The following is a 56,969-nucleotide window of genomic DNA, read 5'->3' on the forward strand; positions in this document are numbered from 1 at the left end:
AGAAGTACCTTTTTCATCGGTCTGCCATCCTTCGTTCTTCATTAGTATCACCTGATAGTGTTCGGCTTCCAGCAGTCGACTATACTCCAAGCGAAAGAAAACTTCCCCCCTGGCTTTCCGCAAGCCCCGCTCGTATGCGAAAACGAAAGGCTTCGACCGTGTTTTTGGCGAAGCATCTTTGGAGGATAGCCCATGTCAAACAAAAAAGCCTCTGCCGGCACGTGGAATGGACAAATCCCACGGACAGCAGAGGCCTTCTCTTCTCTTTTCGTTAGGAAGTATAAGTCAGGACATGGAATCCATTTTTGCTTTGCACTTTCAAGGCAGAATGCTTATGCAAATAAGGCGAAAGCTCCACATACTCTTTTTCCCCGATCTCAGGATCTTTCAACAAGTGCGACAGGACAGCCGCCCTGATTTGCAATCCGTTGGTTCCTTGCTTGAAAAGCGGTTCCACGGTAGGAAACGGAATGCCGTTGATAACCGTATCGCCATCCTCATCGCTCAATTCCCACTGGCGAACATTCAGGGAGTGGAGAGCTTCGATCACTTGCGCCCCGTAATCCTCTACCAGTATGTCCGGCGTGAGTCCGATGTGATTGACGATCGTATGCTTGGGCGTGAAATACTCGTTCAGCGTCAGCTTCAACGCATCTCCCGCCGATAGCGGGATGACTTGCTGCGCGCTTCCTTTTCCGTACGTTTTAGTGCCGATCAGCTTGGCAATGCCGTGGTCGCGCAAGGCGCCAGACAAAAGCTCAGAGGCGGAGGCTGTTCCTCCATTCACCAAAATCCGCACCGGAACGTTGATATCCCGTCCGTTTCTCACCCATGTCTCCACTTCCACGCCATTGCGGTTCGTCGTGTACATGAGCAGGCCCTCTTCCATAAACAGGCTCGCGATGTCTCGCGCAGTCGCCAAATAGCCCCCGCCGTTGTCGCGCAAATCGAGCACAAGCCCGGTCAACGGTTTTGGTGAGCGAGCAAATTCCAGCAGCTTGTCGCGCATTTGCAAAGCGCCCTCGGAGCCAAATGTTTCGAGGCTGATGTAGCCAATGGACCCATCGGAAAAAAGCTGTCCTTCAGCTTCCGGAAGGGTCATCATCGCCCGTTTCAGCTTGACCTGAAGCTCGCGTTTTTCAGCGGGACGATAGACGGTCAGGACCGCTTCCGTTCCTTCCGCCCCTTTCAGGTAGGCGTACGACTCCTCGAAGCTTTTGCCCACAAGCGAAACCTCATTGACCTTTTGCAACTGGTCGCCGCGCTTGAGGACTGAGGCCGCAGCCGGGGAGCCGGGAACGATTTCGCGAATAATCAAATGATCGTTTTGCATCCGCAGACGAAAGCCGAACCCGACGAACTGATTCTCCACATCGGACTGGAACAGCCGCAGTTCGTCTGCTGTAAAAAAGACGCTGTGCGGATCATCGAGGGTCGAGAGCATGCCGTCGATCGCCCATACGTTCATCGAAGCCGCATCGAAGCCGCCTTTGCTTTGCCATTCCACAAGCCGCTGCTCCAACTCGTCCCATGTGTCGTCCTCAGGAGAGACGGCAAGCTGCAGCTTTTTGCGTTCCTTTGCCTGCTCGCTGACCGCTTGCAGCGCGCCTTTTACCAACTGCGCCGCTTGCGGCTTGCTCAGATGACTTTCCATGACGTGATAAAACACTTCTTCTGTTTCCACGTACGGATTTTCTGCTGCCTGGACTGGCGCTTGCCATGCCGATACTGCCAACAGGGCAGCCGCTAGCCATTGACTAAACCGCTTCATGGAGTCACCCCTTTTCGCACTTCATCAGGAATTGATAGTTTCACGTTTGCGGCGTAATCGTACCGATCCGTACCGGAATACGCGACATATTCATCGCTGCTGTAAATCTCTTCATAGCGCCACGTATGCTTGACGACGCGATCGCTCGCCCGGTCAATGTAATACTTGTTCATGAACAGCGGCACGTGTTTGACTTTGCCGCGCTCAAGCATGAGCGAAGCGGATTTTTCTTCGAGAGCGGCACCGGGTATCCACTCCGTAATCACGTCAATCTCCCCGAACGACTGCTTGAAGTAGCGGGCATGCAAAGTTTTGGCACGTTCCGCTACCGGAAGGGCACTGACCCATTCATGCAAAAAGTCGAGCTTGTCCGTCTTGTGCTGCTCCCATTTTTGCGATTCGGAGTCGTAGGAGTATTGGATATGTTTGCGACCGTCTGTATAGGTAGACAGCTTGTCGGACACGAGCTTTTGCGGCGATTGGTAAAATCCGTTGAGCTTGCTGATCTGGCTGCGCTGGTCGATCTCCTGCGTGTACTTGAAGGTGAACCCGCTGAGCACAGCTTCGCCCTTGACCTGATAGGACTCCGTGCTGTCCAGGCGGCGCAGCGAATAGCCGAGGTCGCTCACAATCGCCGTTTGCTCCTGCAAGGAAGCCAGCTCCTGCTGCAAAAGCTTGCCGAGCTGCACCATCCGGGTGTCTGCGGCGTTCGGCTTGACCGTTGCCAGCAGCGCTGCCGCTTCTTCCAGCCGTCCATCCTGATGCAAATAGTAGCAGGCGTTGAGCAGTGCTTCCGGATTGGCGGCGGCAAACTGCTTGTAGCGGCTCAGCGCTTTTTCCGTCTGTCCGCTCCTGATTTCCAGAGCCCCCAGGTAGATGGCAAGCGCCTCCCATTCTTTTGAATCCGGTTTGACTTTTGCTTCATACGTGCTCAAACGGTCCAGCACCTTGGCGAATTGCTGCGGGTCGTTTGCCCCGAGCTGCAGCGCCAGGTCATATACATTGGCGCTCAACAGCCGCAGCGTATCCGGCGCGATGACCTTGTCGGCGAAATAAGCGTCGATAGCACTCATCGCTTCATCGAGGTTGGCGGAAATCTCCGTCTCCGGGTCCCAGCTCAAATAAAAATGCAGCCCGATCCGGTTGTCAAACGAGGTCCCCAACAGCTTGCGCAGCACCTGAAACGTCTGATCCGTGTCTTCGTGGTTGCGAATCGCGTCCACGGCCTCCACGTACGCCTTTTCCTCTGTTGTTGACCAAATCGTATACGTTGCAAAATAAGGGAAAAGCTCCTCAATCTCCGGAACCATCGGAAACTTTTGACCATCGTAGTCCAACAGCGGCAGGATCGTGTCCTGCACCAAATACGTAATCATGCGATCGGCTGCTGCCGCCGCCTCGCCCCGCTTCAGCTTGTCTGAGCGTTCGCCTTCCAGCCAGCCCCAAGCCTTGACTTCTTCCCACGCTTTTGCGCTGTCCGGCGACATCGTGAACATTTGCATGAGCTTTGCCGCTTCTTCGCGGGTGATCGGCTGGTTCGGGTTCATCGCCTCGCCGGGAAATACTTCCTGGATGGCATTCGGGCCGTACAGCCTGTCCAAAATGACTGACACGCGCAACGTCGGGTTGTACATCCACGTCAGCCGATCGACGTCTTTATAAGGAAGGTACGGCTCATCGAACCCTTCTCCTTTTGACCATTCGGCATGTTCGGATAAAAACGTCAGCGGATACAACTGATACTGCCCGCCGTTGTACAAGCGATCCATCAAGGCCACAAATTCGGCGCGGGTCATCTCCCGATTCGGGTAAAACATCGGCGCATCCGCACCCGCTGCAAACAGCCCTGCCTGTACACCGCGAATAATGGATGCTTTCGCCCAATGCGTGCCAATGTCTTTGTAAGGCAGAAAGCCCCCAGCCGCTGAAGCGACGCCGGGGGTGAGCAGAGCAGCGACAAGCAGTCCGCTAGATAGCGTTCGAATTAGTTTTTGCACACAAAATCCTCCTACACTTCAACTGGACGGCAACCGTTCTTTTTTGCCGACATGTTCCTTACACAAATTGAAACGGATCCGTGTGCACAGCAGAGGCGATGACTTCGGTTTCGTAGCCGTTTGCTTTCAACTGCTCCAGCAAGTATTCCGCCAGTTTTTGTTTCATGATCTTTTCGATATTGTGGCCCGCGTCAATGATGGAAAGCCCGTCGGCCTGCGCATCGTGTGCAGTATGGTAGCCGATGTCTCCCGTCAGGAACACATCTGCGCCTTTGAAAATCGCCTTGGAAGCGAACGAGCTGCCATCTCCGCCGACGACCGCTACTTTTTTGACCGTGGCATCCAGATCGCCTACCACGCGAAGCCCTTGCAGCGAAAAGCGCTCCTTGACCAGCTCAGCCATTTCCCGCAGCGTCATGGGAGCAGGCAAGTAGCCAATGCGCCCGATTCCGTAAGCCTGGCCGGACTGTTCCAGGCTGATGATATCGTAGGCAACTTCTTCGTACGGATGAGCCGCGAGCATCGCTTTCAGCACCGCCGTTTGCTTGGAAGCCGGAATCACCATTTCGATGCGAACTTCCTCGACCGTCTCCAGCTTGCCTTGCGAACCGATATGCGGGTTGGTGCCTGCGCCCGGCAAAAAGGTTCCGGTTCCCTCCACCTGGAAGGAGCAGTGACTGTAGTTGCCGACATGCCCGGCACCCGCCTCAGACATGGCCTGGAAAACAGCGTCCTTGTGCGTGGCCGGTACGAAGACGACGAGCTTTTTCCACGCTTCTCGCTGCAGCACATCCAGCACGTCCACATCGACCAGCCCGATCGCTTCTGCCAGCCAGTCGTTCATGCCGCCCACCGCGACATCCAGATTCGTATGTGCCGTATAGACGGCAATGTCGTGCTTTATCAGCTTTTCAAAAACCCGTCCTGCTGCCAGATCGGTCCGCAAATGCTTGAGCGGGCGATAAATGACGGCGTGGTGTGCGACGATCAGGTCGACGCCTTCGGCAATCGCCTCGTCGACCACCGATTCGAGCACGTCGAGTGCGACCATCACTTTTTTCACTTTCTTTTGCAGCGTCCCGACATGAAGGCCGATTTTGTCGCCTTCCATCGCCAAAGCCTTTGGCGCCAAACGCTCTACGTACTGGATTACGGTTTGTCCGTGCGCAAGCATGCTATCACCTCATTGATCCATTTCACTTCTCGTTCGATTTCCGCAATTCGCTGGGCAGCTTCCGGCTTGTCCGAGCGCTGCAACTGGAGCAGGACCTTTTGCCATTTTTCAGCTTCGCTACTCCATTTTTCCAGGAGAATTTCTGATTTTTCTTCCCAGAGGAACGGACCGATCCTCAGGAGATCTTCTTGCGGACGATCTTTGTTTTCATAAGGAACAGTGGGAACGCCTCGTTCGGCCACCAAAATTTCGTAAATAATGCCGTCTTCCTTCAAAATGGTTTCGGCTACGAGCTGCCAGCCCTGATTCAACAGCCAGCGGCGCACCGCCTCTTCCCCGACATTCGGTTGCAGGATCAGGCGCTGTACGCCTTCCAGCTTGGGCAGTCCCGCCTCCAAAATGGAGACGATCAACTGTCCGCCCATTCCGGCGATGCAGACGACGTCGGCTTCGCCCGGTTCCAGCACGGCCAGTCCGTTTCCTTTTCTGACGGACGCGCGGTCTTTCACCTGCAAAGTATGTATTTGCTTTTTCGCTGCCTGAAAAGGTCCTTCGTTCAGCTCGCCGGCAATGACGAACGAGGCGATTCCTTTCACAAGCAAATAAGAAGCCAACAACGCATGATCCGACCCGATGTCGGCGACGCGGGCTCCTTCTGGACAGTAGCGGGCAATCGTTTGCAGCCGCTTGGAAATCGTTAATGATGTCATCTTTGTTTTCACCTTCCGTTGCCTCTATTCTACCCTATTTGGCAGCAATTGCGAAATGCAAATTACGTGACAACGCCCGCGCAAAGAACGACAAAATCCCCGCTGATCTGGCAGCGAGGATTCCAAATGTTCCAAAATTTGTTAGCAGCCGATTTCCCTGGCGATGACATTGCGCAAAATTTCCGAGGTGCCCTCGCCGATTTCCAAAAGACGCGCATCGCGGAAAAAGCGTTCCACCTGGTATTCGCGCATGTAGCCGTATCCGCCGTGGATTTGAATGGCCTGGTGAGTCGCGGACATGGCGACTTCCGAAGCGTACAGCTTCGCCATCGCGGCTTCTTTCGTAAATTTGCGCCCGTGGTCTTTGAGCCAGGCTGCCTTGTACACCATCGTCCGAGCCAGATCAATCTGCATGGCCATGTCAGCCAGCTTGTGCTGAATCGCCTGGAACTGACTCAAGGAATTGCCGAAAGCCGTGCGCTGTTTGGCGTATTGCAAGGCCTTGTCGTAAGCGGCCTGTGCGATCCCGACCGCCATCGCCCCGATGCCGATGCGCCCGCCATCAAGCGTAATGAGAAACTGCTTGAAGCCTTCGCCGCGTTTTCCGAGCATGTTTTCTTCCGGCACCCGGACATTTTCCAGCACCAGCTCTGTCGTATTGGAGCTGTGCAAGCCGAGCTTTTCGTAATTGGCCAGCACGGTAAAGCCCGGCGCATCGGTCGGGACGATAAAGGCGGAGATCCCTCTCGATCCTTTGTCTTTGTCCGTCACGGCGGTCAGGGCCAGAAACGACGCGTAAGAAGCGTTCGTAATAAAACATTTGGAGCCGTTGATGAGCCACTCCGAATCGGACAAGACGGCTGTCGTCTTCGTCCCGCCTGCATCCGAGCCGGCGTTTGGCTCCGTCAGGCCGAATGCCCCAAAGCTTTCACCGGAACAGATTTTGCTCAAATATTTTCGCTTTTGCTCTTCCGTGCCAAAAAGGTGCAGCGGAGCGCCGCCGAGCGAAATGTGCGCCGAATACGTAATGCCCGTCGAGCCGCAAGCACGGCTAAGCTCCTCGACAACGATGGCGAAGCTCGTGGAGTCAGATCCGCCGCCGCCGTACTCTTCCGGAAACGGCAAGCCCATCAGGTTCAGTTCGCTCATCTGCTTGAATATTTCGACAGGAAATTGCTTGGTGCGGTCACGTTCATCTGCGCCAGGTGCCACGACTTCATCGGCAAACTCCCGCATCATTTTTTTGAGCATTTGCTGCTCTACCGTCAGATCAAAATTCATCTTTTGCTACCCCCTTGAAAACGCTTTAGTAGTGAATGGGCAAGACTTGTACCGTTATGACTGAGCGTTTGTTCAGAATGCTCCTTCCATTATACACCATGAAAGGCTTGTTTGTGTGATTTCCGCAAAAAAAACACGCCTAACGTTGGCGTGCTCCCACGAGGATCGCTCCCAAAAAGGCCAGAGCGCCCAGTATGTACCCGATGCTGTATGTTTTGACTCCCATAAGCTGTGCAGCCGTCTCTCCACCCAAAAAGACGACAGCCAGCAAGATTCCGATCAATACTTTCCACTTGCTCTCCATTTCCCTCACCTCATTTTCTCTCTCCCCTCATTGTAGCAAATCGGACAGGCGAAAAAAATGGGGCTGCCTTACAGTCTGAGCCATGTGTACCAATAGCCGCGCGTAAAGAAAAACAGCGCCGAGGCTAAAAACACCTTGATGAACAGCAGCAACTGGATCATGTCTCTTTTCGCTTCGGCAATATACAGCGCCTGAATCTCCGCGCCAAAAAAGGAGATGAGCCCGCACACTGCGAAAACCCCTGCCCACTTCGGGTTGCCGTTGTTCATTAAAAAGCCGAGTCCCGTCAAAAGGCAAGCGAGAGGCACCCAGTACAGCTCCGATTTCCACCACGTGTAGTCCTCCCCTACTCGCTGCACAGTCGCAAATCCGTACAGGAGCGCCAGGCCGAGCATCCCGCAATAAAGCAAGTAGGCGTAGCCAAACAGGAAAGCACTTACGCACAATAGCACGCAAATGAAGCCCAAATACAAGAGGACCAGCGGCATGGAACCGTTCAGCTTTTGAATGCAATATATTCCACCCGCAATTAACAGAATAAAGGAAATCATGAGAAACAAATGCGTCAATGGCGGGGCTTGGCGGCGAAAGCCGAGTCCTAGAATATAGAAAATGAGAGCGAAACAGGCAAAGATGGCAATTTGCATTGGGGTCGTAAAACGGTTAAAATGAAAAGCAAGTAAGATCAAACCAGCAATAACAAAGGCGCCAAGGAGCCAGGTCATCACCATTTTTCCCGTAATCGGAGCTACTTGTCTGGTTGCGTAGGCATAAGCGGTGGATGGTGACGAGTTGCCTGTCGCAACCCCTGCTCCCGTTCCCAACGTCGCATCCGTTCTCTTCTTTTCTCCCCTGCCCGCGGATGCCGTAGAACTCGTACTCGGCCGATCCCCTTCTGTGTACAGGTTTAACAGGAAAATGCAGTAATGTTCAGGCAGCAGGTGATTGCGCCGCCAGTTTTCAATTTCGGCTATGATGGTTCGCTTGCGCTGGTCGTCCAACGCGGCCCCTCCTTACTCGTGAAAGAAAATGATGGTGGAAAACGAAAAGCCTACGTCGGCTAAAACGTAGGCCTCATACTCCTTATATCGGCTATTCCAGGAAATCTTTTAAGCGTTTGCTTCGGCTTGGATGACGAAGTTTTCGCAGCGCTTTTGCTTCGATCTGACGAATGCGCTCGCGCGTTACGCCGAACACTTTGCCAACTTCTTCCAATGTGCGCGTGCGACCGTCGTCGAGGCCAAAACGCAGGCGAAGAACGTTTTCTTCCCGATCAGTCAAGGTGTCCAGAACGTCTTCGAGCTGCTCTTTCAACAGCTCATACGCCGCTGCATCCGAAGGCTCCAGCGCGTCCTGGTCCTCGATGAAATCGCCCAAGTGAGAGTCGTCTTCTTCCCCGATTGGCGTCTCCAAAGAAACAGGCTCTTGAGCAATCTTCATGATTTCTCGAACCTTTTCCGGGGTCAAATCCATTTTTTCCGCGATTTCCTCTGGCATCGGCTCGCGTCCTAGCTCCTGGAGAAGCTGCCTGGAAACGCGTATCAGCTTGTTGATCGTTTCCACCATATGCACCGGAATCCGAATGGTCCGCGCCTGGTCCGCAATTGCACGGGTAATGGCCTGGCGAATCCACCATGTCGCGTACGTACTGAACTTGTAGCCTTTGCGGTAGTCAAACTTTTCCACCGCTTTAATCAGACCCATGTTCCCTTCTTGAATCAGGTCGAGGAACAGCATGCCGCGGCCTACATAGCGCTTGGCAATCGAAACAACCAGTCGCAGGTTGGCCTCAGCCAGTCTTCTTTTCGCTTCCTCGTCACCCTGTTCAATGCGCTGGGCCAATTTAATCTCCTCTTCAGCGGAGAGCAGAGGAACACGACCAATTTCTTTCAAGTACATCCGTACAGGGTCATTGATCTTAATTCCAGGCGGAACGGAGAGATCGTCAAAGTCGAATTCTTCGTTGTCCTCGTCCTTCATAATCATTTCGTCGACTTCATCGTCGTCGTCGTTCTCGTTGTTGTTGATCTCGATACCTTGATCGCCCAGGTATTCGAAAAACTCATCCATCTGATCCGAATCCTGCTCGAAACCTGCCAGGCGATCCGTAATTTCCTTGTACGACAAAACGCCGCGTTTCTTGCCTAATTCGACCAACTGCTCCTTCACTTGTTCGATGGACATTGCTTCCATGTCAGAAGTGATATTTTGCTTGTTCATCTACTTTCCCTCCTTCCCCGGGAATGATCTGAAGCTACCCTTCTTTTAAAGCATTTTCCAATTCAAGAATCTTCATCCCTGTTAAGGCAGCTTGAATTTCCAGTTGTTTGCGCGCATCCTCGCTGTCCGCTGCGGCCGCTTGGAGGTGTAAGCTCCGCTGCTCTTCGCGCAATCGTTCCAACTCGGCACGCTTCGGGTAGTTATTCACTTGTTTGATGTAGTCACCGATCTCTAAATCAGATACGTCTTCCTTGCACTCCATCATGGCCAATCCCGAGGCTAATTGCTTTAACAAATCGTCTTGCACGTAATGTATGAACCCTCCAGGGTCTTCCGGGTTTCCCTCTGCGTAGTAGGCGTACAGGTAGGCAGCCAGCGCGTCGTGTTCGTCCACTTGAAAGTGGGCGCTGCATTCCTCCTGGACGCGGGCGGCTATTTCTTGATTCCGCATCATGTAGTACAGCAGCATGCGCTCAGCCGTATGGTAAGCGGGCGGCAGTGTTTTCGCGAGCGTAACTTTGCCATTATTTATACTATTATTCCATGCTGGCGACACTTTATCCCTTTGCCGTTCACTTTTTTGCTGTTTGTAAACGCGCTTGGCCTCCCACTTGAGATCGCTGAGCGTCAGGGAGTATTCATCCGCCAATTGCCGCAAATACATATCCCGTTCGACCGGGCTTTCCAGCTCGTTGATGATTTCAACGGCCTTGGCAATCAAGCGGGCCTTGTCCGTCTCATCATTTATTACGATCTGGCTGCGTAAATGTTTCAAGCGAAAAGCCGTAATCGGCATCGCCTGCAGCAAAACCTGCTGAGAAAAGGCTTCAGCTCCGTACTGGCGGATGTAATCATCGGGGTCGACTCCCTGCGGCAAAGGAGCTACCCGAACGATGAGACCAGCCTGCTGCAGTATGTGGATCGCCTTGCTTGTCGCCTCCTGACCGGCAGCGTCTCCGTCATAGCAAAGCACAACCGAATCGACATTGCGCCGAATCATTCTGGCCTGCTGCTCCGTCAGGGCGGTGCCCAGCGTGGCGATTCCTTGGGGAAAACCCGCCTGCCATGCCGAGATGACATCGACATATCCTTCAAACAACAGTGCCTGCTTCCTCTTTCTAATATATGGACGGGCACGGTGAAGGTTGAACAGGGTAGCGCTTTTGTTAAACAAAAGGCTTTCCGGGCTGTTTAAATACTTGGGTTGAGACTTCGGCTTTGAGCCGTCCAACAGGCGGCCGCCGAATCCGATGACATTTCCCTGGGTGTCGTGGATGGGGAACATGATCCGTCCCCGAAAGCGATCGAATACTTTTCCTCCATCGCTTTTCGCCAAGAGTCCGGCCTCCACCATCAACTCCTGGGAAAACTCCCGCTTTTTTAAAAACTGCGTCACAAAATCCCAGGAATCGGGCGCAAAGCCGATCTGAAACTCGGCAATCGTCTGCATAGACACTCCGCGCCGTTCGAGGTACTTCATCGCCTCCACGCCATATGGCGTCTCCGTCAGCACGTAGTGGTACAGCTTTGACACAAGCTGATGCGCTTCCTGCATGGCTTGCTTGGCGCGTTTTTCAGGAGATTCCTCTACTTGCTGTGTCTTGGGCATCTCGATCCCGGCACGCTCCGCCAATTTGTGCAGTGCCTCTGGGAACGTCAGTTGCTCCAGTTTCATTAAAAAGGAAAAGACATCCCCACCTGCCCCGCAGCCAAAGCAATGGAAAAACTGTCGCTCTGCATTCACATTGAAGGAAGGGCTCTTTTCAGAGTGAAACGGACATAGACCGAGAAAGGCACGACCGCTTTTTCTCAGTTGAACGTACTCTCCTACAACGTCTACGATGTCGACAGCGGCACGCACTTGATTCACAAATTCATCTGAAGTGGGACCTGTCATGTCTTTCCACCTTTTTAGGAGAATCGCACGATGAGATTATTTAGTTCGTCAAAATTCGTCAAATTCCTTCTTTGTCTCGAACTTCTTTTCTTCTTTTCTACTTTTCCACATTTCCGCAAGCAATAAACGCTGTTGCGCTCCATGTATGAAAAGCTTTCGCTACTCGTTTTCTACAAAAGTCGCCAAATCCCTTCTTTTGGCCTATTTTCTTTCGTTGCGGAGGTTGTTTTTGCGAATCATCTCCAAAATGATGTTGGCCGTTTCCTCCACAGCCTTGTTCGACACGTCGATCACCTTACAGCCCAGACGGTCGATAATCCGCTTGGAGTAGGCCAGCTCTTCCGCAATCCGGTCGAGATTGGCGTAGTTGGCTTGCGCCGTCAATCCGAGCGCTTTCAGTCGCTCGGTGCGGATGCCGTTCAACTGCTCCGGATTAATGGTCAACCCGACACACCGTTCTGGCGGGAGCTGGAACAGCTCTTCCGGCGGCTCCACCTCCGGAACGAGGGGAACATTCGCCACTTTCAGGCGCTTGTTCGCCAAGTACATGGAGAGCGGTGTCTTGGAGGTGCGCGATACCCCGATCAAAACGACGTCCGCGCGCAAAAGCCCGCGCGGGTCGCGGCCGTCGTCGTATTTGACGGCGAACTCGATCGCGTCCACCTTGCGGAAGTACTCCTCGTCCAGTCGACGCACAAGCCCTGGCTTGCCTGTCGGCGGCTCCTTGAGCATGCCCTGTAGCGTGTGCATGAGCGGGCCCATCACATCAATCGCAGGAATGCCGTGCAGGGCCGCTTGCTGGGTAATGTACGCGTTCAGCTCCGGGATTACCAGAGTAAAGACGATCATCGCTTTCGATTCCTTGGCGGAAGCGATGATTTCGTCGATGGATTCCTTGTCTTCTATGTAGGGATACTTTTGCACATCAAACAAAAAACGGTCAAATTGGCTGGCTCCAGCGCGAACGACCAGCTCGGCCGTTTCGCCGATGGAGTCTGAGACCACGTAGATGAGCTGTCCTTGTTGGTTACCTTGCATCCATTCTCCTCCTACACTTTCGGCTCGCTGCCCAGTTCTACAAATGCTTTGGCGATCGTCGTCTTCGTAACCCGTCCCATCAACTCCATCTGCTTCGGATCTTCGTCACTGGGTCGCACGACAGGCAAGGAATCGATCTGGAAATCAATCAGCTTTTTCGCTGCCGCGTACAAGGTTTCCTCTGGCCCGCAGGTGATGATGTTCGGCATCCGCGACATGATGATGCTGACTGGCACATCCTCCAGCGTCTTGTTGCCGAGGGAAGCGCGCAAAAGGTCCTTGCGTGAGATGACGCCAGCTAAATACCCTTTTTGGTTGACAACGAACAACGTCCCGACATCCTCCAGAAAGAGGGTCACGATGGCATCGTAAGCGGAGGCGGACTCGGAAACTACGATTGGCACTGCCTTGTAGTCATTGACAATAAGCTTGTGAAGCCGTTCACTAATGACGGAGCTTGCAGGTCGGCCGGCATAAAAATACCCGACCCGAGGTCTGGCTTCTAAATATCCTGACATCGTGAGGATGGAAAGATCAGGGCGCAACGTAGCGCGAGTCAGATTGAGACGCTCCGCGATATGCTCCCCTGTAATCGGTCCGTCATCCTTCACTATCTGTAAGATCTGCTCTTGACGCTTGGTAAGCTCGATGACCAATCACCCCGGTTCTGTCTTTACCTCTTCCTAGTATTACTCTATTCGACCGGATATTCCTTCTTTCGCGCGGAAAAAAGGTGCCCCCGTCTCATTTTAAGACGGAGGCACCAGCCTATTTGTTTTTTACGCAAACACAATTTTTGCAAAGTCGGCGTAGCCGTTCAAAAGACGGGAGATGCGAAGCAGCAAGCCCAGGCGATTGGCGCGAACCGCCTGATCTTCCGCCATGACCATCACCTTGTCGAAAAAGCCTTGAATCGGCTCGCGCAGCGTGGAGAGCGTCGCCAAAATTTTCTCCTGATCGGCGAGTCCCTGCACTTCGCTTTCGACGGACTGGTAAGACTGATACAGGTTGCGCTCGGCTTCTTCGGCAAACAGCGCTTCGTCCACGCTGTCCGCTTCCGCTTTTTGCGCCAGGTTGTTCACCCGGTTAAACTGCTCGACGATCAGCTTGAAGTCTTCGGCCGAGACAGTCGCCATCAATGCCTTCGCTTTTGCCAGCACGTCAGGCACCCGCGTCAAATCTGCGCTCAGCACGGCATCCACCACATCGTAGCGGACTCCGTTTTCCTGCAGGACGTTTTTCAGGCGCAGAGCGAAGAAGTCGACCAAGTCCTTTTTCACTTCTTCCACGGTACGTTTGCTTACGCCCTGTGCCGCATAGCCTTCCAGCGCCGCATCCCACAGTTCGTCCAAAGACAGTTGCCAGTTGCGTTCCAGCAAAATGGCGACGATTCCCGCCGCCATCCGGCGCAGGCCGTACGGGTCTTGGGAGCCTGTCGGCACGATGCCGATGGAGAAGCAGCCGACGATCGTGTCGAGCTTGTCAGCCATGCTCGCGATCGCGCCTTGGGCAGAGGCAGGCATGAGGTCCCCGGCAAAGCGCGGCAAGTAGTGCTCGAACACGCCGCGCGCCACGAGGTCGGACTCGCCTGCCTTGCGGGCGTAATCTTCACCCATGATGCCTTGCAGCTCAGGAAACTCGCCGACCATGTTCGTCACGAGGTCAAACTTGGCGATTTCGGCGATGCGGTCTACTTGCTTGGCTTCTTCGGCAGTGACGCCGAGCTTGCTTGCGATCAGTCCCGCCGTCTTGCGGACGCGGCGCACCTTGTCGCCGATCGTTCCCAGCTCTTCATGGAACACGATCGTCTCCAGGCGCTTCAGGCAGCTTTCGATGGACAGCTTCTGGTCCTCTACATAGAAGAAGCGGGCGTCAGAGAGACGGGCACGCAACACTTTTTCGTTTCCTTTTGCGACGTTCTCCAGCGCGCGGCTGTCGCCGTTGCGCACGGTGACAAAGTGGTTGAGCAGTTGGCCTTGCGCGTTTTCCACCGGGAAGTAGCGCTGATGCTCGCGCATGGAGGTGACCAGAACCTCACGCGGAATCGTCAAAAACTCCGCTTCGAACGTGCCGTAGAGTGCGGTCGGATACTCCACGAGGTGAACGACTTCATCGAGCAGCCCCTCATCCATCGGAATCGTCCAGCCGTGCTCCTGCTCCATACGGCGGATTTGCTCCACGATCAACGCCCGGCGCTCTTCCGGATTGACAATGACGTGCTGCTCGGCCAGCTTGCTCACGTACTCGCCCGGGTTGTTCAACGTCACTTCTGTGCCCAGGAAGCGATGGCCGCGGGAGACGCGACTGCTTTTGACGCCTGCGATTTCCAGGTCAATCAGCTCTTCGCCAAACAGGGCAACGAGCCAGCGAATCGGACGAACGTATTTCAAATCTCTTGCGCCCCAGCGCATGTTTTTCGGGAAGCTCATGCCCGCGATCACATCGGCGAGCTGCGGCAAAATTTCCGTCGTCGCCTTGCCTGCCTCCGCTTTTCTTGCATGTACATACTCCACGCCGTTTACTTCCTTGAAGTACAGGTCGTTCGGGTCGACGTTGTTGCTGCGCGCAAAGCCAAGCGCTGCCTTGGTCCAGTTGCCCGCTTCGTCCTGGGCGATTTTTTTGGCCGGACCTTTCGCTTCATCGTTGCGATCCGGCTGCTTTTCCGCAAGGCCGTGGATCAGCAAGGCAAAGCGGCGCGGCGTTTCCAGCGCCGTAATCTGGTCAAATGGCACGCGTTCTGCCGTCAGCCATTTTTCCACTTTTTCCTTGAATTGCGATGCTGCCAGTGCCACAAACCGCGCTGGCATTTCTTCCAGACCAACTTCTACGAGCAAATCGCGTTTACTCATTTGTATCCTCTCCCTTCACCTGTGCCGTCTGTTCCTCTTGTCCGCCTGCTTTTTTCAGCAGCGGGAAGCCGAGACGCTCGCGCTCCGCGTAGTACGTTTGCGCTACTTCACGCGACAGATTGCGGACGCGGGCGATATAGCCTGTACGCTCGGTCACGCTGATCGCGCCGCGGGCGTCCAACAGATTGAACGTGTGCGAGCATTTCAGCACATAGTCGTACGCCGGGTAGACGAGACGCTCCTTCATCAGTCGTTTTGCCTCTGCTTCGTACGTGTTGTAGAGGGTAAACAGCATGTCTGTGTCAGACAGCTCGAACGTGTATTTGGAGTGTTCGTACTCCGGCTGCAGGAACACGTCTCCATACGTGAAGCCGTTGCACCATTCCAGGTCGAACACGTTTTCTTTTTCCTGAATGTAGGAAGCCAGCCGCTCCAAGCCGTACGTCAGCTCGACCGCTACCGGCTTGCACTCCAGGCCGCCCACTTGCTGGAAGTAGGTGAACTGGGTGATTTCCATGCCGTCCAGCCAAACTTCCCAGCCGAGCCCCCACGCGCCCAGACCCGGGTGCTCCCAGTTGTCCTCCACGAAGCGGATGTCGTGCTCCAGCGGCTCGATGCCGAGCTCACGCAGACTTTCCAGATACAGCTCCTGGATGTTGTCCGGCGACGGCTTCATGATGACCTGGAACTGGTGGTGCTGGTACAGGCGGTTCGGGTTTTCGCCGTAGCGGCCATCCGCCGGGCGACGGGAAGGCTCCACATAAGCGACATTCCACGGCTCAGGGCCGATGGAGCGCAAAAATGTCATCGGGTTGAGTGTCCCCGCCCCTTTTTCCACGTCGTACGGCTGCACGATCAGGCAATTTTGCTTCGCCCAAAAGTTTTGCAGCGTCAAAATGATGTCTTGAAATGTCATTTTCATGCTTTTTCCTCCTCCAAAAATAAAAACCTCCCGCCCGCTACACTGTCGCAAAAAGCAACAGTGTAGGGACGAGAGGATTCTCGCGGTTCCACCCTACTTGGCGAAAAAGTTCTTCGCCCACCTTGTCAAGATCAAATTGCTCCGGAACGCCCTTCATCAGCATGGTGACCGGGCTTGCACCGTCCCCGGTTCGCTTCTGGCACACAGTGGCCGACTACTCTTTTCCTTCATGGCAACATTCGGTATGTAAGTTTGCTACCTATCATAACGAAAAGAAAATCGGATGTCAATCAGTCACTGTCCGGCTGCGCCATCCTTTCCATTCGCTCAAGCTGTTCCAGAAAGGCGCGACTTTTCAGCCGCAGATCGAGGTGCTCATCCATGAAGCTGCGGATGACATGCTTGAGCTGGCTGCGCGTCGCCGGCTTCACCTCGATATCGCCGAGCCGCTCCAAATCAAAGACCTGGAACAGCCGCAAAAGCTTCCAGGTAGAGGGCGTAACCGCCAAAGCATACGGATCAAAAGGCTGACAGGACGGACACAACAGTCCCCCCTGCGACACGCTGATCGCGTACGGCTCCCGCTGCTGTCCGCAGTTCGCGCAAGCTGACAACTGCGGGGAGATTCCGGCCACGCTCAACATCTTCATCTCGAAAATGCGGCAAAGAATTTCCGGGTCCACCCCTTCATCCAAGTAGCGAAACGTCTGAAGGAGCAACTGGAACAAAAAAGGATTCGGCTCCCTCTCGTGTGTCAATCGATCCAAAAGCTCCGCTATGTAAGCGGCATAAGCCGTCGCCGTGAGGCCCTGCCGCATATCCCGAAACGAATCCAGTATGTCCCCCTGTGACAAATCAGGCATTCCTGCTCCGGGTCCTGCTTTGCACAGAAAGTAGCCGTGCGAAAACAACTGGGAGACGGCGGCAAGACGGCTCTTGGTCTTTTTTGCACCGCGCGCCATCACGCCAAGCTTGCCGTTCTCCCGGGTAAACAACGTCACCACTTTGCTGGACTCGCCGTAGTCCACGCTGCGAATGACAATCCCTTCCCACTTTACAAGCATGCCTGCGAGTCACCCAATTCTTCCTGGGCGAGATCAAGCAGCGCGTCTTCCGAGGAGCCGTCTGCCTGATGGTGATCGCGGTAGAGAAGGTAAGCATGGATGTCACCGGTTGAAGCGAAAACTCTCCAAGAAAAGTCACGAAGCATGGAGCATCATCCTTTCCTGTATCGGGTCTCTCCACTTCCTTCTTAGAATCACCTGCGCCCGTTATTCTATGCCTTGGAAAAATTAACACGAATGAAAACGAAGGACACTGACCCGGCTGTTATTCCTCGTCAAAAAAGCCGAAGTTACGCAACATGCGCTCCTGGTTGCGCCAGTCCTTTTTCACCTTGATCCACAGCTCCAAAAACACTTGATCGCCCATCAAACGCTCGATGTCCTTACGCGCCCGTCGGCCGATCTCTTTGAGCATCTGGCCTTTTTGCCCGATCAAAATGCCGCGCTGCGAATCGCGCTCGACGTAGATCGCAGCGTAAATGTACAGCGTTTTCCCGTTTTCGCCGCGCTTCATTTCTTCCACGACGACGGCGATCGAGTGCGGCACTTCCTCGCGTGTCAGGTGCAGCACTTTTTCCCGAATCAGCTCCGCTACGACAAAGCGCTCCGGGTGATCGGTCACCTGGTCGGCCGGGTAGAACATCGGGCCTTCTTCCATTTCGCCCATGATCGCTTCGGTCAACGAACTGGTGTTGTTGCCCTGAAGCGCCGAGATCGGAACGATCTGCTTGAAATCGTACAGCTTGCGGTAGTCGTCGATGATCGGCAGCAAAGCTTCCGGATGCACCTTGTCGATTTTGTTGATGACCAAAAATACCGGGGTCTTGACTTGCTTCAGCCGCTCGATGATGTAGTCGTCACCTGCGCCGCGCTTTTCGGTCGCGTCGACGACAAACAGCACGAGATCGACTTCGTTCAGCGTGTTTTCCGCAACCGAAACCATGTAGTTACCGAGCTTGGATTGCGGCTTGTGAATGCCCGGCGTATCGAGGAAGATGATCTGCCCGTCTTCCGTCGTATGCACGGCGGTAATTTTGTTGCGCGTCGTTTGCGGCTTGTTCGACATGATCGCGATCTTGTGGCCGACGATGTGATTCAAGAGCGTCGATTTGCCCACGTTCGGTCTGCCGACAATCGAAACAAACCCTGATTTGAATGACTTTTTGGTCTTGCGGTTATCCACGTAAATCCTCCTTGGAAAATGCCCCTGGCAACAGGGCAGATACTGTCGTTTCCTCCACGTCCCCTTTGAGGTTGGTCAAATACACCGGCATGTCCTGCGGGCACAGCTCGGCGATCACCTGACGGCAAGCGCCGCACGGAGACACCGGCCCCGGCGTATCTGCTGCCACCGCCAGCGCCTTGTAGGTGCGATCCCGCTCGGAAAACGCCTTGAACAGGGCGGTACGCTCCGCGCAGTTGCACAGCGAGTACGCGGCATTTTCGATGTTGCCGCCCAAGTAAACATTGCCGCTCTCGCACAGCAGCGCAGCTCCTACCTGAAACTTGGAGTACGGCACGTACGCCAGCTCCCTTGCTTCGATGGCTTTCGCCAGTAACGCTTGTTTATCCATTCTCATCATTCCTCTTATACGTAGTCTCTACCACGATTTTTCGCGAACCGGAAAAAACGCGCCTGCCCCTGACGAAGAGAAGCCAAGAGACCAGACTTCATGGCCTCCCAAAAAGGCTCGTCCGGTCAGTCGTCTATTCGGGGCCTGTCAAACGTCCGGCTGGGACATGCCGCAGGCTAGCCCGCTATTTTTTGCAGCAAAGGCGGCCCGAAGACAGCCATGCCGATAATGACAGACAAAATCGCCGCCACCAGCACAGCCCCTGCGCACGCGTCTTTGGCGATTTTCGCTTTTTCGTGCCAGTCTGGAGAGGCGAGGTCGACGACTGCCTCTACAGCCGTATTCGCCAGCTCCAGCGAAAAGACAAGGCCGATAGAAAAAAAGACCAGCAAAACATCGCTGCGCGGGATGTGCAGCCACCAGGCCGCCGCCAGTACGATTACAGCAGCGGCTACGTGGATTTGCATGTTTCGCTGTGTCTTTACGGTGTGCCCGATTCCTTGCAAGGCGTAGCCGAAGCTTTTCGCCATTCTCCGGAATTCCTTCAACGTGATCTCCTACCTCGTCAAGCCGATTTGCTCCAATACTTTTTCTTGACGGGAAAACATTTCTTTCTCCTCTTCCGGCGTACCGTGATCGTAGCCGAGCAGATGGAGAAAGCCATGCACAGCGAGAAAGCCCAGCTCTCTTTCGAAGGAGTGGCCGTAATCCTCAGCTTGCTCACGCGCTTTTTGCACGGAGATGATAATGTCTCCAAGCATATTTGGAACTTCGTCCGCTTCGCTCTCGTCGAAGAAGATTTCCATTTCGCCCTCACCCGGTTCGTTCATGGCGAAAGACAAAACGTCTGTCGGACGATCCACGCCGCGATAGTCGCGGTTCAGCTCGTGAATCCGCTCGTTGGTGACCAGCGTAACGACTACTTCTCCCTGTACGTCCTCCAGCTTTGCGCATGCTTCGAGACAGTCGGTCAGCAGTTTTTGCAGGCTTTCATCAAGCGGTTCGATTTCTTCATGGAGGATTTCTACAGATAGCACAGATGAACAATCTCCTTTTTTTTGCAAACGCGATTTATCAATAGCCGTGATCGGCTTCTTCCTTGGCATAGGCCGCGATAATTTTTTGCACCAGGCTGTGTCGCACGACATCCCCTTCTTGGAAATGGATGAAGGCTACGTCCGGTATCCGGTTCAAAATCCGCTCCGCTTCGCGCAGTCCGGACTTTTTGCCTTTGGGCAGGTCAACCTGTGTCACGTCACCCGTAATCACCATTTTGGACCCGAACCCAAGCCTGGTCAAAAACATTTTCATTTGCTCGGGAGTGGTGTTTTGCGCCTCGTCCAAAATGACGAACGAGTCTTCTAGAGTACGACCGCGCATGTACGCCAGCGGAGCGACTTCAATCAGTCCGCGCTCCATCATCTTGGCCACCTGCTCGGTGCCAAGCATGTCATACAAGGCGTCATAGAGCGGACGCAAATACGGGTCTACCTTTTCCTGCAGATCGCCAGGCAAAAATCCAAGGCTCTCTCCCGCTTCCACAGCCGGTCTGGTAAGAACGATCCGTTTGACACGTCCATTTTTCAACGCGGTCACTGCCGTAACCACCGCCAAATACGTTTTTCCCGTTCCGGCAGGCCCGATTCCGAAGACGATGTCGTGCTTCTTGATCGCCGACAAATAGTGCCGCTGGCCGAGCGTTTTGGCCCGGATCACCTTTCCGCGCTGGGTGCGTGCCACTTCCTCATCATAAACATCCAGCAGTTGCGCTGCTTCTCCCCGGCCGACGAGCATCATCGCATACGAAATGTCGCGCTCGGACAGTGCAATTCCTCTGCGGATTAGCTGCAGCAAAATGCCAATCAGCTCCGTCAGCTTATCCACTTCCGGCTTGTCGCCGCTAATGACCAGTTCGCCTTCGCGGGTCATGATTCGGGCAGGACTTTTTTCCTCGATCAGCTTTAGGTACGCGTCGTGCGGTCCAAACAACAACAAGGCCTCAGATGCGTCTGAAAACGGGATTCTTACCTCATCTTGTACGTGCAACAGGCTTCCATCTCCTTGCAACGGTTATCAGCAATATGACGTCACGGATTGCCATTGTTCACGGGTGCCTGGGGGATGATCGGCTGTTCAACGGCAATTTCTTCAATGACGGAAAAATGAATGCTTACGTAAACTTTACCATTCTCTGCGGTGACGTGCAAAACTTTTTCGTCCTGAATAAACGCATCTTTACCAGCTTTTTGCAAAATGTCTGCTCTGGCGAATTTTTTCGCTATCTCCGTCGCCTCTTCTGCGCTCAATTGCTTCGTAATCGGCTCGATTTGCGTGTACGTGACCGTTTTCCAGCCGATCGGCGACGTGTACCCGGCGTAAGAGGGGACGTACCGTTTTTCTTCGGTCTGGGCATCGGCAAACCCTTCCTTGTTGAACGGCCACACCTGGATCGCGTACGGCCCCACCAGCAAGTACTGCTGCTCCTGGCGCTCTCCGGTCAAGCGGTAGAGCGTTTGCTTCAGCGGCACCGAGGTGTTGCTGACATACCAGACCTCCCCTTGCACCTTGCCGCGCGCCGAAACAGCCTGCTGGCGCTCTTCGTTGCCGATAATGCCCGAGATAAGCACCTGGCCTTTTTCGACGAGCTGGTTGTTCGTCACCTGGCTTTTGCCCACTTCGGGGAGAATTTTGTGGATGACCGCGCGCTTTTTCGCCACGAGATGGCGCGGCCCCGTCGCTAGCGGCTTGACAGGCGCTTCCTTCTCCACCACTTGCAGCCTGACCTTCGTGCCCTGGATGTCGATGCCGACCCAGGCCGCTTCCGGCAGCAGGCTCAACAGCTCTTTTTGCAAAAGCAGCGGTTCCTTTAGTTTGACCTTCCAGGCCCCTTCTTTAATCCCGATCTGATCGGCGGCTTTAATCACCCGCGCCGGATCAATATGCTTGGTTCCGGTCACCTCGACGCTCCAGACAAACGAGGAGAGCATGTACAATCCGATAAAAAACAAAACCGCGCCAATAGCCAGTCCCGCGCGCCTGCGCACGCGCAAGAGCCAAAAAGGCAGGCCGTCCCTGTTTTCCACATGGCTGCGACAGCCTGTCTCCTTCAACAGCGGCCGCAGGCGAAAATAGTCGCGAATCAGTATATCGCAGCGGCTCACCTCCGAACCGACCCTGCGAATATTCCAGATTCGGATGCCATCCCGTACGGCCATATTCAGCAAACGCTCAAAACGCTTACCCCGTACGGTGATGGTGATGTGTCCATCTACCCATTCCTTGAGTCCGTTTCGCATATGTGCCGTCTCCACCTTTCTTTGTGCTACGAGCCCTGCGGCCCCGTCTCCAAAAATTTGACCCCGCCAATTCTTCCTTCGAGTAGCACTTCTTCCGGCAAAATCGCTCTTATGACAAGCTGTTCGCCTGAGACAATCATCTGCCCGTTTGTCAACAGCAAGCGCAGCTCATGTTCGCTGAAATGCAGAACACCGCGATGATTCTCTATGTACATTTGCAAGTGACCGATCATCGTAATGCGCGGGACTTCCAGGACCACATCTTGCGGCAGATCCAACACACCTCCGGCCAACTGGCGCAGACGGCGGCTCCAACGCTTCATGGATAAGCCCCCCTTCTACTGGCGCACGCGCCTTGTTTTCTACAACGGGTCATGCCAAAATCGCTTCCGGGCATCTGGTGCAATATCATTCTTACCTATGCGTATGCGAGCGAACTGTGCGGCATTCATACGAAAACCTGCGCTTTCGCATTTCCAAAGAGGGGGCAGATTTTTTTGCGAAAAGGGGCGTGGACAACCAAAAAAAGACCTCCGTCACTCGGGAGTCCCAAGTGCCAGAGGCCTATCGCTGCTGTTCTTTCTCAAGGAAGGCGGACAACTGTCGTTCGCTTCGTGTAAGCACCTTCCATTTTTTCAAGACGCGCTTTACTTTTTCCGCGGAGCACCCGCAAGCAATGGCCGTTTCGTAGATGGATTTCTTTTCAAAAATGGCAAGCCGAATCACTTTTTGGCGAAAGCGCCCCATTTGCTCAAAGATTTGCTGATTCATTGCTTGTCCACTACCCCTTATCTTTATTGGAACAAATTTCTATACTTTCAGGATAGTCAACCGCCTTGATGGACACAAGCCCAAGTTTTCGACAAACGCAATTAGGATGTGTCTGAAAACTCATTATTGAGTTAGTTTAAAGATGGACGCGACATATACAAACGCTAGGAATGATTTGGCCAGCTTGTCGTAACGAGTAGCGATTCGTCGAAAATGTTTGATTTTATTGAAGAAGCACTCCACCAAGTGCCGTTCTTTATAGCGGTACCAATCCACTTTCCAAGGATTTTTATTATTCGCTTTAGGCGGGATGGTGTACGCTGCCTGCTTAGCCGTAATCCAATGCCGAATGCCTTCTGAGCCGTAGGCTTTGTCACCAACAATATGGCTTCCCGTAAGATCAAACCCTTGAAGCAAATTGATCGCTGGAACGGAATCATAGACGTGCCCCCCCGTGAGAAGAAAAGCGAGGGGATTCCCTAATCCATCGACGACGGTATGAAGTTTGGTTGTCTTTCCGCCACGGCTGACGCCTATGTGCTGATTTACTTCGTGTCCTTCTGCGTTTTTTTAGCACCCGCACTGTGTTGATGAGCTTTGACCGATGTAGAATCGATGCTCAAGTTTTCAAAGTCAGGTTCTACGTGAAGAGCTTGGAAGATGGCGACAAGTAATCCGGTATCTCTCCACTTGCAGAAGCGACTGTAGACCGTTTTCCATGAACCATAACGTTCTTCCGGCAAATCTCGCCAAGCCGCACCACTTCGGGCAATCCAAAGAATGGCATTAAACATGGTACGATTACTTAATTTGGACGGACGTCCTGTTCGATAGGGGGGGAACATGTCCTGAATTTGTTCCCACTGTTCATCGTTTATTTCGTACCGTCTTTGAATCATGCTCGTTGCTCCATTCGTTTTTCCTAAATCATACCACATTTTCTTTAGTTTTCAGACACGTCCTAGAAAACTTGGCTGCGCCAATGGCTTGGCGCAGCCTTAGTTGCCCTTATACTGGATAAGAATCTTAGAAATTTTTATCTGTACAAAAAAACAGGCGAACATGACGTTCACCTGTTTTCGCTTGGCCGCTACTTGGCCGATTTGCGAGAGCGCTCGGCGAAATATGGCGCTTTGGAGCGCGGCTCGCCGAAAATCAGCGCCCACTTCATGCCTTCACGCGGATCGACGGTGCTGGCAGGCTGCGGCTTCGCTCGCTGTGGAGCCGACTGTGCCGCCGCCGCAGACAGGCGAATCGTGGAGCCTGTCGAAGCGCGTACAGGTTCCGAAAATGCCCATTCCTGCTCCACTCCGACGCCTTCCATCGATTCTGTGTCTCGGTCCATCGGCTCGTATTTGGCGGAGGCTCGCACCGTTTTCCGCTCCTCCGTCACAGCAGGCTCTTGCCTAGCCCATGGCGTCTCGACAGGCGTAAGGGGGCGGTTCGGTCTCCCTTGCGACATCTTCTTCCCTTTGCCGCCCAATCCAAGCAGCTTGTAGCCGATGTAGCCCAAAATGATAAACCAGTACTTTCCAATCAGAGGCAGAAGCCAGCCAAACAAGTCAAAGAGGAGATCCAAGAGATCGTCCATGGCGATCGCCCTTACTCTTTCTTGTCAGGCGAGGCAGGGTCCTGTTTGTCTCCTGGATGCCCGAACGATTGGCGCATTTGCGTATCGGCTGCAATGTTTTGCAGGTTGTAGTAATCCATGACGCCCATTTTGCCGCTGGTCAGCGCTTCTGCCAAAGCAAGTGGAACCTGTGCCTCTGCCTCTACTACTTTCGCTTTCATTTCCTGTACGCGAGCGATCATTTCCTGCTCTTGGGCAACCGCCATCGCGCGGCGCTCCTCCGCTTTTGCCTGGGCGATGCGCTTGTCGGCTTCGGCCTGGTCGGTTTGCAGTTGCGCCCCGATGTTTTTGCCTACATCGACGTCCGCGATATCAATGGAGAGAATTTCGAATGCCGTTCCTGCATCCAGACCTTTGTTCAGTACGGTTTTGGAGATGAGGTCCGGATTTTCCAATACGTCCTTGTGGCTCGCGGACGAACCGATTGTCGAAACAATCCCTTCCCCGACGCGGGCGATGATCGTTTCTTCCCCCGCACCACCGACCAGACGGTCAATGTTGGCGCGTACCGTTACTTTTGCTTTTGTGCGCAGCTCGATACCGTCTTTGGCCATGGCTGCTACGACTGGCGTTTCGATAACTTTCGGGTTCACGCTCATTTGTACCGCTTCCAAGACGTCGCGCCCTGCCAGGTCAATCGCTGCGGCGCGCTCAAAGCCGAGCGGAATATCTGCGCGCTGCGCGGCTACCAATGCGTCCACGACACGGTCTACGTTACCGCCTGCCAAGTAGTGGCTCTCCAACTGGTTTGTATCCAACTGCAAGCCAGCTTTGCGCGCCTTGATGAGCGGATTTACGATGCGCGACGGAACGACGCGGCGAAGGCGCATGGCGACGAGCGTAATAATCCCGATGTTCACGCCCGAGGCGAGCGCGGAAATCCAGAGCATCACGGGAACAAACGAGAAGAAAATCGAGAGAGCTACGATGGCGACCGCCACCATAAATATGAGAGGTATCAATCCACTTTCCAACATGTGCAGTTCACTCCTTTATCCTTGTTCGGCTACGACGACGCGCGTGCCTTCCACTTGCACGACGACAATCGCCGTTCCGGCGTCGATAAAGCCTCCGGCCGAAACCGCATCGACGCGTTTTCCATCCACTTTCACGACACCAGCCGGACGCAAAGGCGTCAGGGCAACACCTGTTTTCCCTGCGAGGTCACGCTGGTCCTTCGGCGCCACATATCCTTCCTCGTTGCGCTGCGCGTCGCCGAGAACGAATTTGCCAAGCAGACCTTTGACGCCGTACCGTTTGATGAGCAGAAATGCCACCAGAGCCGTGACGATTGCCGCGAGCCCCAGCGAGGCGAGCCCTTGCTGCGTGTCGTAGGCAGCCATCACCAGGCCGGTCACGATGCTGATAAACCCGATCGCTCCGACGATACCGCCTGGCAGGAATATTTCCAAGATCATGAGTAAAATTCCGATGACAAACAGACCGATGTGCAGCCAGTTTGCAAAGCCTGCCACATAATGACCGAAGAAATACAGGCCGAAGGAAACCAGAGAGATCGTACCCGCGACCCCAAAGCCGGGTGCAAACAGCTCAACCACAATTCCTACCAGGCCGATGACCAACAGCAGGCTCATGACGTACGGGCTGGTCACCCAGCGCGCGACCTTTTCCCCACCTGTCGGCTCGATCACCTGAAGGGAATCGCCCGGAACACCAAGGCTGGCCAGCAGCTCTTCCTTGCCGGAAACGACGCGGTCCGCGTAGCCCAACGTTTTGGCTTGCTGGGCGTCGAGCGAGAGCACCGTTCCTTTCGGCTTCAAGCCGGGAAACTCCGTATCCATTTCGACCATGGCCCGCGCCACATCAGGGTTGCGATTGTTCAAGCTGGCGGCCGCCGACATTTTTTTGCTCCATCCGGAGATGAACTTGATATCGGCTGCGTTGCCTGCCAGGTCAATCGGAGTCGCCGCCCCCATGCTGCTGCCTGGCGTCATAATGATTTCATTGGCATTCAAAGCGATGTAGGTACCCGCTGAAAAAGCTTGATTGTCAATGTAGGCAATGGTATGCATGGGAGATTGGCGGATGAGCTGCCCAATCTGGTCGGCAGCATCCACTTCGCCACCTGGCGTATTAATATGCAAGATGACAAGGTCTGCCTGCTGCTCCTGCGCGTCCGCGAAAGCTCTCTCCAAGAAGCTCTCCAGGCCGCGCTCAATCGTGTTGTCTACCGGAATCCAGACGGCTTTTTGATAAGACTGTGCAAACGTCCCTGGCGCTGCCAAAAACATCGAAAGCCCCATCATCAGGCAGAGAAACGAAAAGAGCAATCGCACACGGCGTAAAGCTGGCCTTGTTGCAGTCATTGCATTTACCTCCTTCCTCGTATCAGCTTCAACTTATGCCCAATAAGGTATACGAAGGAGAGAGAAGATTGTTTCAGATTTTTGTCAATAAGATGACCGCTCAAGCACCTTGACACGCCGCAAGCCGTATGTACCGCAAATTCCTCTGGGGGAAAAGAAAAAACCCAGCCATCATCTGGCTGAGTTTTCTCGTTCGTATCTATATGAGGTGTTGCTTGTCTACGATGGTAGTTCCTCAGATACAATCTTTTGCACGAGGGTTCCGTCTGCTCTGCCTTTCACTTTCGGCATGATTGCCCCCATCACTTTGCCCATCTCTTTTTTGGAGGCGGCATTTGTGGCGGCAATTGCTTCCCGAACGATATCGCGAATTTCGTCTTCGCTGAGCTGAGCGGGCAAGTAAGCGGAGAGCACGTCGATCTCTTCGCGCGATTTTAAGGCAAGTTCCTCACGGCCTGCCTTCTCGAATTCGTGGAGGGATTCACGGCGTTGTTTTAACTCACGAGTCAAGATGGTCAGCACTTCGTCTTCAGACAAAGTTCTGCCTTTGTTAATCTCTTCATTCTTTAAAGCGGCTTTCACCATGCGAATAACAGAGAGTTTTAGAGCAGCTTTGTCTTTCATTGCTTGCTTCATATCTTGATCGAGTCGCTCCATTACACTCATGATGGGCCCTCCGTCCATTAATACTTACGTTTGCGAGCTGCTTCGGATTTCTTTTTGCGCCTAATGCTAGGCTTCTCAAAGTGACGACGTTTACGCAGTTCCGCCATCACCCCGGATTTGGCGCTCTCACGCTTGAAGCGGCGAAGTGCGCTATCCAAAGACTCGTTTTTCTTGACTCGAATTTCTGCCATTTGTCTTCCCTCCCTCCGCTAAAACCGTGGGACGCCTGAATCGTGGTACGAACAGACTGTCACACTTCATTATAGGATAGATGACTAATGAAGGTCAACCTTTAGTTCATTTTTATTCGTGAAATCCTGACAAGAGGTGGTAATGAATGTGGAAAACTTCTTGTCCGCCTTCTTTTCCGCAGTTATTTACCAGGCGAAAACCGGACAGCTCCAGCTTTTTCGCCAACGTCTGCGCCACCCGGTGAATGTGGCCGATCAGCGGCAAATCTTCCTCCGTCACATCCATCAGTGTCGGAATCGGCTTGCGCGGGATAATCAGCAGATGGACGCGCGCCTTTGGTGCGATGTCATGAATGACGATAACCTGTTCGTCTTCGTATTCCACGCGGGCTGGAATTTCGCCCTCCATAATCCGGGTAAAAATGCTCTTCTCCATTTTGGCAACCCCTTTCAGCTATGTATATGGCTTCGACGATTTCAAGGCACAGACAGTATCATGATAGCGGACGGCACGCGGCAAATGCAACGGCCAGTCCCGCACTTTTGTCTTGCGGCCTTCCCGGGCGCGTGGTAGCATGACTTCGAGGATTCACGAGTTCGTGAACAACACGACTTCGCAGCTTCACGTTCGCGTTGTCGGCTTCCCGGTGGAGATAGATCCATGGATCAATAGAAAAAGGAGTTCGTGCACATGAAACCAATTGCACTGGAACAGGCCACAATCAATGCAGAAGGACTCTTGCTGGCAGGCTCCCCGCATCTTGTCTTGTCATCCGTTCACTTTGACACCCGCCAACTGAAAGCGGGTTCTTTATTCGTGGCGCTGACTGGCGGCGTTCGGGACGGCCACGACTTTTTGCTGCAAGCAGCCGAGCAAGGAGCAGTCGCGGCGCTCGTATCCAATCAGGAAAAAATTCCTGCGGGCTTGCCCGATGAGTTCGGGCTGATTCTCGTCAACGACACGTTGCGCGGTTTTCAAAAGCTGGCAGCCGCCTATCGGAAAGACTTTTCGATCCCGCATATCGCGATTACGGGCAGCATCGGGAAAACGACGGTGAAGGACATCGTAGCCCACGTACTCGAAGCGCGCTCCCCTGTCTACAAGACATATAAAAACTTGAACAATCATTTAGGCGTGCCGCTTTCCTTGCTACAAATGGAGCCGGAACATCAGGCCGCCGTCCTGGAGCTGGGGATGAACCACGCCGGGGAAATCGACTTGCTCGCCAGCCTGGTCAAGCCGCAAATCAGCGTGATTACGTACATTGGCGAATCGCATCTGGAGTTTTTCGGCACGCGGGAAAAAATTGCGCTCGCCAAGGCAGAGCTGCTGCCGCATACAGCCCCGGACGGCCTCGTCCTGCTGAACAAGGATTCGGAGTACTTGCCGCGCATTGCCCACCTGTATTCCGGCGAGATCATGTACTACTCGGTCAAGGAGCCTTGTGACCTGTGGGCAGAGCAAATCGAGCCGACCGACAGCGGGACGCAGTTTGACGTCTGCTTCGCTTCTGGGGAGCGCTTTTCCGCCTTCCTCCCGCTGCACGGCAAGCATAGCGTGCTGAACGCCCTGCCAGCTGTCGCCATCGCTAGACGCCTTGGCATGAGCGCCGAGCAGATCGTCGAAGCATTGTCGACTGTCAAGCTGTCCGCCATGCGCTTTGAGCAGGTGCCCTCCAGGCACGGCGCGCTGTACATCAGCGACGCCTACAACGCCAGCCCGTCGTCGATGGAAGCTGCTGCGCGCACGTTTGCCGAGCTGTTTTTCGCCCGCAAAAAAGTGCTCGTGCTCGGCGACATGTACGAGATGGGCCCGCAAAGCGCACAGATGCACGCGGGAGTCGGCCAAGCGCTCACAGACATTGCGGACCGCATCGAGCTGCTCGTCACCGTCGGCGAAGACAGCCGCCACCTGCACGATGCCTACGGCGGCCACAAGCTGCATTTTGCCACGAAGGCCGAGGCGCTTTCCGCTCTTTTGCCGCTGCGCGACGAGCGCCACGCCTTTTTGTTCAAAGCGTCAAAAGGCATGGAGCTGTGGACGCTGCTCTCCGATCTGGAAAATCGCGATTAAAAAACAGCGCCTCTCGTCCTGTACGGGAGGCGCTGTTTCATGTGCGGCAGCGGCTATGGCTCCTGCGGCTCGCAGCGTGCCGGGGGCGTGCTCGGGTCAAGAGCCCGGTGTGCCTGCTGTTCGCTTTTGGCTTTTTGCGGGCGGCGTGGCGAAAAAGAAAAAGGCGCTATTTGCTAGCACCTTTCCTTTTGCCTATTCCAACCCTTCCGCTTCGACGATGTTGCGCTGCTTGTCAGCGTGGCGCTCGAGCGCGAGCTGCACCAGGCGGTCAATCAGCTCGCTGTAGCTGACACCCGCTGCCTGAAACAGCATCGGGTACATGCTGAACGGCGTGAAGCCTGGCATCGTGTTCACTTCGTTGATGTACAGTTTGTCATTTTTCTCGTCCCAGAAAAAGTCGACGCGGGAGAGCCCGGAACCATCCAGCGCCTGGAACGCTTTTTTCGCAATGTCGGCGATCCCGTCTGCGACATGCTCGGGAATGACGGCAGGAATGGACAACTCTGTGCCCGCTCCCTTGTACTTGGCTTCGTAATCGTAAAATTCCTTGGCGGCGATGATCTCGCCCACCACAGACGTCACAAGCTCCTCGTTGCCGAGTACGCCAATTTCCAGCTCCCGCGCCTGGACAAACTCTTCCACGATCAGTCTGCGGTCAAAACGGGCAGCCAGATTGAGCGCTTGCACCAGCTCCGCACGGTTTTTCGCCTTGCTGATCCCGACGCTAGAGCCCATGTTCGCTGGCTTGACAAAGCACGGATAGCCGAGTTTGCGCTCGATGTTTTCCGCGACTTCCTCGGGGTTTTTCTCCCATTGCGAGCGCAAAAGACCGACGTACTTGACCTGCGGCAAACCGACTTGGGCGAAGACGGTTTTCATCATCCATTTGTCCATGCCGACCGCGGAGGCCATGACGCCCGTGCCGACATAAGGCAGGTTGGCAAGCTCGAGCATCCCCTGAATCGTGCCGTCCTCGCCGTTTGGGCCGTGGACGACCGGAAAGATCACATCTACCTGCTGGCCGATGGAAAACAACGATGCCGGCTTGCTCGCCGGGATGAGTTCCTGTCCCGATCCGGTTGCCTGGTTGATCGCCTGGTCGCCTGTCGTCAAGCGCAGCGCGTCGATTTTTTCCGGCAGTTGGCCTGCCAGCGCCTCTCCTTTTACCCAGGAGCCGTCCAATTGCACGTAAATTGGCGTTACCTCGTATTTATTCGCATCCACAGCCTTCATGATCGACAAGGCTGTCCGCAAAGAAACCTCGTGCTCCGAGGATTTTCCCCCATAAATAATTCCCAGACGGATTTTTTCTGTTCCCATCCGTGCCATGCTCCTTTCCTCTGTGGCAGGCAAAGAGTCTACCTTAGTTTCATCTCTCTCCTATGCTATGCACGCGCCCAGCATCTGCACTTTGTACCGGGCAAAAGCTCGTCATTTAGCATACACAAACCGACCGGCAAATACAAGAGAAGCAAGTATCACCCACCGCGAAACTTCGTCATATCATGGGAAGTAAAAACCCTGTCATGGAGCTATTTTGCTGGAGGGATGTCCATGAGAGACTACTTGCTTTACTGTACGTATTGCTCCACGTACACGCTGCTGCACAGCTATGACAAAGACAACGGCGCCTTTTTGGGGGAGTACTCGCTCCTTCACAACGACTACACGCGGGACAGCATCGTCCTGAACAAATTTTTGCTCGCTCACCTCGGTCACACCATCCGGCCGATTCCCTCCCAGACGGATGACTATCGGCAAATTATTTGCAACGCCTCCCATTTTCTCGAGGATGACATCGACAAATATGTGGAGGAAAGCCAGCAACGGGCGAAGTTCCGGGAGCGGAACCGCAAGAGCGAGCGCGAAATCGGCCAGGTCCAGCTCTACCTCATCGAGCATTTGCTGACCCACGAGTTGCAAACATTAAGCCAGGCCCGCGCCGCTACCCCCGCCGAAGGACAAGTCTTGCTCGGAAAAGAGCTCGGCTTCAAAAAAGCTCTCGACCTCGTCCGGCAGGTGAAAAACGACAAGCAGTTTGCGCAGTAAGCCTGGCAGGCTGGCGAAATCGGCGCGCGGATGTCAGCCAGCTAGCGCGAGCAGCGACCCCATTCCACGTGAACGCAAAAACAGCGCCAGATACGCTTCGGCGCTGTTTTCTTTTTCTACTTGCGATCGCGCACTTCAAAAATGGCGAACTTCAAGTAATGCGCTTCGTCGGCCCCGCTGATTTGCGGGTGGTCTTTCCCGGCTCCGCGCCACTCGATCAGCCGCAAGATTTTTTTCGCATCGACGGCCGCTTCCTGGATCGTTTCCAAAAACAGCTCCGGCGACATATGGTACGAGCAGGAGGCAGTGACCAAAAAACCGCCCGGACGGACGAGCTTCATCCCGTTCAGGTTGATATCCTTGTAACCGCGGCAGGCGCCTTTGACTGCGCCACGCGACTTGGCGAAAGCTGGCGGATCGAGAATGACCACGTCCCAGCTTTTGCCCGCCTCCACGTTTTCCCGCAAATAGTCAAACGCATTGGCTACGACAAACTCGACGCGGTGCAAAAAGCCGTTCAAGGTGATGTTGCGCTTCGCCGTTTCGATGGCGTGCTCGGAGATGTCGAGCGCCGTCACTTTTTTCGCCCCGTGCTTGCAGGCGTTCAGCGTGAACGAGCCTGTATGCGTGAAGCACTCCAGCACCTCTGCCCCGTCCCAGAACGGATTTTTGACTACTTTTCCCCGCTTGTCGACGGGCATGAGCTTTTGCTCGCCATCTGTTTCTACCTGCTGTAGTGTAATGCCGTGCTTTTCGCCCCACCCTTTCATCAATGGCGCGATCGAAGCGCGGTTTTCCCGCTGGTCGTAGAAAAATCCGGTTTTTTGCCCCTCGACGATATCCACATAGTACTTCAGACCGTTTTCCTCGATCAATACTTCACGCGGACATTCTCCGTACAGAACGCCTTTTCCTTCCGCCAGCCCTTCCAGCTTGCGCACAGGCACGTCGTTGCGCAAATAGATGCCCGTCGGCGCAAACACTTCCACGAGCGCATCGGAAATCCAGTCGATCCGCTTTTCCATGCCCAGCGAAAGAACTTGTACGACCAGCGTATCCTCGTAGCGGTCCACGATCAGCCCAGGCAAAAAATCGGCCTCGCCGTAAATGACACGGCAGGCGCGCGGGTTGTCCACAAATCTGTCGCGAAACTGTGCAGCTTGTCTGATTTTGCGCAAGAAAAACGCATAGTCGATCGCTTCGTTCGGGTCGTAGCTCAAAATGCGCACGATCATTTGCGATGCTGGGTTGATGTAGCCTTTTGCCAAAAAGTGTCCTTTGTGGTTCGTCACTTCGACGATTTCACCCGGCACGACCTCGCCCTGAATTTCCAATACTTCCGACTGAAAAACCCACGGGTGGCCCGCTTCTAGCCGCTTTTTCCGATGCTGATTCAGTAGCACTCTCGCCATGCAGTCAGTCCTCTCCTTGTCATGCTTGCCCCTGTACAGGCATAGCGTTATAGTAACTTCCTTTACGGTTGGCCCCGCGTTTTTAACGGCCAGCCTCGCTTGCTATTGTAATCAAGAAGGAGGAACCCAACTTGTGATGTTCTCCATCCTCGCCCCGTTTACGCTCGGGCTCTGTTTTTTTCTGCTTGGTATGTATGCGATGCGGACCGGCTTTCAAAATCTGGCAGGCAAAAAAATGGAAGAATGGATGTCGCGCTTCACCCGCACGCCCTACCATAGCTTCTGGGTCGGACTGATCGCCACGTTTGTCCTGCAAAGCTCCAGCGCCGTAACCGTCCTGACCATCGGCCTGACCAATGCGGGCATCATCCAGTTCGCCCAGACAGTCGGCATCATCCTCGGGACCAATCTGGGCACAACGGTGACGACAGAGCTGGTCGCATTGAAACTGGAGTCGTTTGCCATCCCGATGTTGCTCGTCGGCGTGGCTCTCTGGCTGATGCCCCGCCCGAACGTTCGCTGCACAGGGCTTGTCATTGCGGGCTTCGGCCTGATCTTCCTCGGGATTGATACGTTGAAGCTGATGGCAAAGCCGTTGGAACAGTCCGAGACGTTCCGCTCCCTTTTCCTGGAAAGCAGCCACTCCATCTGGATCGGGCTTGTCACCGGGATCATTTTCACCGCGCTCATCCACAGCGGATCAGCGACGACCGTCATTACGATGGGGCTGCTCACCCATCAGATTTTGTCCATGGAGACAGCGCTTGCCATCGTGCTTGGGGCCAATATCGGCACATGCTTCACCGCTGTCATTGCCGCGATCGGAACGAATACGGCCTCGAAGCAGGTTGCCTGGTGCCATACGCTCTTCAACGTCGCAGGCGCGATTGTCTTTTTGCCTTTTTTATCCCAGCTTGCCCAGGTCAGCGCCTTTTTAACGGCAAGCCCTTCGATGCAAATCGCCCATTCGCAGACGCTCTTCAATCTGATCTGCTCCATGGCCGCCTTGCCGTTTGTGCCCCAGATTGCCCGCTTCATCCAGTGGATCATTCCAGATAAGCGGCAGCCGCCTACACCGACCGTATGGCTTAAAAAGAAAACGGGATGAGGTAGAGCGAGGTGACGACGCCCGCAACGATCATCGCGACACTCGAAGCCGCTGTCTGGACAGGGGAAATCCGGTTCAAGCTGGCTGTTCCAATCGCATGCGCGCTCGTTCCCACGGCGATCCCGATTGCCCAGTCATCTGTAATCCGGCCCCATTTGAGGACAGGTCGCGCGATCATCACTCCGACCATGCCTGTCAGTGCGGTAAAAAAGGCAGCGAGAGCAGGCACTCCGCCAATCGAGGCAGCCAGCTCCAACGCAATCGGCGTCGTGACCGATTTGCTCAGCATGCTTTTCAGCAGCATATCGTCTGAGCCAAAGCACCAGTGGATCGCATACACAGACGCAATCGCCACGGCACACCCCGCGCAGACTCCGAGCAAAACGCCGCGCCAGATGTGGGCAAACTCTCTGATTTGTCTGGCGAGCGGAACCGCCAACGCGACGGTAGCCGGACCGAGCCAGAACGAAATCCACTGTCCTCCGGCAGAAAAAGCTTCCCAGTCACCGCTTGCGGCCCACCAGATGACCCAGACGAGCACGACCGCCACAATCAGCGGCTGCAAGCGGGGAAAGCGGGCGTTGACCAGCATCGCCCCGCGATAGCCCGCCAGCGTGACCAGGATCGCGAACCATTGGCTAAGCATCCAGCGTCCTCCTTCCTTCCGGCACGGAAGCTTGCGTCTTCTTCTGCTGCTGGCGGCGCAAATAGCTCTGGACGACACGGCCAGTCACGAGCATGACGAGCATCGGCGCTACAATCATCGACAGCGCAATCGACCATGGAGCCTGGGCAAACAAATTCAAATAGCTGGCCACCCCGACGATAATCGGAACGAAAAACAGCATCATGTGGCGAACGAGAAACGTGCTCGCCCGCTCTACCCACTCCATCCGAACCCAGCCCGTGACAAGCCCCAGCGTCAACAAGAGCATCCCGACCAGGTTGCCAGGCAAAGGGATATGCAGCCACTTGCTCGCAAGCACCCCCACTCCATAAAAAGCAAGAAGAATACCGATCCCCGTGACCATTTTCATCTGCCACACCCCTCTCCCGCTTTCTCCTCTCGTCTTCTTTTGTTTCGGTCGTTTCATGCAAAAAAAGTAGGAAAAAGCCCGGCCTTACTTGGCCAGGCTTTGCTTGTGCATGCTAGTATCCGCTGCCTGTTGCTTTTGCGCCCGTCACAATCGAAATGCCGGAGCTTGTACCGATACGGCTCGCCCCTGCCTCGATCATCGCGAGAGCTGCCTCGCCGTCGCGCACGCCGCCGGATGCTTTTACCCCGATATCAGGGCCGACGGTTTTGCGCATCAAAGCAATGTCTTCTACCGTTGCTCCACCTGGTCCAAAGCCGGTGGACGTTTTCACGTAATCCGCGCCTGCTTCCACGCAGAGCTTGCACGCGATTTCTTTTTCCTGGTCCGTGAGAAGACCTGTCTCCAAAATCACTTTCACAAGCACGTCTCCCGCCGCTTGCTTCACGGCAGCCACATCCTGCTTCACGGTTTCCAGGTCACCGGATTTCAGGGCGCCGACGTTCAGCACCATATCGACTTCTGTTGCGCCGTTGGCAATCGCGTCGCGCGTTTCCGCCACTTTTGCCGCCGTCGTGTTCGCTCCCAGAGGGAAGCCGATCACGGTGCACACTTTCACATCTGTACCCGCCAACAGCTCGGCAGAACGCTTCACCCAGTATGGATTGACGCACACAGACATGAAATCGTGCTCTTTCGCTTCCGCGCAGAGCTTGTCGATCATCTCCTGCGTAGCTTCCGGCTTCAAAAGGGTATGGTCGATAAATTTGTTCAATTGCATAAACTACACCTCAATCCCGAGTTTTTGGAAGGCAAGGCGAAAAATGTCGTCGTTGTTCCGGTATCCGCGCTGCAGTTGCAGCTCCCAGGCCTCTTTGGCAGGATGCCAATGAACATCGTTGATTTCTTCCAGTTGCACTGTAATCTCTGTATTGTAGGCTTCCACCAGATAATAGTGGACTTCCTTGTCGACGGACTCCCCCGTCACCGGATGCGTGTAGACGTAGGTAATCATGTCCAGCTTGGCGTCGAGACGCCCTGCGACTCCTGTCTCCTCCAACACTTCACGCAAAGCGGTTTCTTCAATCGTCTCGCCGATTTCCTGCTTGCCTTTTGCCAGCGTGACTTTGCCATAGCGGTCTTCGATCAAAAGAAGCATGTGCTGTCCGTCTTGCAACTGATAGACTACGCCTCCTGCCGATATCTCCTTCATATGGCTCGCTCCTTCAAATAAGGCAGCAGCTCCGTCTCAACGACACGGACAAAAGTCCCTTGGCAATATTCAGAGCCTGGTTTGTCCAGTCTGACCTTGCAAATTTTTCCGATCATGCTCTCGTCGCCAGGGAACACGACGTTCAGGTAGTTGTCGGAGTAGCCCATCAACAGGCCGCTGTCCGGCGCATCTTTGAACGGGCGCTCTGGAATCACTTCCAGCACGTCGCCGACGAATTGCTTGGAGTACGCCATGGTCAGCTCCTGGTTCAGCTCAAGCAATTTCGTTACGCGCTCGTGTTTTTCCTCTTCCGGAATCTGATCGGTCATCCGGGCGGCTGGCGTACCTGTCCGCATCGAGTACGGGAATACGTGCAGCTCCGCAAAGCCGATTTTTTTGATGAAGTTGTAGCCGTTCATGAACTGCTCCTCGGTCTCGCCCGGGAAGCCGACAATGACGTCTGTGGTGATCGCCGCACCCGGCAGCGCTTCACGCACTTTCACCATTTTTTCGTAAAACTCAGCCGTTGTGTACTTGCGGCGCATGCGCTTCAACACTTCGTCGTCGCCCGCCTGCAGCGGCACGTGCAGATGGCGTACGACGCGGTCGGAATTGTTGATGACTTCGATGACTTCATCGGTAATCTGGCTCGCCTCGATCGAGCTGATGCGGATGCGCTTGAGCCCATCCACCTGATGCAAGTCGACCAGCAACTTGGCCAGGTTGTAGTCTTCCAGGTCTTCGCCGTATCCGCCTGTATGAATCCCGGTCAGAACGATTTCCAGGTAGCCTGCTTCCACCAGCTTTTTCGCCTGCTCGACAACGCTCTCCGGCTTGCGGGAGCGCATCAGGCCGCGCGCCCACGGAATGATGCAAAACGTGCAAAAGTTGTTGCAGCCTTCCTGAATTTTCAGCGAGGCGCGGGTTCTGTCCGTGAAGTTCGGGACGTCCAGCTCCTCAAACTCGCGAGCTTTCATGATGTTGCCAACCGCGTTGATCGGCTTGCGCTCGGCTTGAATTTGCTTGACGTATTCGGTCAGCTTCTCGCGGCCTTGCGTTCCCACGACGATATCCACGCCCGGGATTTGCGCGATCTCGCTGGGAGATGTTTGCGCATAGCAGCCGGTTACCGCGACAATCGCGTCCGGGTTGCGGCGAATCGCGCGGCGGATGACTTGACGGCTCTTTTTATCACCTGTATTCGTAACGGTACAAGTATTAATCACGTAAACATCGGCGTCGTCCTGTTCAAAGTCGACTCGCTCGTAGCCTTCTGCCTTGAACAGTTGCCAGATCGCCTCTGTCTCATAGCTGTTCACTTTGCAGCCTAATGTATGAAAAGCAACGGTAGACATTGCCATTCCTCCTTTCGCTTGCGCTCATCCTTTGCGATGCGATGAAGCTTTTCGTTCAAACTGGTAGGAAGCGGCGGCGAGCACGTATTGGCTTGCCGTTTCCGTGCGCAAAATGCGGGGGCCAAGCGACACTGTCAAAAATCCTTTGCTCTCCGCCTGGGCTACTTCCTCCGGGGAAAAGCCCCCTTCAGGGCCAATCAGGACGAGCAGGGAATCGCCAGCCGACATCTGCTCCAGCACCTCATGAACGGTTGTACTGCCTTCCTTTTCATAGGCGATGGCCACATGCGTATAGGCTTGCCCTGCCGCAAGCGCCTCGCGAAACGAAACAGGTGCGAGCAGCTCAGGCAAAACGGCCCTGTGCGACTGCTCGGCTGCCTCCTTGACGATTTTGCGCCAGCGCTCCAGCTTTTTCGCTTCTTTTTTGGCGTCCAGTTTGACGATGGTCCGTTCAGAGGAAAACGGAAAAAAGGAGTACGCTCCGAGTTCCGTCCCCTTTTGCAAGATCCACTCCATCTTCTCGCCTTTTGGCATGCCTTGCCCAATGGTAACGCGGATCGGCAGTTCGCGCTCTTCCTGGAGCAGTTCGATCACTTCTGCCTGGACTTCCTTGGCAGACAAACTGACGAGCCTGGCTCGCGCCGATCTGCCCGCTCCGTCCGAGACGAGGATTTCGTCCCCGATCCGCGCTCGCATCACGTTTACGATATGGTGAACATCGTCTCCGATAATCGTTAGCTCATGCTCATGAAAGAGATGTGGCTCGACAAAATATCGTTGCATCTCGCCAACCTCACTATTCTATCGTTTTTTTGCGACAATTGCTACCCAGTCGTCGATGAAAATGGTTTCCACGACTTCAAGCCCGGAAGCGACCAAAGCGGCTTTGACGTCCGCTTCCCGCGCCGCGATAATGCCGGATGCGATGAACGTGCCGCCTGGCTTCAGCACGCGGAATACATCGTCTGTGAAGCGCAAGATGACTTCCGCCAAAATGTTGGCGACGATGACCTCCACCTGCTCCTCGATGCCATCCAGCAAGTTGTTCTGTCTGACGGTGATGTGCTCGCTCACGCCGTTCAGCTCGGTGTTGGCCTGGGCGGAGCGCACCGCCACCTCGTCCAAGTCCATCGCAATCACGTCTTTGGCCCCCAGCTTGATCGCAGCAATGCTCAAAATCGCCGTTCCGGTTCCCACGTCGTACACGCGATCGCCTTTTGTCAAATACTTTTCCAGCGCGCGCAAACAGAGAATCGTCGTCGGATGCGTCCCTGTCCCAAAAGCCATTCCCGGGTCCATCTCGATGATGATTTCTTCCGGGTGGCGCGGCTCATACTCTTCCCAGACAGGCTTGATCGTCATCCGGTCAGAGACGTGCACAGGCTTGTAATACTTTTTCCAGGCGTGGGCCCATTCGTCCTCGTGAACATCGTTTACGGCGATCGACGCCTTGCCGATGTCCAGGCCGTAGTCGGTCAGTTGCGCCAGTTGCTCTTTCAATTCTTCCACGACATCAATCAACTCGCTGCTGTCAACGGGCAAATACGCTTTGACGAATACGCCCTCGGCCGGAAAATCGTCAGGAGAGAGCTGGTAGATTTCGCCAAAGGGGGTATCCCACTCGCGATAGAGCACCTCCGGGTCTTCGATGACGACACCGTTAGCCCCCATTTCATAGAGAAGGCTGGACACCGCCTCCGTAGCCTCCGCTGTTGTATGGATACTGATTTCTGACCATTTCACGAATCTACCACTCCCCACTTTTGCTTTCCTGATGAACTTGTTTAACTGCAAGCGGACAAAACCGCGACCGATTACTCGCCGCGGAATGCCCGTTTCATTTTTTCAAAAAAGCTTTCGTCTTCTCCGCCTGCGCCATGCTGTCCCGGCTTCTCTCCGGACAGTTCAGCCAACTCGCGCAGAAGCTCTTTTTGCCTGTCGCTGAGCTTCGTCGGCGTGATGACGCGCACTTTGACGTGCTGATCGCCACGGCCGTTGCCGCGCAGGTGCGGCACACCTTTTCCACGCAAGCGGAAGAAGGTTTCTGTCTGTGTTCCCGCCGGGATTTTCAGCTTCACGCGGCCATCCACGGTTGGCACCTCGATCTCGTCGCCGAGCGCCGCCTGTGCGTAAGTGAGCGGCACTTCGCAGTAAATATCGTTGCCTTCGCGCTCGAAAAACTCGTGGCTTTTCACGCGCAGCACGACGTACAAATCACCTGGAGGCCCTCCGTTGGCTCCCGGTTCCCCTTCGCCCGAGACGCGCAATTGCGCTCCGTCATCGACACCTGCCGGGATGTTGAGATGAATTTTGCGGCGTATCTTGACGCGTCCACTGCCTCGGCACGTGGAGCATTTTTCTTTGAAAACTTTTCCTTTGCCTTCGCACGTGGAGCAGACGCGACGGTTGACGATGCGGCCAAACGGCGTGTTCGCTGCCACTTCCTGCTGCCCGGTACCGTGACAAGTTTTGCACGTCTCGACGCCTGTTCCCGGTTTGGCCCCGGAGCCGAGGCACGTATCGCACTCCGCTTCTTTCGGGATTTCCACATCGGTTTCTTTTCCAAAAATCGCGTCGATAAAATCAATGCTCAGGCCGAATTGCAGATCGGCCCCTTTGCGCGGCGCGTTCGGGTTCGCGCGTCTGCCGCCGCCACCGAAGAACATGTCAAAAATGTCTCCGAAGCCGCCCATGCCCGACGTGTCAAACCCTCCGCCGCCAAAGCCCTGATTCGGGTCCTGATGGCCGAAACGATCGTACTGCGCGCGTTTTTGCGGTTCAGACAGGACATCGTAAGCTTCCTTGACTTCCTTGAACTTTTCTTCCGCATCAGCGGCTTTATTTACATCCGGATGGTACTGGCGGGCAAGCTTCCGGTACGCTTTCTTGATTTCTTCCGCGTCCGCGTCCTTGGCTACTCCCAGAACCTCGTAGTAATCGCGTTTCATCTCCTAATATCACTCCCATGACAGTCAACTGTTATCATAGCATGTGACAGACCCGAAAAAAAGTCAAAGTCAGCTTTTGCGTGACTTTGACTTCCATGGGGTCACATCGCGGGGAGCGAGGGGAGAATCGCTCTCCCCTCCCGCTTCCTTCGTGATTACTTTTTCTCGTCTACCACTTCATAGTCAGCATCAACGACATTGTCCTTCTTCGGTTCTTGACCTTCTGCTGCGCCCCCTGCATTTTGCTGCGCTTGTGCAGCCTGCTCATAGAGCTTCACGGAAATTTGTTGGATGATCTCGGACAGTTCGTCTTTTGCAGCTTTGATTTCGTCGATGTTGCCGCCTTCCAGCGCTTTTTTCACTTTGTCCTTGGCAGCGTTCGCACGGTCGATCTCCGCCTGGTCTACCTTGCCTTCCACTTCTTTCAGCGTCTTCTCGGTAGTGAATACGAGCTGGTCAGCTTCGTTGCGGATTTCGACTTCTTCCTTGCGCTTTCTGTCCGCTTCCGCATTCAGCTCGGCTTCTTTTACCATGCGTTCGATTTCTTCATCAGACAAACCGGAGTTGGACGTGATGGTGATGCGTTGCTCTTTTCCTGTACCCAGGTCTTTTGCCCGCACGTTCACGATACCGTTTGCGTCGATATCGAAGGAAACTTCGATTTGCGGAACACCGCGCGGCGCTGGCGGGATATCGGACAGCGTGAAGCGGCCCAGCGATTTGTTGTCGGCAGCCATCTGGCGCTCGCCCTGGAGAACGTGGATTTCTACAGAAGTCTGGTTGTCAGCAGCTGTAGAGAACACTTGGGACTTGCTGGTCGGAATGGTCGTATTGCGCTCGATCAGCTTGGTGAATACGCCACCCAATGTTTCGATACCGAGGGAGAGCGGAGTTACGTCGAGCAGCACGACGTCTTTCACGTCACCAGTCAGTACCCCTGCTTGCACGGCAGCACCCAGCGCTACCACTTCATCCGGGTTCACGCCTTTGTGCGGTTCTTTGCCGATGAACTTCTTGATCGCTTCCTGTACAGCCGGAATGCGTGTAGAACCACCGACAAGGATGACGCGGTCAATATCGCTTGGCGTCAAGCCTGCGTCTTTCAGCGCCTGACGGGTTGGACCCATGGTGCGCTCTACGAGTTCAGCGGACAGTTCTTCGAATTTGGCGCGAGTCAGGTTCATCTCCAAGTGTTTTGGACCTGTCGCATCTGCTGTAATAAACGGCAGCGAGATCGTCGTAGTCAGTACGCCGGACAAGTCTTTTTTCGCTTTTTCCGCCGCGTCTTTCAAACGCTGCATCGCCATGCGGTCTTTGGACAGATCAATGCCGTGTTCTTTTTTGAACTCGCTGACGAGGTAGTTGATAATCACATCGTCGAAGTCGTCTCCACCCAGCTTGTTGTCGCCGGAGGTCGCTTTTACTTCGAAGAAGCCGTCGGACAGTTCCAGAATGGAAACGTCAAACGTACCGCCGCCGAGGTCATATACGAGGACGGTTTGGTCTTCGGTCTTTTCCATACCGTATGCAAGGGCAGCTGCGGTTGGTTCGTTCACGATGCGCAGCACTTCCAGACCGGCGATTTTACCAGCGTCTTTGGTTGCCTGGCGTTGGGCGTCGTTGAAGTACGCAGGCACCGTAATCACCGCCTGCGTCACAGGCTGGCCCAGGTAAGCCTCGGCGTCTGCTTTCAGCTTTTGCAAAATCATCGCAGAGATTTGCTCAGGGGTGTACTGGTTGCCTTCCAATGTTTCCTTGTGGGTAGTACCCATGTGACGCTTGATGGAAATAACGGTGTTGTCAGGGTTGGTGATCGCCTGGCGTTTTGCCGCTTCCCCTACGATGCGCTCGCCGTTTTTGAAAGCGACGACAGAAGGAGTGGTGCGGTTTCCTTCGGCGTTGGCGATGACGACTGGTTCGCCGCCTTCCATTACCGCTACGCAAGAGTTAGTTGTTCCAAGGTCAATACCAATTACGCGACTCATACAATATGTCCTCCTAACACTTTCTCATCGAATGAATGGGTGAAATCAAGCTTACTTGTTCACTTGAACCATCGCCGGACGAACGACGCGGTCCTTGAACATGTATCCTTTTTGCAGTTCGGCCACTACGACGCCCGAATCAAATTCAGGGTTCTGGGTCTGCATGACAGCCTGATGAACGTGCGGGTCAAACGGCTTTCCTTGTGCCTCGATGGCGCTCAAGCCTTCTTTTTCGAAAACTTGCACCATCTGGCGGTACACCATGTTGACTCCTTCCAAAAGCGATTCTACCGTCATGGATTCCTTGTCGGCAGCAAGCGCGCGCTCGAAGTTGTCGAGAACCGGCAGCAGCTCTTCCACGATTTTCAGGGAAGCGTACTTGGCCAGATCTTCCTGCTCCTTGCGCACACGGCGTCTCAGGTTATCCATGTCAGCCATGGCGCGCAGCATGCGGTTTTGATGTTCCTCCGCCTGCGCTTTCCACTGGGCTGCTTCCTGCTCCCAGTTCACCTCGGCCGTCTCTTGCTCTCCGGCTGCCTCATTGACTTGCTCTTCTGCGGCAGACGGATCTTGGGTCATTTTTTCTTCGCTCAACGTCGATACCTCCTGGGGGCTCTTTTCCTGATTGGCAAAAAATCAGCGGAGCCGTCCTCCATTTATTTCTCAAACTGCGAAGTCAGCATGCGCGATAAGCCTTCTGCCAAATAATTGAGTACGGAAATGACTTTGCCATATTCCATTCGCGTCGGGCCAAGTATTCCAACCATCCCTGCCGGCTTGCCTCCAAGCGAGTAGGACGTGGTAATAATACTGCATTGCTTGATCGCGTCTAGCTGGTTTTCCTGACCGATGCGCACCGTAAGTCCCTCTCCCGGCATCCCGATCAAGTGCAAAAGCTGATCGTTTTGCTCCAGAAGCTCCAGAATGTCCTTGACCTTATCTACGTCGCGGAATTCCGGCTGGTTCATGATCTTGGTCGCACCGCGTAAGTAAACGCGCTCCTCTTCGTGTGTCAGCGACTTGTCGAGAATCTTCAGCATTTCCTCGTACTGCTCCGCATAGCGGCGCATCTCGCCCGATATTTCCTGATAGACGCGCTGTCTCAACTGCCACAGCGGCACATCGGTCAATTTGGCATTCAACAGGTTGACGAGGCGCTCGATTTCGCTTACGCCAATGCCTTCGGGAAGATCGATCAGCTTGTTCTCCACACGCCCGGTATGCGTAACGACAATCGCAACCGCCTGTGTCTCGTTCAGAGGAACGATTTGAATATGTTTTAACCGATGCTCAAAAATCTCCGGCCCCAGGACAATTGCCGTGTAATTGGTCAACTGGGAAAGAATTTGAGCCGTGTACTCTACCACCTGTTCGGAATGGAGAATACGCTCGGCAAACAACTGTTTCAGTTTGCCCAATTCGGCCTCGCTCAAGTCCTGCGGCTGAATCAGATTGTCGACGTAAAAACGGTATCCTTTTGTAGAAGGAACTCGCCCTGCCGACGTGTGGGGCTGCTCCAAGTACCCCAGCTCTTCCAAGTCGGACATCTCGTTGCGAATGGTCGCCGAAGAAAACCCGATGTCCTCCCGTTTGGAAATCGTCCGGGAACCAACCGGTTCGGCAGAATGAATGTAATTATCGACAATCGCGTTCAAAATCAATTGTTGACGGTCAGATAACATGGATGTCGCTCGCCTCCCCGTTGAGCATGAAAAGAAAGATGTTGTCGCTCACTGTTTCGGAGCGTTTGTTAGCACTCATACTTAACGAGTGCTAAATCTATTTACTAAGGTATCAATAGTAGAAGGATTTGTCAACGGACTTGAGCGAGATACACGGTCAAAATCTCACATATTTCGCCAGCAATGCCCTGATTTTAGCGCAAAAAACGCGCGAATACCTCATTTCCGAGTGGAAGTCCCTGTTTGGTCAGCTTCAGACAGCCGTCTTGCTCTTCCAGCATGCCTTTGGCAATCTCTTCTTCTATTATCGTCCCGAAAACGTCATGTGCAGACACGCCAAATCGCGAGGCGAACCCGGCCAGGTCGACCCCTTCCCGCAAGCGCAGCCCCAAAATCATCTGCTCCTCCATCGCATCTTCCTTCGGCACCGCAAACTGCTCGACGCGCGGCAAGCCTTCCTTGCATTTTTGCATGTAGATCGTAAGCGGCCCGGCGTTGACATGTCTTTGCCCGCACACGTAGCCGTGGGCACCCGCCCCCAACCCATAGTATTCACGATTGAGCCAATAGGTTTTATTATGTTTACTCGCAAAGCCCGGCTTCGCGAAATTGCTGATTTCGTACTGCGGATAGCCGTGGCGCTCCATCTCCTCGATCAGCACCATGTACATCGCAAGCTCCGTCTCTTCCGACGGGAGCGGCAACTGGTCTTTTTGATAGAGCGTGTGGAAAAGCGTATTTTCCTCGACCTTCAGGCTGTACGCGGAAAAGTGTGTCGTCCCCAGCTCGAAAGCCTTGTGCAGCGTCTCGCGAAAAATTTCCATCGTCTGGTCCGGCAGGCCGAACATCAAGTCGATGCTCACGTTTGCAAACCCGACTTGCTTCGCGTTCTCGATGCTACGGTACACGTCGTCCCGGTCGTGAATCCGCCCCAGCCGCTTCAACAGGGCATTGTCAAACGACTGCACGCCGAAGCTGAGCCGATTGACGCCAAGCTCGTGCATGATCCGCAGCTTTTCCACGTCGGTCGTCCCCGGATTGGCTTCCATCGTAAATTCGATGTCGTCCGTCCAGTATGCGCCGAGGTGAGTCTGGACGGTCTGCAAAAACTTTCGCATCTGGGCGTGGTCGAGAAACGTAGGCGTGCCTCCGCCGACGAAGATCGTCTTGACCTCCTGGACTGGCTGCTCGCGAAACGTCAGCTCCATCTCCTTGTCCAAGGCGTCCAGGTAGTCCCAGACCAGTTGCGGGTTGTTCGTCACAAACGAGTTGAAATCGCAGTAATAGCATTTATTTGTGCAAAAGGGAATGTGGATGTACACCGATTGCGGCATCATGACGCTTCCCCTCCTTCGTGTTTGAAATACAGGTGAAAAACCCGGTCGCGCCAGGCTGCGCGCTTGTCGACGAATGGAAAAGACCTGACACAAGGTCAGGCCTACTTCTTATCATCCATGCGCAATACAGCCATAAACGCTTCTTGCGGCACCTCGACGGAGCCGACGGACTTCATGCGCTTCTTTCCTTCTTTTTGCTTTTCGAGCAGCTTGCGTTTCCGCGAAATGTCCCCGCCGTAGCACTTGGCGAGAACGTTTTTGCGCAAGGCGCTGATCGTTTCGCGAGCCACGACCTTGTGCCCGATGGCCGCCTGAATCGGCACCTCGAACTGCTGACGCGGAATCAGCTCCTTGAGCTTTTCGCAAATGACTTTTCCGCGGGCATATGCCGTGTCCTTGTGCACGATAAACGACAAGGCGTCGACCATTTCGCCGTTCAGGAGGATATCCATCTTCACCAGCTTGGACGGCTTGTAGCCTGCCAGTTCGTAGTCAAAAGAGGCGTATCCGCGCGTACCCGACTTCAACATGTCGAAGAAGTCGTAGACGATCTCGGAAAGCGGCATGTCGTATTTGAGCTGCACGCGGTTTTCCCCCATGTACTGCATGTCGAGGAACTCCCCGCGCTTGCCCTGGCAAAGCTGCATGACGTCGCCCACGTACTCTTTTGGCACCATGATGGTGGAGAGCACGTACGGCTCCTCGATCATTTCGATCTTTTGCGCTTCCGGCATTTTCGACGGGTTGTCGATCTCGAACACTTCCCCGTTTGTCCGGGTAATGCGGTAAATAACGCTCGGAGCCGTCGTAATCAGGTTGATGTTGAACTCGCGCTCGATGCGCTCCTGGATGATCTCCATGTGCAAAAGTCCCAGGAAGCCGCAACGGAAGCCAAAGCCAAGCGCTTGCGACGTCTCCGGCTCGAATTGCAGCGACGCGTCGTTGAGCTGCAGCTTTTCCAATGCTTCGCGCAGGTCGTTGTACTCGTTCGTCTCGATCGGGTACAGGCCGCAGAATACCATCGGGTTGATCTTGCGGTAGCCTGGCAGCGGCTCGGCAGCAGGACGGGCCGCATCGGTAATCGTATCCCCGACGCGCGTGTCGCCAACGGTTTTGATCGAAGCAGCCACGTAGCCTACGTCGCCGACAGTCAGCTCTTCCACTTGCGTCTGGCGCGGCGTCGAGGTACCGATTTCCGTCACCTCGAACGACTTGCCGGTCGCCATCATTTTGATTTTCATGCCTTTTCTAAGCGTACCGTTGATGACGCGGATCGAAGCGATAACCCCTCTGTACGCGTCAAAATACGAGTCGAAAATCAGTGCCTGCAGCGGCGCGTCCGGATCTCCCTCTGGAGCCGGCACCTTTTGCACGACCGCTTCCAGCACTTCCTTGATCCCGATGCCTGCTTTGGCAGAGGTGAGCACCGCTTCGCTGGCATCCAGCCCGATGACGTCCTCTACCTCTTGCTTCACGCGCTCAGGCTCCGCGCTTGGCAGGTCGATCTTGTTGATGACCGGAATGATCTCCAGATTGCTGTCCAGCGCCAAATAGACGTTGGCAAGCGTCTGGGCTTCGATCCCCTGAGCGGCGTCCACGACGAGAATCGCTCCTTCACAGGCAGCCAGGCTGCGGGAAACCTCGTACGTAAAGTCTACGTGTCCAGGTGTGTCGATCAGGTGGAGAATGTATTCCTCTCCGTCATCTGCTTTATAGTTCAAACGCACGGCATTCAGCTTGATTGTAATCCCGCGCTCTTTTTCCAGCTCCATCGTATCCAGAAACTGGGCTTCCATCTCACGTGCAGTCAACGCTCCGGTCAGTTCCAAAATCCGGTCTGCCAGCGTCGACTTTCCATGGTCAATGTGGGCGATGATGGAAAAATTTCGAATCCTTTTTTGTCTTTCACGGCGATCCATGTGCTGTTCGTTCCCTCCCACGCGAATCCATTCAAACGTACAGATTGCGCCTCGAAAAAATACACTAACGGTAATTATAACAAACGCTTGATATAAAGAGCAACCAAAGAGAATACGGCGCTTGTCACGTTTTTGCTCGTCACCAAAACTTTCTTTTTATGATAAAGTGATGGAAAAAGGAGATTGGCATGCAAAAGCAACGCGTGTATTCGGAGCAAATCGACTGTCTGGGCTGCCGTTTGGCCCTTTCTCTGGTGCCCGCCCACGTCGTCTATGAAAACGAGTGGGTGACGTGTCTGCTCGATATCGAGCCTTTTTCGGAGGGACACACGCTGATTCTCCCCAAGCAGCACCTCGTCGAATGGACAGATTTGGATGCGCGCACGATGCAAAACGTTACGGAAGCGGCGACTCTCCTCTCCCGTGTCTTGCGCCGTGTGTATAAGCCTGACGGGATTACGCTCTGTCAAAACGGCGGAGCTTTCAACGAGCTGACCCATTTTCACCTGCATGTCATTCCTCGCTTCCACGGCGACGGCTTCGCCTGGAGCGAGCCGCAGCACGAGCACGGAGCCGCGGCTCGCCTGCCGCAGACACGCAAACTTCTGGCCGATGCGCTACAAGCGAGAAGCGACAAAGAGCAACTACAACGAAACGGAGACTGATCCAACGTGAAAAGCACGACCCACCGCCTGCACAGCTTGTCTGTCGCAGACATTCCCGATCTGATGGCGCTGTCCGACTCAGTGGGCTGGGACTATGACGAAGCGGAAATCCGCACGATTTTGTCTATCGGCAAAGTATTCGGGCACAAGGATGACGGCGACCGGGTCGTCTCGTCTGCGGCGATCATCGCCTATGAAGACAGACTGGCTACGGTCGGCATGGTGATCGTGCATGAATCGTGCCGCGGCCGCGGATACGGGCGCGACCTGATGCAAGCCTGTCTGGCTGCGGTGCCGGGCGATACGACCATCATGCTCATCGCTACAGCCGACGGGGAGCCGCTCTACAAAAGCCTCGGCTTTGCCACCGTCGAGCGCATCCACAAGTTTGTGCGCCCGGGCGGCAAGCTCGCAGCACCGCCGCTCCCTCCAACAGCGACGTATCAGATCGTCCCGATGAGCGAAGCGGACTTCGCAAGCGTCGCCTTGCTGGACCAGCAGGCACTCGGCAGCCGCCGCGAGCATTTTCTGCAAGCACGCATGCGGCAAGCAGCAACCTGTCTGGTAGCGAAAACCGAATCCGGCACGACCGTCGGCTACGGCTTTGCCATCCAAGGGCCAGTCAACCTGATCGCCGGGCCGATTGTCGCGCAGGATGCCGACATGGCGATCCAGTTGCTGGGCAAGCTCACGGAAAACCATCCGGGCCAGGTGCGCATCGACGTACCGGATGGACAGCCTGCCTTCCTTGCTTTTTTGGAGCAAAACGGCTTCCAAAAGGCGTCCCACCCGCCTGTCATGGTCGCGAATGCAGATCGCTTGCCGCCCCGGGCCGGCACGTACTTCGCCATCGGCGCGCAAATATACGGCTGAGTGCTGTGGGCAAGCACATGCCTCGCCAATTGCCTTGCAGCAACGAACAACCGGACCTTTTCCTCGTGACGGGAAAAGTCCGGTTGTTTTTTTGAGAACGCCACGCCGACAGCCGTGCGTCACTCGCGATAGCGAATTTGCTCGAGCACGTTTGGCGGAAACAGCTTTTGCAGGCTGCTATTGTAGCGGCTCCCGTCTTCTGGCATCTGCATGTCTTGCACGCGGTACGTTTGTCCGTCGTAAGCGAGATAAAAGACCATCGGAGCGCTGACGCCGGAGGAATGCGCCGGATTTTTGCTCAATACTTTCACCCAGGCGTACACGACCCTGCGCTCTGCATTCGGGGCCTCCACTCCCAACAGCTCCAGACTGACCTCTCTGTCATTCGGCAGCCAGCCCAGCTTGGTTTCTTCCGTCTCCAAATAGCTGCGGACGATCGGCTCGACCAGTTCGCGGTTCGCGGGGGAAATGCCTTTTTTCACCTCGACGAACACATGTCCGAGCTGCTTGCCTTGGGACAGCACCTGCAGCTTCCAGACACCCGGATCGGGCAATGCGATGCCGGATGGAAAATGCCCGGACGCATCGTGCAGCGGCCCCATCACCTGATAGCTGCCCAGCTCGATGCGCTTGCCCGCACTGCTGTAAGCGACAAGCTCCACCCGAGACAACTCGCTTGCGTTCAACAGCCAGATGAAGCGCTGTGTCTGTCCTTCGTACAGGCCGTCGGGATCGGTCATCGCCCGGACAGGCTTTTCCCCTACATAGGAAAAAGATTGCTGCTCGTACGTAGCCGAAATGAGCGGCATCGGCTTCCACAAATCCGGCGCGAGCAGTTGGCCGCCCGGCAGCAGCTCTGGCACGGGCGGTTGGGGATGGGCGGCATGCTCGGCTGGCTGTGGCAGCGGCAAAGCCGTCCAGATGAGAAAGCCCAGGACGAGGACAGTCGCTGGCATGGCGAGCCTTTTCCAGCCGCTCCTTCTCGCTTCCCGGCTTATCCGCGTTCTTACCTGATCCTTCATCGCTTCGGTAAAGCGGACGTCGCGAAAAGCGGTTTGATCGGCCCTGTCCTTCAAATCTGCGAGCCATCTGTTCTCGTCCATTCCCACTCACTCCCTTCCGCCAGACTCTGCTTCAGCCGTTGTCTCGCCCTGTGCAACCGGGTTCTGACTGTTCCCTCTGACACTGCGAGCACAGAGGCGACCTCGCTGATCGTCAAATCGGCATAGTAGTGCAGGACGATGACCTGGCGATACAGCGGAGGAAGCTGCAGCACTTCCGTCACAAGCTGATCCCGCTCTGCCTGGTCGAGCACGAGATGCTCCGTGGACAGCTCGCCGTCTTGCCTGATCCACGAGCGAGGCAGGATATTCCGAAACGACCAGGAGCGCAAATGGCCTTTGCATTCGTTGACCGCAATCCGGTACAGCCACGTATGAACCGTGCTCTCCCCGCGAAACCGGGGCAGATGCCGATACACTTTGACAAACACTTCTTGAGTTATATCTTCAGCCAGACTGTGATCCTTGACCAGAAAAGTGACCAGCCGAAGGACCCGCGTCCCGTACTCTTGCATGATCTGTTCGAATGCAGCGTCTGCCGTAGGCTGCAACGTATCCAAGGGCGCGACCTCCTTCACGCAAATCCTTTACTGGTTAGATGCAGCCGCGTAGATTTTGTTACAGGGAAGGGGCGGAATTTTTTTTGGCAATGATCGTCCAGCGCGTCGCCGCCCCCGGAGCGCCCGGTGGTTCCGCAAACGGATAGCCGCCGTGCTGCCAGCGATCCAGCTCGTACTCTTCCGTCTGCTCTGGCGGCTGGCTGTGGTGGCAAACGACGTTTTCCCTGCTTTGCACGACGTTGTAGCCCGAAGATTCCAGGAGCAACTCCAGCTCTCCCGGCAACAGCAGCGCCAGCTCGCGCTCCACTCGGTAGCGCGGCTGCTCCACCTGCTCCACAAACGTCTCATAGGTCAGCGTATAGCGGAACTTTTGCTCGGCAATGAGCGTTTCTCCCTCGACTTTTTGGTACACCATCCGGTCCGGAAAAACAAACTTGCGCTGCATGAGCGACCATTTGCGGTTCACAGGCGGCAGGAGCAAGTCAATCGCCACTGTTCCGCCTTCTGTCAAATGCCGGGCAACGACCGAAAGCAACTGCCGCTGTTCCTCTCTACAGGTCGCCTGCTGAAAAATGCCTTCGGGCAGCAGCACATGAGTGAAACGGCGATCGAGTTGCAGCTCCTGCACATGTTGCTCGATCAGCTCCAGCAGCACCTCGTTGTCCTTGAGCATGCGCCGCTTCTTTTTTGTCGCGATCTCCAGCATGTCAGGGCTGTTGTCCACGCCGCAGACGGACAAGCCGCAGCGCGCCAGCTCAATGGCAATGCGCCCGGTGCCTACGCCAAGCTCCAGCACGGACACCGGGGCTTGCTCTGCTTCTTGCAGCAGCCAGTTGCGGTAAAACGCGATGCCCGCTTTTCCGGCAAACTGGTCGTAATAGGTGGCTTCCAATCCGGAGTATGTGGCCTCCGGAAGGCGCACATGTCGCCCCTCTCCTTGCATCCCACAGGTCGTACAGACCGAGCCTGCCAAATGCGAAAAAGGCACCCCTGGTGGGACGCCGTTTTTTGTATCGCCTAGCCATTCGTCGTAGCGGAACTTGCATACTTGGCAACTGTACACACTCATAATGCTTTGACCTCCTGTCGCGATTGCTGGACGCGGACCGCTTCCGAAAAGAAATAAACGTGTTTTTTCCCCGTGATCGGATGGGTGACCACCTCTGTCTCTACCCCGAAAACATCGCGAATCAACCCGGGTTCAAGCACTTCCTCCGGCGTGCCGGAAGCAACCAGCTCCCCGTCGCGAATGACGTACAGCCGATCGCAGTACATGGCGGCGATATTCAGATCATGCAGCGAGGAAAACACGGTAATCCCGAGCGTCTTGACCAGATCCATCACCTGTAGCTGGTACCGGACGTCCAGATGGTTGGTCGGCTCGTCCAATACGAGAAACTCGGCTTGCTGGACCAGCGCTCTTGCAATCAATACGCGTTGCTTTTCTCCGCCAGACAAGGAAAAAAAACTGCGCGAGGCGTACGCCTGCATGCCGACCCGCTCCAGCGCCTCTTCACAGATGCGGCTGTCCGCCGGGGTATCGGTTTGAAACAGCCTTTTATGGGGTGAGCGCCCCATCATGACGATTTCCATGACGGTAAAGTCAAACTCGATCGACGACTCCTGGCGCACGACCGCCATGCGCTGCGCATTTTGCCGGGCGGTAAGCTGGTACACGTCAGCCCCGTCCAGGGAAATGAATCCGCTGCGCGGCTCGAGCGCCCGATAAATGCTTTTGAGCAGGGTGGACTTTCCGCTGCCATTCGGCCCGATCAGCCCCACAAATTCACCGGAGCGAACCGTCAGGCTAACATCGCGCAAAATCGTTTTTTTCTCCAGCTCGACCGAAATGTTCTCCACATGCAGATTCATCGCCCGCTACCTCCGAAAGAATATGAGCTGCGCATCATCAACCAAATAAAGAACGGACCGCCGCACAGCGCCGTGATAATCCCGATCGGCAGCTCTTCCGGCGCAAACGCAAGCCGGGCGATCACGTCCGCCCAGATCAGGAAAATGGCCCCGAACAAGGCGCTGACAGGCAGGACGCGACGATGGTCCGAGCCGACGATGACGCGAACGATATGCGGCATCATCAAGCCGACAAAGCCGATAGACCCGCTGATCGAGACGATGACGCCCGTCAAAAGCGCGGTAATGACCAGCAGCAGCTTGCGAAATTGCACCGTATTGACGCCCAGCGTCCCCGCCGCTTCTTCGCCCATCAGCATCGCATTGAGCGAACGGTATTGTGTCAACAGGACAATCAGACAGATGACGACGATCAGCGTCGGTATGGTCAAATACTCCCACTTCCCTCCGGCCAGACTGCCGCTCATCCAGAACAGGACAGAGCGGATGCCGTGCTCGTTGGGCGCGGAAAAAATAATCAGGCTGGTGATCGCAGACAGGATGGCGGAAATCGCGATGCCGGCCATGAGCAGACGCACCGTCGAGTTTTGCCCGCCGATGCGGGACAAGGTAAAAATAAGCAGGATCGAGACGAGCGATCCGGTGAAAGCACCGAAAGAAAGCGCGAATTGTCCGTACATGCTGAATGCTCCGAACAAAATGACCAGCGTCGCTCCGGCCGATGCGCCCGAGGAGACTCCCAATATGTACGGATCTGCGAGGGAGTTGCGAACCAGAGACTGGATCGCCACCCCCACAACAGACAGGCCGGCCCCGACGACAGCTCCCAGCAGGACGCGGGGAAACCGAATGTCCCAGATAATGGTCTGTTCTCCTTTTGACCAATCCACTTCCACCCATTGATTGACCAGCGGGAGATTCGCCAAGGCAATTTTCCATACCGTCGCTGGTTTGATTTCCACCGAGCCGAGTGTCACCGCAAACGTAATCGAGACGACAAGCCCGATCAGCAGGGCAACGATGATGAAGGGCATCTTGATCTTGTGCAGGGCCGTTCCCTCCTTGTCTAAGCAGCCGTTTCTTATTTGAATGTATCCGGGTGCAGACCTTCCGCGAGAATTTTCAGCGCGATCGGTGCGCGTACCCCTTCGGACGCTGCGGACAATGGCAGCACGATCAGACGTTTGTTCTGGATCGCTGGCACGTCAGCCAGTTCCTTTTTGGACAACAGGAAGTTTTGTTTTTGCTCGATCGTCTTGTCGCCGTAGTCGACCACGACGATGACGTCTGGCTTGCGGTTCACGACTTCTTCCCAGCTTACGGTCGCCCAGCCTTTTTGAATGTCGTCGAACACGTTTTTGCCGCCTGCCGCTTTAATCAGAGAAGTCATGTAGTTGTTGGCAGCGGTCAGCGGCTGGTCTTCTCCGCTGTCGTACACGAACACGTTCAGCGGCTTGTCCACCGTGCCGATTTTGCTCACGGTTTGCTCGATTTCCGCTTTCATTTTGCCAATCAGTTCGTTCGCCTTATCTTCTACGCGGAAAATGCGGCCGATGTTTTGGATATCCGCGAACACGTCGTCAATGGTCGGGCCTGGCTTGTTCGAAGACTCTTGCAGGTACGATTTGATTCCCGCCTTTTCCAAGTCCTCCATCGAGCCTACGCCTTTGTCGCCAAATGCGCTTTTCCAGCCTGCGTAGACGAAGTCAGGGTTTGCGGCCAAAAGCACTTCTTTGGTCGGATACTTGTCAGACAGGACTGGTACCTTGTCGTAGTCGGCTTTTAGCTCAGGCAAAATGTGATCGTCCAGGTACGCGGTTCCGACCATTTTGTCAGCCAACCCCAGCGCGAGCATGACTTCGGTTACGTGCTGGTTCATTGTCACAGCGCGTTTTGGCGCTTCCGGGTACGTCATCTCGATCCCGTTGGTCACAATCGTGACGGGCTTGTTGTCAGCAGCAGGCTGGGCCGTTTGCTCCGAGCCAGCATTCGCCACCGTGGATTCGGTCGTAGCAGGTGCTGCCGAGCTGCATGCGGACAAAAGCAGCATAATCGCTGCCAGCGCTGCCATCCAGAAACCGTGGAAGGCTTTTTTTCTCATACGGATTGTACTCATCTGGTAACCCCTCTTCTTTTGTTGTTGGCATGATGAAAATGAAACGTTATGTAAATCGTAATGATTACGAATTACACCTTTACTATACAGAGAGCCTGCTTGTTTGGCAACACAGGAAATGCATCACCCCTTTCACAGCCTCGACCGCCACGGCGATGTTCATAGAAAAAAGCACCCCCCAGTTTCCAATCGGGAGGTGCTTGACATACGTAGACATGCCTATAGATTCGGCGTTGCCAATGACGCCTGTTCCTAGTCTGCTTCCACATCTGTCCCATCCTCGTGGGTCGATTGTAAATCATCTCATGGCAGGTCTCCTGGCTTACGAATCATCATCCCCAGCGCCCTTCCCATTTTTCGTCGCGCGAAAAACAGTGGCTTTTTTGCTGGACACTCCTCGTTACAGTGGCGGGACCGCGCCGGATTTTCACCGGACTTCCCTATTAAGCTGGCGGAACCAAACGATTCCGGGCAGCACCATCAGATTCATATAAAATTGTGAGTTTGAAGCCTTATCCGATCACCGTCAGTTTTTTCGGGAACTTGCTCAACACTTCTACGCCTGTTTCGGTTACGAGCACATCGTCCTCGATGCGCACGCCGCCTGCTCCCGGCAAGTACACCCCTGGTTCAATGGTGAACACCATGCCTGGGCGCAGCGTTTCCTGATTTTGCCCATGCACGGACGGATATTCGTGCACATCCATGCCGAGGCCGTGCCCCAGACGGTGAATGAAGTAATCGCCGTAGCCTTTTGCGGCAATGACGTCGCGAGCGGTCTGGTCGAGATGGGCAAACGTCACCCCTGGACGAACTTCGGCAATCGCCGCCTCGTTCGCTGCCAGCACCGTTTCGTAAATATCGCGCAGTTGCTCGCTGATCTGGCCGACAGCAAACGTACGGGTAATATCGGAAACGTAGCCGTCCGCTGCTACCCCGATGTCAAACAGGAGCAAATCGCCTTCCTGCACTTTGCGCGAACCAGGCGTTCCGTGCGGCAATGCCGATTTTTCCCCCGCCAAAACCATCGTGGAAAAAGACGGGCCGTCCGCTCCCAGACGCTTCATCTGGTATTCCAGCTCCGCGACGATTTCCATTTCGGTCTGGCCGATTTTGAATGTTTTCAACGTCTCGCCGAGTGTATCTTCAATCAGTTGGACAGCCTTTTGCAAACGAGCCACTTCGTCTGCCGATTTAATCAGGCGCATTTCGCGCAGCGGCTCTTCCACATCCGCGTAGCTCTCTGCACAGATGACTTGTCCCAGCGCCTCGTAACGCTCTACGGTCATGTGGCTTTTTTCGATGCCCAGCTTCTTCAGGTTCGCTGGCAACACTTGCTTGAGAAGCTCGTAAGGATTCTCAATATCCGTATGCGTGTGAATCGTCTGAACAGTCGAAGCCGCTGCTGCCGCTTCGCGGTCAAGGGCTGGAACGATCAGGGATGGCTCGCCCTGGGCTGGAATAATCAGACCCATAAAGCGTTCATGCGGATCGGTAAAAAAGCCGGTCAAATAGTAAACGTGCTTGGGAGAGGTGATGACTACCGCGTCGAGCTCTTGTTTGGTCAAAAAATCGTGCAGTTTCGAAATGCGCTCCAAATACACCTGCGTCACCTTCGCTTTCGACAAGATTCTTCCTCGAGAATACCATTTCCCTGTCCAAAAAAGAAGAGCGGAACGGAAAATTCTCTCTTGAAACGGACACCATATGCTAGGGGTGAATAACCAACATGGAACCAACCATCGTACAACTGGACAGCCACCGCATCGCCTGCCACCTGTCAGGGCGCGGCACGCCACTCGTGTGCATTCACGCCCCGTGCATCGGCTCTGTCAACTTCGACTATCAAGAGCCGCTTGCGGATGTTTGCCAACTCGTCGTACCAGACCTCCCGGGGCATGGCGACAGCTCCCCGCTGGCTGGACCTACGACCATGCGCGAGCTTGCCAGCGTGATTCACGGGCTTTGCCAGTCGCTCGGACTTGAGCGTCCGTTGCTTTTGGGGTATTCGCAGGGGGCTTCGC

General features: G+C 54.8%; 60 protein-coding genes and 1 riboswitch (2 of these 61 only partly in view). Of the genes, 6 read left to right on the plus strand and 54 right to left on the minus strand.

Translation table 11 applies throughout. The features are described from left to right. The 32 genes from M655_RS17510 to M655_RS17665 all read right to left on the minus strand — a co-directional run. Positions 1-17, minus strand: partial view of an alkaline phosphatase family protein gene (locus M655_RS17510; RefSeq protein ID WP_005833025.1) — the 5' portion only. It extends 1,468 nt beyond the left edge of the window; only the first 17 of its 1,485 coding nucleotides appear in the window; it begins with the start codon at positions 15-17; its stop codon lies beyond the left edge, outside the window. 254 nt (positions 18-271) lie between these two features. Continuing rightward, on the minus strand, positions 272-1,771 hold the full coding sequence (locus tag M655_RS17515; RefSeq protein WP_005833027.1) for a S41 family peptidase: 1,500 nt from the start codon (positions 1,769-1,771) through the stop codon (positions 272-274). Further along, positions 1,768-3,768, minus strand: a complete 2,001-nt coding sequence (locus tag M655_RS17520) for an S-layer homology domain-containing protein (protein WP_007777610.1) — start codon at positions 3,766-3,768, stop codon at positions 1,768-1,770. The genes M655_RS17515 and M655_RS17520 overlap by 4 nt, the downstream gene beginning before the upstream one ends. A gap of 58 nt (positions 3,769-3,826) precedes the next feature. Next, complete coding sequence (locus M655_RS17525; RefSeq protein ID WP_025844847.1) at positions 3,827-4,942, minus strand: Nif3-like dinuclear metal center hexameric protein; 1,116 nt, start codon at positions 4,940-4,942, stop codon at positions 3,827-3,829. Beyond that, positions 4,918-5,652 carry a tRNA (adenine(22)-N(1))-methyltransferase gene (locus tag M655_RS17530; RefSeq protein WP_025844849.1) on the minus strand — a complete coding sequence of 245 codons (735 nt, stop codon included), beginning with the start codon at positions 5,650-5,652 and terminating at the stop codon, positions 4,918-4,920. The genes M655_RS17525 and M655_RS17530 overlap by 25 nt, the downstream gene beginning before the upstream one ends. 141 nt (positions 5,653-5,793) lie before the next feature. Further along, positions 5,794-6,933: an acyl-CoA dehydrogenase gene (locus tag M655_RS17535; protein ID WP_005833035.1), complete on the minus strand. Its 1,140-nt coding sequence runs from the start codon at positions 6,931-6,933 to the stop codon at positions 5,794-5,796. A 139-nt stretch (positions 6,934-7,072) separates the two neighbouring features. Next, on the minus strand, positions 7,073-7,237 hold the full coding sequence (locus tag M655_RS17540) for a hypothetical protein (RefSeq protein ID WP_005833036.1): 165 nt from the start codon (positions 7,235-7,237) through the stop codon (positions 7,073-7,075). Positions 7,238-7,305: 68 nt separating this feature from the next. Next, complete coding sequence (locus tag M655_RS17545) at positions 7,306-8,238, minus strand: hypothetical protein (RefSeq protein ID WP_005833038.1); 933 nt, start codon at positions 8,236-8,238, stop codon at positions 7,306-7,308. A 91-nt stretch (positions 8,239-8,329) separates the two neighbouring features. After that, on the minus strand, positions 8,330-9,457 hold the full coding sequence (rpoD, locus tag M655_RS17550) for an RNA polymerase sigma factor RpoD (RefSeq protein ID WP_007777605.1): 1,128 nt from the start codon (positions 9,455-9,457) through the stop codon (positions 8,330-8,332). Positions 9,458-9,491: 34 nt separating this feature from the next. Next, complete coding sequence (gene dnaG / locus M655_RS17555) at positions 9,492-11,354, minus strand: DNA primase (RefSeq protein WP_026558438.1); 1,863 nt, start codon at positions 11,352-11,354, stop codon at positions 9,492-9,494. A gap of 201 nt (positions 11,355-11,555) precedes the next feature. Continuing rightward, positions 11,556-12,392: a pyruvate, water dikinase regulatory protein gene (locus M655_RS17560; RefSeq protein WP_005833044.1), complete on the minus strand. Its 837-nt coding sequence runs from the start codon at positions 12,390-12,392 to the stop codon at positions 11,556-11,558. 11 nt (positions 12,393-12,403) lie between these two features. Next, on the minus strand, positions 12,404-13,048 hold the full coding sequence (gene ccpN, locus M655_RS17565) for a transcriptional regulator CcpN (RefSeq protein ID WP_005833046.1): 645 nt from the start codon (positions 13,046-13,048) through the stop codon (positions 12,404-12,406). Positions 13,049-13,171: 123 nt separating this feature from the next. Then, positions 13,172-15,241, minus strand: coding sequence for a glycine--tRNA ligase subunit beta (gene glyS, locus M655_RS17570; RefSeq protein WP_026558439.1), 2,070 nt, complete (start codon positions 15,239-15,241; stop codon positions 13,172-13,174). Then, positions 15,234-16,163, minus strand: a complete 930-nt coding sequence (glyQ, locus tag M655_RS17575; RefSeq protein ID WP_005833048.1) for a glycine--tRNA ligase subunit alpha — start codon at positions 16,161-16,163, stop codon at positions 15,234-15,236. The genes glyS and glyQ overlap by 8 nt, the downstream gene beginning before the upstream one ends. A 37-nt stretch (positions 16,164-16,200) precedes the next feature. Continuing rightward, positions 16,201-16,368: a hypothetical protein gene (locus tag M655_RS17580; protein WP_157179490.1), complete on the minus strand. Its 168-nt coding sequence runs from the start codon at positions 16,366-16,368 to the stop codon at positions 16,201-16,203. An 85-nt stretch (positions 16,369-16,453) separates the two neighbouring features. After that, a complete protein-coding gene (gene recO, locus M655_RS17585; protein ID WP_005833050.1) occupies positions 16,454-17,227 on the minus strand; it encodes a DNA repair protein RecO in 774 nt (257 codons plus the stop codon). Then, positions 17,218-17,373 carry a YqzL family protein gene (locus M655_RS17590; RefSeq protein ID WP_081414799.1) on the minus strand — a complete coding sequence of 52 codons (156 nt, stop codon included), beginning with the start codon at positions 17,371-17,373 and terminating at the stop codon, positions 17,218-17,220. Before M655_RS17590 ends, recO begins: the two co-directional genes overlap by 10 nt. 119 nt (positions 17,374-17,492) lie before the next feature. After that, the gene (era, locus tag M655_RS17595) at positions 17,493-18,410 is read right to left on the minus strand and encodes a GTPase Era (protein WP_005833053.1); all 918 of its coding nucleotides are present in this window, start codon (positions 18,408-18,410) and stop codon (positions 17,493-17,495) included. Next, on the minus strand, positions 18,403-18,801 hold the full coding sequence (cdd, locus tag M655_RS17600) for a cytidine deaminase (protein WP_005833055.1): 399 nt from the start codon (positions 18,799-18,801) through the stop codon (positions 18,403-18,405). Before cdd ends, era begins: the two co-directional genes overlap by 8 nt. A gap of 176 nt (positions 18,802-18,977) precedes the next feature. After that, complete coding sequence (locus M655_RS17605) at positions 18,978-19,349, minus strand: diacylglycerol kinase family protein (protein WP_007777594.1); 372 nt, start codon at positions 19,347-19,349, stop codon at positions 18,978-18,980. Between the two features lie 9 nt (positions 19,350-19,358). Next, on the minus strand, positions 19,359-19,838 hold the full coding sequence (ybeY, locus tag M655_RS17610) for an rRNA maturation RNase YbeY (RefSeq protein ID WP_005833060.1): 480 nt from the start codon (positions 19,836-19,838) through the stop codon (positions 19,359-19,361). Between the two features lie 37 nt (positions 19,839-19,875). Then, entirely contained in the window at positions 19,876-20,847 is a 972-nt protein-coding gene (locus M655_RS17615) for a PhoH family protein (RefSeq protein WP_005833062.1), read from the minus strand. A gap of 41 nt (positions 20,848-20,888) precedes the next feature. Continuing rightward, a complete protein-coding gene (gene yqfD / locus M655_RS17620) occupies positions 20,889-22,097 on the minus strand; it encodes a sporulation protein YqfD (protein ID WP_007777588.1) in 1,209 nt (402 codons plus the stop codon). Positions 22,098-22,123: 26 nt separating this feature from the next. After that, on the minus strand, positions 22,124-22,420 hold the full coding sequence (gene yqfC / locus M655_RS17625) for a sporulation protein YqfC (protein WP_007777585.1): 297 nt from the start codon (positions 22,418-22,420) through the stop codon (positions 22,124-22,126). A 241-nt stretch (positions 22,421-22,661) separates the two neighbouring features. Then, positions 22,662-22,868, minus strand: a complete 207-nt coding sequence (locus tag M655_RS17630; protein ID WP_005833066.1) for a hypothetical protein — start codon at positions 22,866-22,868, stop codon at positions 22,662-22,664. A gap of 123 nt (positions 22,869-22,991) precedes the next feature. After that, positions 22,992-23,767 (minus strand): IS5 family transposase gene (locus M655_RS17635; RefSeq protein ID WP_170206163.1). Its coding sequence is split into 2 segments (ribosomal slippage): positions 22,992-23,440 and positions 23,440-23,767, totalling 777 coding nucleotides; the frame shifts between segments, so codons are not numbered across the junction. A 191-nt stretch (positions 23,768-23,958) separates the two neighbouring features. Beyond that, a complete protein-coding gene (locus M655_RS17640) occupies positions 23,959-24,459 on the minus strand; it encodes a hypothetical protein (protein WP_026558440.1) in 501 nt (166 codons plus the stop codon). A gap of 11 nt (positions 24,460-24,470) precedes the next feature. Then, a complete protein-coding gene (floA, locus tag M655_RS17645) occupies positions 24,471-25,475 on the minus strand; it encodes a flotillin-like protein FloA (RefSeq protein WP_005833071.1) in 1,005 nt (334 codons plus the stop codon). 15 nt (positions 25,476-25,490) lie between these two features. Further along, the gene (locus M655_RS17650) at positions 25,491-26,825 is read right to left on the minus strand and encodes an NfeD family protein (RefSeq protein WP_026558441.1); all 1,335 of its coding nucleotides are present in this window, start codon (positions 26,823-26,825) and stop codon (positions 25,491-25,493) included. 219 nt (positions 26,826-27,044) lie between these two features. Continuing rightward, entirely contained in the window at positions 27,045-27,491 is a 447-nt protein-coding gene (locus M655_RS17655) for a GatB/YqeY domain-containing protein (RefSeq protein ID WP_005833074.1), read from the minus strand. A gap of 17 nt (positions 27,492-27,508) precedes the next feature. Beyond that, on the minus strand, positions 27,509-27,682 hold the full coding sequence (gene rpsU / locus M655_RS17660; protein ID WP_005833076.1) for a 30S ribosomal protein S21: 174 nt from the start codon (positions 27,680-27,682) through the stop codon (positions 27,509-27,511). Positions 27,683-27,794: 112 nt separating this feature from the next. Beyond that, a complete protein-coding gene (locus M655_RS17665) occupies positions 27,795-28,118 on the minus strand; it encodes a histidine triad nucleotide-binding protein (protein ID WP_005833078.1) in 324 nt (107 codons plus the stop codon). Positions 28,119-28,373: 255 nt separating this feature from the next. Between M655_RS17665 and M655_RS17670 the strand changes: the two genes are divergently transcribed. Then, a complete protein-coding gene (locus tag M655_RS17670; RefSeq protein WP_005833080.1) occupies positions 28,374-29,756 on the plus strand; it encodes a UDP-N-acetylmuramoyl-tripeptide--D-alanyl-D-alanine ligase in 1,383 nt (460 codons plus the stop codon). Between the two features lie 192 nt (positions 29,757-29,948). On the opposite strand, the gene M655_RS17675 is transcribed toward M655_RS17670, so the two are convergent. After that, positions 29,949-31,076: a D-alanine--D-alanine ligase gene (locus tag M655_RS17675; protein ID WP_005833082.1), complete on the minus strand. Its 1,128-nt coding sequence runs from the start codon at positions 31,074-31,076 to the stop codon at positions 29,949-29,951. A 234-nt stretch (positions 31,077-31,310) separates the two neighbouring features. On the opposite strand from M655_RS17675, the gene M655_RS17680 reads away from it, so the two are divergent. Beyond that, the gene (locus tag M655_RS17680) at positions 31,311-31,805 is read left to right on the plus strand and encodes a hypothetical protein (protein WP_007777570.1); all 495 of its coding nucleotides are present in this window, start codon (positions 31,311-31,313) and stop codon (positions 31,803-31,805) included. A 116-nt stretch (positions 31,806-31,921) separates the two neighbouring features. Here the strand turns inward: M655_RS17680 and M655_RS17685 are convergent, their stop codons facing one another. Continuing rightward, positions 31,922-33,217: a class I SAM-dependent rRNA methyltransferase gene (locus M655_RS17685; RefSeq protein WP_005833084.1), complete on the minus strand. Its 1,296-nt coding sequence runs from the start codon at positions 33,215-33,217 to the stop codon at positions 31,922-31,924. 133 nt (positions 33,218-33,350) lie between these two features. Between M655_RS17685 and M655_RS17690 the strand changes: the two genes are divergently transcribed. Then, positions 33,351-34,325: a Na/Pi cotransporter family protein gene (locus M655_RS17690; RefSeq protein WP_007777562.1), complete on the plus strand. Its 975-nt coding sequence runs from the start codon at positions 33,351-33,353 to the stop codon at positions 34,323-34,325. On the opposite strand, the gene M655_RS17695 is transcribed toward M655_RS17690, so the two are convergent. From M655_RS17695 to lepA, 13 genes are all read right to left on the minus strand, one after another. Beyond that, positions 34,306-34,971, minus strand: coding sequence for an LrgB family protein (locus tag M655_RS17695; protein WP_005833089.1), 666 nt, complete (start codon positions 34,969-34,971; stop codon positions 34,306-34,308). The genes M655_RS17690 and M655_RS17695 overlap by 20 nt on opposite strands. Then, positions 34,964-35,362, minus strand: a complete 399-nt coding sequence (locus tag M655_RS17700; protein WP_005833091.1) for a CidA/LrgA family protein — start codon at positions 35,360-35,362, stop codon at positions 34,964-34,966. Before M655_RS17700 ends, M655_RS17695 begins: the two co-directional genes overlap by 8 nt. Before the next feature lie 112 nt (positions 35,363-35,474). Further along, positions 35,475-36,140, minus strand: a complete 666-nt coding sequence (gene deoC / locus M655_RS17705) for a deoxyribose-phosphate aldolase (protein ID WP_005833092.1) — start codon at positions 36,138-36,140, stop codon at positions 35,475-35,477. Positions 36,141-36,143: 3 nt separating this feature from the next. Beyond that, complete coding sequence (locus M655_RS17710; RefSeq protein ID WP_005833094.1) at positions 36,144-36,572, minus strand: NUDIX hydrolase; 429 nt, start codon at positions 36,570-36,572, stop codon at positions 36,144-36,146. After that, complete coding sequence (gene mtaB / locus M655_RS17715) at positions 36,569-37,927, minus strand: tRNA (N(6)-L-threonylcarbamoyladenosine(37)-C(2))-methylthiotransferase MtaB (RefSeq protein WP_005833096.1); 1,359 nt, start codon at positions 37,925-37,927, stop codon at positions 36,569-36,571. Before mtaB ends, M655_RS17710 begins: the two co-directional genes overlap by 4 nt. Positions 37,928-37,951: 24 nt before the next feature. Further along, positions 37,952-38,710, minus strand: coding sequence for a 16S rRNA (uracil(1498)-N(3))-methyltransferase (locus M655_RS17720; protein WP_005833098.1), 759 nt, complete (start codon positions 38,708-38,710; stop codon positions 37,952-37,954). A gap of 18 nt (positions 38,711-38,728) precedes the next feature. Then, a complete protein-coding gene (prmA, locus tag M655_RS17725) occupies positions 38,729-39,670 on the minus strand; it encodes a 50S ribosomal protein L11 methyltransferase (RefSeq protein WP_005833100.1) in 942 nt (313 codons plus the stop codon). A gap of 71 nt (positions 39,671-39,741) precedes the next feature. Further along, positions 39,742-40,875 (minus strand): molecular chaperone DnaJ, encoded by a 1,134-nt coding sequence (dnaJ, locus tag M655_RS17730; RefSeq protein WP_005833102.1) that lies wholly within the window; start codon positions 40,873-40,875, stop codon positions 39,742-39,744. Positions 40,876-41,030: 155 nt separating this feature from the next. Continuing rightward, a complete protein-coding gene (gene dnaK / locus M655_RS17735) occupies positions 41,031-42,860 on the minus strand; it encodes a molecular chaperone DnaK (protein ID WP_005833103.1) in 1,830 nt (609 codons plus the stop codon). 51 nt (positions 42,861-42,911) lie between these two features. Further along, positions 42,912-43,439: a nucleotide exchange factor GrpE gene (gene grpE, locus M655_RS17740; protein ID WP_122952721.1), complete on the minus strand. Its 528-nt coding sequence runs from the start codon at positions 43,437-43,439 to the stop codon at positions 42,912-42,914. Positions 43,440-43,516: 77 nt separating this feature from the next. Beyond that, positions 43,517-44,542 (minus strand): heat-inducible transcriptional repressor HrcA, encoded by a 1,026-nt coding sequence (gene hrcA / locus M655_RS17745; RefSeq protein WP_005833107.1) that lies wholly within the window; start codon positions 44,540-44,542, stop codon positions 43,517-43,519. Between the two features lie 194 nt (positions 44,543-44,736). After that, positions 44,737-45,879, minus strand: a complete 1,143-nt coding sequence (gene hemW, locus M655_RS17750) for a radical SAM family heme chaperone HemW (RefSeq protein ID WP_005833109.1) — start codon at positions 45,877-45,879, stop codon at positions 44,737-44,739. A gap of 101 nt (positions 45,880-45,980) precedes the next feature. Next, positions 45,981-47,798, minus strand: a complete 1,818-nt coding sequence (gene lepA / locus M655_RS17755) for a translation elongation factor 4 (RefSeq protein ID WP_005833110.1) — start codon at positions 47,796-47,798, stop codon at positions 45,981-45,983. A 188-nt stretch (positions 47,799-47,986) separates the two neighbouring features. Between lepA and M655_RS17760 the strand changes: the two genes are divergently transcribed. Both M655_RS17760 and M655_RS17765 read left to right on the plus strand, forming a co-directional pair. Next, on the plus strand, positions 47,987-48,463 hold the full coding sequence (locus M655_RS17760) for an HIT family protein (protein WP_026558442.1): 477 nt from the start codon (positions 47,987-47,989) through the stop codon (positions 48,461-48,463). Between the two features lie 6 nt (positions 48,464-48,469). Further along, on the plus strand, positions 48,470-49,336 hold the full coding sequence (locus M655_RS17765; protein WP_035423389.1) for a GNAT family N-acetyltransferase: 867 nt from the start codon (positions 48,470-48,472) through the stop codon (positions 49,334-49,336). A 119-nt stretch (positions 49,337-49,455) separates the two neighbouring features. Here the strand turns inward: M655_RS17765 and M655_RS17770 are convergent, their stop codons facing one another. From M655_RS17770 to M655_RS17800, 7 genes are all read right to left on the minus strand, one after another. After that, a complete protein-coding gene (locus M655_RS17770) occupies positions 49,456-50,439 on the minus strand; it encodes a hypothetical protein (protein WP_007777536.1) in 984 nt (327 codons plus the stop codon). Then, complete coding sequence (locus tag M655_RS17775) at positions 50,409-50,957, minus strand: sigma-70 family RNA polymerase sigma factor (protein WP_005833118.1); 549 nt, start codon at positions 50,955-50,957, stop codon at positions 50,409-50,411. Before M655_RS17775 ends, M655_RS17770 begins: the two co-directional genes overlap by 31 nt. Before the next feature lie 58 nt (positions 50,958-51,015). Further along, on the minus strand, positions 51,016-52,026 hold the full coding sequence (locus tag M655_RS17780; protein ID WP_026558444.1) for a methyltransferase domain-containing protein: 1,011 nt from the start codon (positions 52,024-52,026) through the stop codon (positions 51,016-51,018). After that, positions 52,023-52,829, minus strand: coding sequence for a heme ABC transporter ATP-binding protein (locus tag M655_RS17785; RefSeq protein WP_026558445.1), 807 nt, complete (start codon positions 52,827-52,829; stop codon positions 52,023-52,025). Before M655_RS17785 ends, M655_RS17780 begins: the two co-directional genes overlap by 4 nt. Further along, entirely contained in the window at positions 52,826-53,863 is a 1,038-nt protein-coding gene (locus M655_RS17790) for a FecCD family ABC transporter permease (protein WP_007777522.1), read from the minus strand. The genes M655_RS17785 and M655_RS17790 overlap by 4 nt, the downstream gene beginning before the upstream one ends. Before the next feature lie 47 nt (positions 53,864-53,910). Beyond that, positions 53,911-54,945 carry an ABC transporter substrate-binding protein gene (locus tag M655_RS17795; protein WP_035423390.1) on the minus strand — a complete coding sequence of 345 codons (1,035 nt, stop codon included), beginning with the start codon at positions 54,943-54,945 and terminating at the stop codon, positions 53,911-53,913. A gap of 290 nt (positions 54,946-55,235) precedes the next feature. Beyond that, positions 55,236-55,442, minus strand: a riboswitch (cobalamin riboswitch). 15 nt (positions 55,443-55,457) lie between these two features. Then, the gene (locus M655_RS17800; protein ID WP_025844888.1) at positions 55,458-56,549 is read right to left on the minus strand and encodes a M24 family metallopeptidase; all 1,092 of its coding nucleotides are present in this window, start codon (positions 56,547-56,549) and stop codon (positions 55,458-55,460) included. Positions 56,550-56,674: 125 nt separating this feature from the next. Here M655_RS17800 and M655_RS17805 point away from each other — a divergent pair, with 125 nt between their 5' ends. Then, positions 56,675-56,969 carry the start of an alpha/beta fold hydrolase gene (locus M655_RS17805; RefSeq protein ID WP_005833129.1) on the plus strand. The gene runs 470 nt beyond the window's last position, so only the first 295 of its 765 coding nucleotides appear in the window; the start codon lies at positions 56,675-56,677; its stop codon lies beyond the right edge, outside the window.

It is taken from the genome of Brevibacillus sp. NSP2.1, assembly GCF_000470975.2.
Taxonomy (GTDB): domain Bacteria; phylum Bacillota; class Bacilli; order Brevibacillales; family Brevibacillaceae; genus Brevibacillus; species Brevibacillus agri.

Excerpts from the sequence above, each read along its gene's own strand:
- M655_RS17515 (WP_005833027.1), bottom strand. The coding sequence starts at position 1,771 with ATGAAGCGGTTTAGTCAATGGCTAGCGGCTGCCCTGTTGGCAGTATCG.
- M655_RS17525 (WP_025844847.1), bottom strand. The coding sequence starts at position 4,942 with ATGCTTGCGCACGGACAAACCGTAATCCAGTACGTAGAGCGTTTGGCG.
- M655_RS17530 (WP_025844849.1), bottom strand. The coding sequence starts at position 5,652 with ATGACATCATTAACGATTTCCAAGCGGCTGCAAACGATTGCCCGCTAC.
- M655_RS17535 (WP_005833035.1), bottom strand. The coding sequence starts at position 6,933 with ATGAATTTTGATCTGACGGTAGAGCAGCAAATGCTCAAAAAAATGATG.
- M655_RS17540 (WP_005833036.1), bottom strand. The coding sequence starts at position 7,237 with ATGGAGAGCAAGTGGAAAGTATTGATCGGAATCTTGCTGGCTGTCGTC.
- rpoD (WP_007777605.1), bottom strand. The coding sequence starts at position 9,457 with ATGAACAAGCAAAATATCACTTCTGACATGGAAGCAATGTCCATCGAA.
- dnaG (WP_026558438.1), bottom strand. The coding sequence starts at position 11,354 with ATGACAGGTCCCACTTCAGATGAATTTGTGAATCAAGTGCGTGCCGCT.
- M655_RS17560 (WP_005833044.1), bottom strand. The coding sequence starts at position 12,392 with ATGCAAGGTAACCAACAAGGACAGCTCATCTACGTGGTCTCAGACTCC.
- glyS (WP_026558439.1), bottom strand. The coding sequence starts at position 15,241 with ATGAGTAAACGCGATTTGCTCGTAGAAGTTGGTCTGGAAGAAATGCCA.
- glyQ (WP_005833048.1), bottom strand. The coding sequence starts at position 16,163 with ATGAAAATGACATTTCAAGACATCATTTTGACGCTGCAAAACTTTTGG.
- recO (WP_005833050.1), bottom strand. The coding sequence starts at position 17,227 with ATGCTTGTAAAGTGGGAAGGGATTGTCATTCGCAGCGTGGACTACGGC.
- M655_RS17590 (WP_081414799.1), bottom strand. The coding sequence starts at position 17,373 with ATGCTTCGTGACTTTTCTTGGAGAGTTTTCGCTTCAACCGGTGACATC.
- cdd (WP_005833055.1), bottom strand. The coding sequence starts at position 18,801 with ATGGATAAACAAGCGTTACTGGCGAAAGCCATCGAAGCAAGGGAGCTG.
- yqfD (WP_007777588.1), bottom strand. The coding sequence starts at position 22,097 with ATGCGAAACGGACTCAAGGAATGGGTAGATGGACACATCACCATCACC.
- yqfC (WP_007777585.1), bottom strand. The coding sequence starts at position 22,420 with ATGAAGCGTTGGAGCCGCCGTCTGCGCCAGTTGGCCGGAGGTGTGTTG.
- M655_RS17630 (WP_005833066.1), bottom strand. The coding sequence starts at position 22,868 with ATGAATCAGCAAATCTTTGAGCAAATGGGGCGCTTTCGCCAAAAAGTG.
- M655_RS17640 (WP_026558440.1), bottom strand. The coding sequence starts at position 24,459 with ATGGACGATCTCTTGGATCTCCTCTTTGACTTGTTTGGCTGGCTTCTG.
- floA (WP_005833071.1), bottom strand. The coding sequence starts at position 25,475 with ATGTTGGAAAGTGGATTGATACCTCTCATATTTATGGTGGCGGTCGCC.
- M655_RS17650 (WP_026558441.1), bottom strand. The coding sequence starts at position 26,825 with ATGACTGCAACAAGGCCAGCTTTACGCCGTGTGCGATTGCTCTTTTCG.
- M655_RS17655 (WP_005833074.1), bottom strand. The coding sequence starts at position 27,491 with ATGAGTGTAATGGAGCGACTCGATCAAGATATGAAGCAAGCAATGAAA.
- rpsU (WP_005833076.1), bottom strand. The coding sequence starts at position 27,682 with ATGGCAGAAATTCGAGTCAAGAAAAACGAGTCTTTGGATAGCGCACTT.
- M655_RS17665 (WP_005833078.1), bottom strand. The coding sequence starts at position 28,118 with ATGGAGAAGAGCATTTTTACCCGGATTATGGAGGGCGAAATTCCAGCC.
- M655_RS17670 (WP_005833080.1), top strand. The coding sequence starts at position 28,374 with ATGAAACCAATTGCACTGGAACAGGCCACAATCAATGCAGAAGGACTC.
- M655_RS17675 (WP_005833082.1), bottom strand. The coding sequence starts at position 31,076 with ATGGGAACAGAAAAAATCCGTCTGGGAATTATTTATGGGGGAAAATCC.
- M655_RS17680 (WP_007777570.1), top strand. The coding sequence starts at position 31,311 with ATGAGAGACTACTTGCTTTACTGTACGTATTGCTCCACGTACACGCTG.
- M655_RS17685 (WP_005833084.1), bottom strand. The coding sequence starts at position 33,217 with ATGGCGAGAGTGCTACTGAATCAGCATCGGAAAAAGCGGCTAGAAGCG.
- M655_RS17695 (WP_005833089.1), bottom strand. The coding sequence starts at position 34,971 with ATGCTTAGCCAATGGTTCGCGATCCTGGTCACGCTGGCGGGCTATCGC.
- M655_RS17700 (WP_005833091.1), bottom strand. The coding sequence starts at position 35,362 with ATGAAAATGGTCACGGGGATCGGTATTCTTCTTGCTTTTTATGGAGTG.
- deoC (WP_005833092.1), bottom strand. The coding sequence starts at position 36,140 with ATGCAATTGAACAAATTTATCGACCATACCCTTTTGAAGCCGGAAGCT.
- M655_RS17710 (WP_005833094.1), bottom strand. The coding sequence starts at position 36,572 with ATGAAGGAGATATCGGCAGGAGGCGTAGTCTATCAGTTGCAAGACGGA.
- mtaB (WP_005833096.1), bottom strand. The coding sequence starts at position 37,927 with ATGTCTACCGTTGCTTTTCATACATTAGGCTGCAAAGTGAACAGCTAT.
- M655_RS17720 (WP_005833098.1), bottom strand. The coding sequence starts at position 38,710 with ATGCAACGATATTTTGTCGAGCCACATCTCTTTCATGAGCATGAGCTA.
- dnaJ (WP_005833102.1), bottom strand. The coding sequence starts at position 40,875 with ATGAAACGCGATTACTACGAGGTTCTGGGAGTAGCCAAGGACGCGGAC.
- dnaK (WP_005833103.1), bottom strand. The coding sequence starts at position 42,860 with ATGAGTCGCGTAATTGGTATTGACCTTGGAACAACTAACTCTTGCGTA.
- grpE (WP_122952721.1), bottom strand. The coding sequence starts at position 43,439 with ATGACCCAAGATCCGTCTGCCGCAGAAGAGCAAGTCAATGAGGCAGCC.
- hrcA (WP_005833107.1), bottom strand. The coding sequence starts at position 44,542 with ATGTTATCTGACCGTCAACAATTGATTTTGAACGCGATTGTCGATAAT.
- hemW (WP_005833109.1), bottom strand. The coding sequence starts at position 45,879 with ATGATGCCGCAATCGGTGTACATCCACATTCCCTTTTGCACAAATAAA.
- lepA (WP_005833110.1), bottom strand. The coding sequence starts at position 47,798 with ATGGATCGCCGTGAAAGACAAAAAAGGATTCGAAATTTTTCCATCATC.
- M655_RS17760 (WP_026558442.1), top strand. The coding sequence starts at position 47,987 with ATGCAAAAGCAACGCGTGTATTCGGAGCAAATCGACTGTCTGGGCTGC.
- M655_RS17770 (WP_007777536.1), bottom strand. The coding sequence starts at position 50,439 with ATGGACGAGAACAGATGGCTCGCAGATTTGAAGGACAGGGCCGATCAA.
- M655_RS17780 (WP_026558444.1), bottom strand. The coding sequence starts at position 52,026 with ATGAGTGTGTACAGTTGCCAAGTATGCAAGTTCCGCTACGACGAATGG.
- M655_RS17785 (WP_026558445.1), bottom strand. The coding sequence starts at position 52,829 with ATGAATCTGCATGTGGAGAACATTTCGGTCGAGCTGGAGAAAAAAACG.
- M655_RS17790 (WP_007777522.1), bottom strand. The coding sequence starts at position 53,863 with ATGCCCTTCATCATCGTTGCCCTGCTGATCGGGCTTGTCGTCTCGATT.
- M655_RS17795 (WP_035423390.1), bottom strand. The coding sequence starts at position 54,945 with ATGAGTACAATCCGTATGAGAAAAAAAGCCTTCCACGGTTTCTGGATG.